The sequence below is a fragment of the Agrobacterium sp. V1 genome (assembly GCF_030518355.1).
Taxonomy (GTDB): domain Bacteria; phylum Pseudomonadota; class Alphaproteobacteria; order Rhizobiales; family Rhizobiaceae; genus Agrobacterium; species Agrobacterium cucumeris.
This window is the reverse complement of sequence record NZ_JAULSF010000001.1, coordinates 1-56,742: the sequence shown is the minus strand read 5'-3', so window position 1 is coordinate 56,742 and position 56,742 is coordinate 1. Positions and strand designations below refer to the sequence as shown.

Here is a 56,742-nt window from a genome sequence, read left to right as displayed (position 1 = left end):
TGGGCGATCGGTCTTTGCGGCAAGGACGGCAACATGGTCTTCGCCGAAAAGGCGAAGAAGACCGTCATCGATCCCGACAGCAATATCGAACGTGTTCTCGATCTCGGTTTCGTCGGTGAAGTCGTGGAAGTCGACCGCACATTGCTCGACCTGCTCGCCAAGTCCGAGATGATCCCGGTCATCGCCCCCGTCGCTCCCGGCCGCGATGGCGCAACCTACAACATCAACGCCGACACCTTTGCCGGCGCCATTGCCGGCGCGCTGAACGCCACACGCCTGCTGTTCCTGACCGACGTGCCGGGCGTTCTTGATCGCAACAAGGAACTCATCAAGGAACTGACGGTTTCCCAGGCACGCGCGCTCATCAAGGATGGCACGATTTCCGGCGGCATGATCCCGAAGGTCGAGACGTGCATCGAGGCCATAAAGGCTGGAGTACAGGGTGTTGTGATCCTCAACGGCAAGACCCCGCATTCCGTGCTTCTGGAAATCTTCACGGAAGGCGCCGGCACGCTGATCGTGCCCTGATGCGATTTAATGTGGCGGACGGCCAGCCTGTCCGCCACAGACGACGTTTCAGCCGAACACCAGAAGCGACAAGACCCCGACGACAATTAACAGGCAGCCGGAAAGTTCGAGCCTGTTGATCTTCTCCTTGAAGAAGAGCACGGTCGAGGCGAAGGCAAACAGCATCTCCACCTGTGCCAGCGCCTTGACCACGGCGGCCTGCTGCAAGGTCATCGCCGTAAACCAGCCAAATGAGGCCGTAGCACCGACGAAACCGACCGCAAGCGACGGTTTCCACGCCTTTGCGATGCGCCGCAACTCATCCCTCTGCCGCCAGACGATCCACAGGAACATCGATACTGTCTGCATCACGATGACGATGACGAGGGTGTAGCCCGCCTGCACCACCGCATCCGGCGTTGGCAGGCTGGGCGCGAGCGCCAGCGATGCCGACCGATAGGCAACCGACGACAGGCCGAAGAACGCACCAGAGGCGAGACCTATACCGGCTGTCCGGCTGAAGATGGAAGTGAGAATGGAGGCAGGTGTGACTTCCGTGCGCGCCACCGAAATCAGCATGACGCCGGCGACCGAAACCGCAATGGCCGCCAATGTGCCGCCATTGACACTTTCACCGATGAAAATGAGCGCAAACAGCGCCGCCTGCGCGGGTTCGGTGCGGGAATAGGCCGTGCCGACCGCGAAGTTGCGGAAGGAAAACAGGTGGACCAGGAGGAAGGTGGCGGCGATCTGCGCCATGGCCCCGACCGTCGCCCATACGGCAAAAGACATGTTCGGCACCGGCAGCGGCCGGCCCAGCCCGAAATGCAGAAAGGCGAGATAGGCAAGAGCAAAGGGCATGCCGAACACGAAGCGCACGAAGGTTGCGCCCGTGGTGCCCATCATGCCCTTGAGGTGCTTTTGCAGGGTCGAGCGCAGATTCTGCAAGAACGCGCTAGCAAAGGTTATGCCTATCCAGAGTTCCATGGTTTGGCGGTATCATGCGCTGCAGGCCCCAGCCAAGCCCGATTTTATTGCCAATCGTCGTCTTTTCGATTTTCTTCGGCATTCGAAACGGGCATAAAGCAGGCCATGGACACAAAGCCGAAAAACCTGCCCGATGCCGCCGATTTCGCCCATGTGAGCGAATGGGTCTTCGATCTCGACAACACACTGTATCCGCATCACGTCAATCTGTTTTCCCAGATCGACCGCAACATGACGGCCTATGTTGCGGAGCTTTTAAAGCTCGACCCGGAAGAGGCTCGTGTGCTGCAGAAGCGTTATTACCATGACCATGGCACAACGCTTCAGGGGCTGATGATCAATTACGGCATCAGCCCGGACGAGTTTCTGGAGCGCGCCCATGCCATCGATTATTCGGCGCTGAAACCCCATCCGGAACTCGGTGAGGCGATCAAGGCGCTGCCGGGCCGTAAATTCATTCTGACCAATGGCAGCGTCAAGCATGCGCAGGCGGCCGCCGGCGCGCTTGGCATTCTCGATCAGTTCGAGGATATCTTCGATATCGTCGCTGCCGGTTACCTGCCGAAGCCGGCCAGCGCAACCTATGAGAAATTCGCAGCGCTTGCGAAACTCGACACAAAAAAAGCAGCCATGTTCGAAGACCTGCCGCGCAATCTTGCAGCCCCCAAGGCGCTTGGCATGAAAACCGTGCTGCTCGTTCCCTCCAATCTCGAGGGTGTCATCATGGAGCGCTGGGAAATTCCCGTCGAGACCGATGCGCATATCGACTACATCACCGACAATCTGACCGGCTTCCTGACGAAAACCGTTGCCGGCTGAGCGCCATAGCCGAGTTACGCCCCAACATTACCGAAGCTTCATCCACCTTACCGATGTTTAAGTGGTGAGGCTCGATAGAGGTCACTATCTTTTCTTCAGGGACACCAAAGAAAGGTAATGACGATGACCACACGAAAAATCGCCCTCTCTGCTCTTGGCGCAGCCCTTGTGCTCAGCACGGCCGCAACGGCAAGTTTCGCCGCACCCGGCAAAGGCCATAAGGATCGCATGCCGATCCGCCAGGAAGCTGCCTTCATTCACCTCCTGAAGGTTGCCGATACCAACAAGGACGGCAAGATTTCGAAGGAAGAATTCGCCGCACGACAGGACGCGCTTTTCACCGAGATCGACAAGGATAAGGACGGTTCGATCACGCCGAAGGAAATGCGCGAATATCGTCAGGCGAAAATGGAAGCTTTCCGCGCCGCCAATCCGCGCCCCGAGCGTGAGGACGCCAAAGCCGAAGACGGCAAAGGCCCGGAGGGCAAGCGCGCCGAAAGACATGCCGAACGCGAGCATGGCGGCCGTTCCGGTCATCAGGGCTGGGGCAAGCATGGCGGCAAGGGTGCGGGCCTCGGCATGCTCCGCTGGGCCGATACCGACGAGAACGGTCAGGTCAGCAAGGCCGAATTCACCGCAGCCGGCGAGAAAATGTTCGAGCGGCTGGACAAGAACAAGGACGGCGTCATCTCGATCGACGATATGCCGGACCGCCCGTTCCTTTAAATCCATCAAGGAAAAAGCCCGCTCAAAAGCGGGCTTTTTCTTCGCATCTCCAGACGGAAAACAGGGATTCACTTTTCCCGTAAATTCTCTATCTATTTGTTTGCACGCGTTTTACAGACGTAAAACCGCTACGCACTTTTACGGGAAATGCTCTAGTGCAGGCTGACGGTCTTGAGATCGTCTTCGGCAGCCTTGAAAAAGGTACTTGAACGGTTGTCGGTCAGGAGGATCGGCGTGCCATCCGCACCAAACAGCGCCCATAGATCCAGTTGCGGATCGAGATCAGGTGCTTCCGGGAAACAGCGGCTTACGTCTTCCGCACGGATTTTGCGGATATATCCCACTTCTCCTTCGCCGATATGGGCGAGCTGGGATCGGGTGAGACGCGCATGCGCTTCTTTTAAAAGCATATTTCAGCCTCCTTCTTCACGCCGAGCGATTCATGTCCGATTCCGGCGTTCACGTTCTACTCTGAGACGGAAATATTAATTTTCTTTACCACGTTCGAAATTTCAGGCCGCACCAGATCGATGGAAAGAAGGCCGTTGCGCATGCGCGCTTCCCTGACCTGCATGCCATCGGCAAGCACGAAGACCCGCTGGAACTGGCGCGCCGCAATGCCCCTATAGAGGAAGTCCCGCTTTTCCTGTTCCTGCTGGCGACCGCGAATGACAAGCTGGTTGTCGGCCGTCGTCACATCCAGATCGTCCTGAGAAAACCCGGCAACAGCGATGGTGATGCGCAGGCGCTCCGGCACGTCTTCGACCCCGGGCAGCCGTTCGATGTTATAGGGGGGATAGCCGTCATTGGCCTTCGCCATGCGCTCCAGCGTTTTTTCCATGGCATCAAAGCCCAGCAGAAGCGGGTGGGTGAATGGCGTCATGCGGCTCATATCTTTTCTGTCCTTGCAACCAAGCGACGTTTCGCGGTCCCGCTTCCGGCAACCTTGCCGGTCAAGCGAACCGGCTCAAACAATATGGGAAGCCAGGCCGCGATGCGCAAGACGGGAGAACGGCGCGAAGGGGACGCCGAGGAATGCGCTTGACAAGTGAGCATCCGTCGCTCGAAAAAAGCGCTCACCTCAACGGCGGGCAAGACATGGCAGAACGCAGAAAAATCATCATCGACACCGATCCGGGCCAGGACGACGCGGCGGCAATCATGCTCGCTTTCGCAAGCCCTGATGAAATCGACATTCTCGGATTGTGCGCCGTCGCAGGCAACGTCCCGCTGAAACTGACCAGCCGCAATATTCGCATCATCTGCGAATTGTGCGGCCGCACCGATATTCCCGTCTATGAGGGCGCAGAGAAGCCGCTGGTGCGCAAGCCCATTACCGCCGAGCATGTTCACGGCAGCACCGGTCTCGACGGCCCTGTTCTCGATGAACCGACGATGGAGGCCCAAAAGCAGCATGCGGTCGATTTCATCATCGAAACGCTGATGCGGGAACCCGCCGGCACGGTGACGCTCTGCACGCTCGGGGCGCTCACCAATGTGGCGCTGGCACTGCTTAAAGCGCCCGAGATTGCCGACCGCATCCAGGAATTGGTGATGATGGGCGGCGGCTTCTTCGAGGGCGGCAATATCACGCCGGCGGCCGAGTTCAACATCTATGTCGATCCGCAGGCTGCCGATATCGTCTTCCGTGCCGGCATTCCTGTTGTCATGATGCCGCTCGACGTCACCCATAAGCTTCTGACCACCAAGGCGCGGGTCAGCCGCATTCGCGACATCGGCACACGCCCGGCCATCGCCATGGCGGAAATGCTGGAGTTCTTCGAGCGCTTCGACATCGAGAAATACGGTTCGGACGGCGGCCCGCTGCACGATCCATCCGTCATTGCCTATCTCATCAAACCTGAGCTGTTTCAGGGTCGCGAGTGTAACGTTGAAATCGAGGCCACGTCCGAACTGACCATGGGCATGACGGTGGTTGACTGGTGGCGCGTGACCGAACGCCCCGCCAATGCCCGCGTGATGCGCAACGTGGATGCGGACGGTTTCTTCGAATTGCTGACGGAACGTTTTGCCCGGCTCTGACCGGAACGCAGGAATGAAAAAAGGGCCGCTGGCGATACCAGCGGCCCTTTTTATTTGAAGCGGGAAAACCCGTCAGAATTCCGTCCAGTCATCCTGCGCCAGTGCGTTTGCACCGCTGGTCCTTGGACGGGGACGCGATGCCGTAGAGCGGGCCGGTGCTGCGGCAGGAGCCGAAGGTGCACGCATGGCAGCTGCCGCGGAGCGCAATTGCTGGCTGGGTTGACTACCGGACACGGCAAAACCGGCGACGAGCGATTTCAGCGTCTCGGCCTCGCCGTTCAGCGTCACGCTGGCCGCCGTGGTTTCTTCTACCATCGCCGCATTCTGCTGGGTGACCTGATCCATCTGGGTAACGGCAGAATTGATTTCCTTCAGACCTACCGCCTGTTCGCTGGCGGAAGCGGAAATCTGCCGTATCAGCTGGTTGATCTGCAAAACCTGATCAGCGATGTTCTTCATCGTCTCGCCGGCCTTGCCGACCAGCTGGACGCCCTCGCCCACCTGGGTGGCCGAGGTGTTGATCAGTCCCTTGATCTCCTTGGCAGCGGTTGCAGACCGTTGCGCCAGTTCGCGCACTTCCTGCGCGACAACCGCAAAGCCCTTGCCGGCATCCCCTGCGCGGGCAGCTTCCACACCGGCATTCAGCGCCAGAAGATTGGTCTGGAAGGCGATCTCATCAATCACACCGATGATGCGGGAAATTTCCGCCGACGATTGCGCGATGCCCTGCATCGAGTTGACGGCCTGCTGCACCACCTCACCCGACTTGCCGGCGTCATCGCAGGCATGACTGACGGCACCGGCCGCCTGCGCGGCATTTTCCGCGCTGGAATTGACCTGTGCGGTCAGTTGGTTGAGGGCTGCGGCGGTTTCTTCCAGGCTTGCGGCCTGCTGTTCCGTGCGGTGGGAAAGATCGCTGGCAGCGCGGGTGATCTCACCGGTGCCATTGCCGATGGTGACAACCGTCGCATTGACCGTGGAGACGGTTTCCTCGAGGCTTGCTAGCGCCAAGTTGAAATCACTGCGCAGCTTCGCATAGTCGCCAGGGAATTCGTCCTCGATCCGGTAGGTGAGGTTGCCCTGCGAAAGCGCGTTGAGACCCGAGCCGAGCACGCTGACGATGTGTTGCTGCATGCGGCTGTTTTCCGTGCGCTCGGATTCCGACCGTTGGCGTGCCGTTTCCGCATTGCCACGCTGGACAGCGGCGTCCGCTTCCATTTCACGAATGCCGGCGAGTTTTGCGCGGAAGCCTTCCAGCGCGGTGGCAACAGCCCCCGTTTCATCCCGGCGGTCCTGCCCGGACACCGGTTCATCGTAACGGCCTTCGCTCAGCGTCCGCACATCCGAAACCAGCAAGGCGAGCGGGTTGCCGACGAAGTGACGCACGGCGAAGTAAAGTGCGGTGATGACGGCGGCGAGAATGACGAGCGCACCGATGATCATCATGTAGGTCTGCTCTTCCACCGGCGCGTTCAGTGCCTGATGCGGAATATCCACCAGTACGACCCAGGTGGCGTTGAGGCCCGGAACCGCAAAGGGATAGACGAGGCGGTTATAGGGCGCATCGGTATCGAGGCCGAGATTTTCGATGAGACCGTGCTTGCCGGAAGCGAGCGCCGCCTGAATGGCGCTGGCGCCGTCTCCGTCATAGGCCTTCATGTTCTGCTCGGGCGTCGGCGGCACCAGCCACTGGCCGCCCTGCGACACGAGCGTCACGCGGCCGGTTTCGAAAGGACGCAACGCCTGCAGCTTCTGCGACAGCGAGGCCAGCGAAATATCGACGCCGGCAACGCCAATCATCTTGCCGTCGGACATGACGGGATAGGCAAGCGAGGTCATGGTGGTGGGAACTTCCGTGCCCTGCGCCAGATATGGCTGGGTGATGGCGCCCTTGCCCGTCTTGGCGGCAAGCGCCCACCATTCGGCGGCGTAGTCATTATCGAAAGTTGAGAACTGGATGTCACCCTTCTGGGTCTTCGACCAATAGGGGGCGAAGACGCCATTTTTATTGGTACCGAGATCGAGCCTGTTGGCAATCTCGGTGCTCTGGCCGTCGAAAAGGCCGAGCTGCTCGCAGAACCAGCTTCCGAAAGCGAAAGTATTCTGCTCGACATTGGCCTTTAGGATATTGACGATGCCGGGGCGGTCCATCGATTTCGCCTGATGCGCGCGGCCGATGACACCGGCCATGGAGCGCGCGGCGCTGCCAAGCTCACCCACATCGGCGGCGATGACGTTGGCGATGGCGCGCGCCTCGGTATTGGCCTGATCCATGGTCAAAGCATGGACGCGCTCGCTGGTCTGGGAAATGAGGAAGGAATTCGATGCGACAAGGACCGTGGTGATGGCACAGCCGGTAACGAGGATAAGCTTGGTCGCAAGCGACTTCACTTTGAAATTGAACATTTTGGCCTCGATCAAATCGTCTGCCGGGAGGCTGACGTCAACGGATGATAAATCTCCGTCATGGAGGCCCGTCCGCATGGACAGTGCGCTGCAGCGCGACGAGGCAAAATTAGAGTATCTTTGCTAATTAAGCCCTAAAATTTACTTCGCCGCGCCAAGCAAAAATCAGTGTTCGTAATAGGCCGAGATGATTTCCCATGCATCGTCAGCCGTTTCGGCGAAATGCAGCAATTCCATATCTTCCGGGGCGATGGTGCCGAAATCCGCCAGGAATTCGAAATTGACCACCGAGCGCCAGAACTTCTCGCCGAACAGGATGAGCGGAATGGGCGCCATGCGCTTGGTCTGGATAAGCGTCAGCGTCTCGAACAGCTCATCGAGCGTACCGAAACCGCCGGGGAAGATCACCACCGCCTTCGCCCGCATCAGGAAATGCATCTTGCGGATGGCGAAATAGTGGAAATTGAAGCTCAGCTCCGGCGTGACATAGGGGTTCGGCGCCTGCTCATGCGGCAGAACGATGTTGAGACCGATCGACGGGCCGCCCACATCGGCTGCACCACGATTGCCCGCTTCCATGACACCGGGGCCGCCGCCGGTGACCACGACATATTCGAGATGATCGGATTTAGCGGCGTAGTCGGTGCACAGCCGGGCAAATTTGCGCGCCTCATCGTAATAGACGGAGGATTGCTCCAGATTACGCTTCTGCGTCTCGTTGCGCGCCGCCCAGGCCTCGCCACCGGGTTCGGGAATGCGGGCACCGCCGAACATGACGACGGTGGATTTGATGCCGCGCTCGGTGAGCGCCATTTCCGTCTTCAGAAGTTCCAGCTGAAGCCTGACGGGACGCAATTCCTCACGGCAGAGGAAATCCATGTCCACATAAGCAAGCCGGTAAGACGGGGAATCCGACTGCGGTGTTTTCGGAACGACCTCGGCCTGCTGCTTGTCCGCAGAGCTGCGCTTCAAGGGATCCCATACCCCATCCTTACGCCGCAATTTGCCATTTTTCAGTCGTGTCATTTCCATGCCTTTCGTCTGACGCGCCAAATCACCCAAATCACATTGACGCCTTTCCAACACTCCCTTAGATCAAATGGCCAAAGCCTTCCAGCGGCGCGGGACCTGCCGTGACCACGACCACACGCGACTTTAAGGAATTTTCCATGAGCCTTACGGATCTCACCTCCCTCGAAACCATCATCGAAACCGCCTTTGACAATCGCGATGGCGTGAACGTATCGACGAAGGGCGAGGTTCGCGATGCGGTGAACACATCTCTTCAACTTCTCGATAGCGGCAAGGCGCGCGTGGCTGAAAAGCAGGCGGATGGCAACTGGAAGGTGAACCAGTGGCTGAAAAAGGCCGTGCTTCTTTCCTTCCGCCTCAACGACATGGAGATTGTCACCGGCGGGCCGGGTGAATCCACCTGGTGGGACAAGGTGCCGTCGAAGTTCGAAAACTGGGGTGAAAACCAGTTCCGTGCCGCCGGTTTCCGCGCCGTGCCGAATGCCGTCGTGCGCCGTTCGGCTTACGTGGCCAAGAACGTCGTGCTGATGCCGTCTTTCGTCAATCTCGGTGCTTACGTCGATGAAGGCACGATGGTCGACACCTGGGCAACCGTCGGTTCCTGCGCGCAGATCGGCAAGAATGTGCACCTCTCCGGCGGTGTCGGCATTGGCGGCGTTCTGGAGCCGCTGCAGGCCGGCCCGACCATCATCGAGGATAATTGCTTCATCGGCGCCCGCTCGGAAGTCGTTGAAGGCTGCATCGTGCGCGAAGGCGCCGTTCTCGGCATGGGCGTCTTCATCGGCAAGTCGACCAAGATCGTCGACCGCGCCACCGGCGAGATCACCTATGGCGAAGTCCCGCCCTATTCCGTCGTCGTTGCCGGCACCATGCCGGGCAAGCCTTTCCCGAACGGCGAGCCGGGCCCGAGCCTTTATTGCGCCGTGATCGTCAAGCGCGTCGATGAAAAGACCCGCTCCAAGACCGGCATCAACGAGCTTCTGCGCGACTGATAAAAGCTGATACCATGACCACGACCGATCCCGTTGCCAATCTCGCCGCCCTCATCCGTTGCCCATCGGTGACGCCTGCGGAAGGCGGCGCGCTTTCCCTGCTCGACAGCCTGCTTTCGCCGCTTGGCTTTGCGGTTGAAAGGATGATTGCAAGCGAGGCGGGAACGCCTGACGTGGAAAACCTCTATGCCCGGCTCGGCACCGAAGGTCCGCATCTGATGTTTGCGGGCCATACGGATGTCGTTCCCGTGGGTGACGAGGCCGCATGGAGCCATCCACCCTTCTCGGCAGAGATTGCCGGCGGGGAAATGTACGGTCGCGGTGCGGTGGATATGAAGGGCGGTATCGCCTGTTTCGTCGCGGCCATTGCCCGCCATATCGAAAAACACGGCAAACCGCAGGGCTCCGTTTCCTTCCTGATTACCGGCGACGAGGAAGGCCCGTCAATCAACGGCACCTCCAAGCTGCTGGAATGGGCGGCCGCCAAAGGCGAGACATGGGATGCCTGTGTGGTGGGGGAGCCGACCAATCCCGACCAGCTGGGCGACATGATCAAGATCGGTCGTCGCGGATCGCTTTCCGGCCGGATAACGGTGCATGGCGTTCAGGGCCATGCCGCCTACCCGCATCTCGCGGACAACCCCATTCGCGGGCTGCTGCAGCTGACCCATGCGTTGATGCATCCGCCCTTCGATCACGGTACGGATAATTTCCAGCCCTCCAATCTGGAAGTCACCACCGTCGATACCGGCAATGCCGCCACAAATGTCATCCCCTCACGGGCGACGGCGGCCTTCAACATTCGTTTCAACGATACCTGGACAGCCGAAAGCCTGCGGGCAGAGATCATCCGCCGTCTGGATGCGGCTGCCACCGAAGGTGAGCTTCGCCCTGACCGCAGCCCGGTCAAATACGAGATCGTCTGGGCGGACCGACCGGCCCACGTTTTCCTGACGCGCAACAATGCGCTCATCTCGTCGCTGTCAGGCGCTGTCGAGGCCGTTACCGGCAAGGAGCCGAAACTTTCGACCACCGGCGGCACCTCGGATGCCCGCTTCATCAAGGATTATTGCCCGGTGGTGGAATTCGGCCTCGTCGGACAAACGATGCATATGGTCGATGAGCGTGTGGCGGTTGCCGATCTCGAGACACTGACGCGCATCTACGAAACCTTTATCGAACGCTGGTTCGCCCATGCCGACGGCAAGTGAAATAAGGCTTTATCTGAAGGGCCTGTGGCTGCTGCTGCTCGGCGACCATACCGGTGCGCGTTATCTGGATCTCTCCGAGCGTGGCATGGCACGATCCTTCTATTCTGCCCTCTGGTGCCTGCCCGCCATGCTGGTTTCCTGGCTGTGGCTGCGCGCGGCCTTCCTCGCCGGATGTCCACCAGGCACCGAAACCGGGCTGATCTTCTTTTTCCGTCTGGCGATGGTCGAAGCCATCTGCTGGATCGTGCCGCTGCTGCTGATCGGCATGCTGCTGTTCGCCTTCGGCGCACGGGAAAAATTCGCGCCGCTGGTCACCACCATGAACTGGCTGTCGCTGCCGTTTTCCTACGCCTATGCCGTTCTGATCCTGATCGCGTTCTTCCTGCCGCCCTTGCAGGGGCTGATCGCCATTCTGTGGCTGGCGCTGCTTCTGTCGCTGGTCTTCGCCTTTTCGCGGATCGTGCGGTTCTTCATCCGTGACCAGTCGCTACTCGTCTCCGCCATCGTCATGACGCTGCTGGTGCCGGGCATGCTTCTGTCGGAGGCGCTGCAGCGTTTTCTTGGCGTCTACCCGGCTTGATAGTCGACACTGACTTCTGGGTCAGTCCGCGTCTTCCACGGTCTCGACTTTTGAATGCACACGCGGCGGAATGACATCAGGATAATCGACCTGCATGAAATAAAGGCCGTCCGGCGGAGCGACAGGGCCGCAGGCCTTGCGATCCCGTGCTTCCAGTGCCGCGCGCACATCCTCCGGTGTCATGGCGCCTTCACCGGCCATTTTCAGCGTACCGGCGAAAGAGCGAATCTGGTTATGCAGGAAACTCTGCGCCGTCGCGCGGATTTCGATGAGGTCGCCGTTGCGCGTGACATCCAGCCGGTCGAGTGTCCGGATCGGGCTGTTCGCCTGGCAATGAACCGAGCGAAAGGTGGTGAAATCATGCCGGCCGACAAGCATCTGCGCAGCCGCATGCATACGCTCATGGTCCATGTCTTTCGAGACCCACCATGCACGTTTGTGTTCCAGCGCCAGCCGAGCCTTCCGGCAAATGATGCGATAGAGATAATGGCGGCGGGTGGCGGAAAAACGGGCGTCGAAATCTTCCGTTACGGCTGCGACGTCCAGAACCGAGACGGCCTCCTTCGCCATCGCCAGATGGGCGTTCAACGCATTGCGAAGCTTGTAAGGCTCCCAGTCGCGAGAAAGATCGGCATGGGCCACCTGTCCGACGGCATGTACGCCGGAATCGGTACGGCCCGCACCGCGAATGGAAACGGTTTCCCCTGTCAGCGACCGGACAGCAGCCTCCAGCGCGCCTTGAACCGACGGGCCGTTATCCTGTCTTTGCCAGCCGAAATAGGGTGAACCGTCATATTCGACGGTCATGCGGAAGCGTGGCATCAGCCGAGCCTCGTTGTGACGGGAACGGGGGTGCCACGAACGAAATCTGCGGCCGACATCGGCTTGCCGCCCGCCTTTTGCAGGCGAGTGAGCCGAACGGCATCGCTGCCGCAGGCGATGGTGAGGGCGTCGTCCAGCACGGTGCCCGCTTCTCCCATGCCACTTGCCAGCTCAGAGGCCAGAACCTTCACGCGCTCGGCCTTGCCGCCAATATCCATTTCCAGCCATGCACCGGGAAACGGCGAAAGGCCGCGAATATGGTTATGGACATCCTGTGCAGGGCGGGAGAAATCGATGCGGGTCTCACCCTTATCGATCTTCGACGCGTAAACAACACCCTCTTCGGCCTGTGCGACAAGTGGCAGGTCGTCTGCTTCCAGCCTGTCCATCGCCTGCCGCATCAGCCGCGCGCCTGCGAGCATAAGACTGTCGTGCAACTCGCCGGCTGTCATATTCTCGCCGATCGCGACCTTTGCGGTCAGCGCTACGGGGCCGGTATCGAGCCCCTTTTCCATTTTCATGACCATCATGCCGGTCTCGTCATCGCCGGCCATGATCGCCCGCTGGATGGGAGCCGCACCCCGCCAGCGCGGCAGCAGGGAGGCGTGGCCATTATAGCAGCCAAGGCGCGTGCCGGTTAGGATCGCTTCAGGCAACAGCAACCCGTAAGCCACGACAACCGCCACATCTGCGTTGAAGTCCCGGAACTGCTGGCGATCTTCCTCGGCCTTGAAGTTCACGGGCGTCAGCACGGGCAGGCCCAGAAGTTCGGCCGCCTGATGCACGGGAGACTTCTGCAGATCGAGACCACGACGACCGCCGGGACGCGGCGGCTGCGTATAAACGGCAACGACCTCGTGACCCGCTTCCACCAATGCACGCAAGGTGGGAACGGAAAAATCCGGCGTGCCCATGAAGATGATGCGAAGAGACATCGTCGCCCCCTGCCCTTTGTGCCCTTCCGTCTCCAGACAAGGAGGACGGATCAGACCTTTGCGCGGGCCGCTTTGGTGAATTTCTTGATGACCATGTCGCGTTTCAGCCGCGAAATATGGTCGATGAACAGAACACCGTTCAGGTGATCGATCTCATGCTGCAGGCACGTGGCGAGAAGCCCGTCCGCCTCGACGGTCTGCTGCTTGCCGTCACGACCGACATAGCGCACCGTCAGCGCCGCTGGGCGCTCGACTTCGGCGTAATAATCGGGAATGGAGAGGCAGCCTTCCTCATAGGTCGAAATATCGTCCGACACCTTGAGGATTTCCGGGTTGATGAAGACGACGGGGGTCTTTTCCTCGCCTTCACGCGCAACGTCAATCACCAGCATACGGCGCGCCACGCCGACCTGGATGGCGGCAAGGCCAATGCCCGGCGCATCATACATGGTTTCCAGCATGTCATCGGCAAGGCGCAGCACCTCGGCATCCACCTGTTCGATGGATTTCGATTGCTGGCGCAGCACGGGATCGGGCAAAATGATAAGCGGTTTGATAGTCATGGCTTCCCATAACGTATCTCTTGCACGGAGGAAATAAAAAATACGAGCGGTCAAACCGCGCCGGGCTTCCGCTCTCCCGGACTCATTTCCGCCGCAGGAATGTTCTTGTTTTGATCTTACGAATCACAAGAAATCTGCTAGATTTAATCATGAGCATAGATTTATCCGTTCTCCTCGATCCGGCATTGCGGGCCGGTTCCGTCGATATCAGCTTCGGCGCACTGCTCGCGGCTCTGCTTTGCGGTCTGGCGATTACATGGCTGGTCACAACGAACCGCGTGAAAAGAGCGGGAGCGGATGGAGAAATCTCCGACCTTCTGAAAACCCAGTCCGAACTGCACGGCCGGATTGCCGCCATGGCGGAGACGCTTGGCACACGCCAGACCGAGATGAGCCAGACGCTCAATCAGCGTCTCGACGGCATGTCGCAGCGGCTGGGCGAAACGCTGACGGAGCAGACCCGATCAACGCATGAAAATCTGAGCCGTCTTCAGGAGCGCTTGGCGGTCATCGATGCCGCACAGGGCAATATTCAGGATCTGGCCAAGGATGTGGTCGGGCTGCAGGCGATCCTTTCCAACAAGCAGACGCGAGGCGCCTTCGGACAGGCACGCATGGAGGCGCTGATTGCCGATGCACTTCCCGCAGGTGCGTTCCAGCTTCAGCCCACACTTTCGAACGGTTACCGGCCGGACTGCACCATCAAGATGCCGAATAACGCGCCGCCGCTTGTCATCGACGCCAAGTTTCCGCTGGAAGCCTGGAACGCACTGAAAGCAGATGAGTCGCCGGAAGCGAAGCGCGCCGCCATTCAGCAGTTCCGGCGCGATATGGAAGTGCACATTCGCGACGTGGCCGAGAAATACCTCATCCGCGGCGAGACGCAGGATACGGCCTTCATCTTCGTGCCGTCCGAATCGATCTTCGCCGATATTCACCAGCATTTCGAATATCTGGTGCAGCGCGCCCATCGGGCTCGCGTCGTCATCGTATCGCCGTCCCTTCTGATGCTGTCAGTGCAGGTCATCCAGTCGGTGCTGAAAGATCAGCGCATGCGCGAGCAGGCGCATCTCATTCAAGGCGAAGTGGCGTTGCTGATGGACGATGTGCGGCGCCTAGACGACCGGACGCGCAAGCTGCAGGCCCATTTTGGGCTGGCGCAGAAGGACGTCGACATGATGCTGATTTCCTCCGACAAGGTCTTGGCGCGCGGCCAAAAAATTGAGGGCCTCGATTTTTCGCCGACAGAAAAAGAAGCTGCACATGGGGAAATCGAGCAGGCCCGCCGCTTTGCGGATAACAGAGCCGGTGCGGCCAAATTGCGGGTAGTTGACGACGAGTGATCGTCTCGGGCAAAGTCGCCGTCTCGCTTGAATTTCATACGGACATGCCGCCCATGATTACTATTTTCGGCTCCATCAACATGGATCTCATCGCCACCGCCAAACGTCTTCCAAAACCCGGTGAAACCGTGACGGGAGAGAGCTTCTCCACCGCGGCGGGCGGAAAGGGAGCCAATCAGGCGCTTGCCGCAAAGCGGGCGGGCGCCACGGTCAAAATGGCGGGTGCGGCAGGTGACGATACGTTTGCCGCACCGGCGCTGACATTGTTGCGTGATGCCGGCACCGACCTCTCGCTCGTCAAGACCGCGCCGGGCCCGACCGGTACGGCGATGATCCTTATCGGTGAAGGCGGAGAGAACATGATCTCGGTCATTCCCGCCGCCAATGGCGAAGTGTCGGCATCCGACGCCGCCAAGGTCGTGGCGGAGATGGCGGAGGGCGATATTCTGATGCTGCAGTTCGAAATACCCGCATCCGCCATCGAAGCGGCGCTAACGGCCGCAAAGGCGAAGCGCGTCACCACCGTCATCAATACTGCGCCGCTGACCGCAGACGGACCGCGCCTTGCCGGCCTTGCAGATATCGTCATCGCCAACGAAACCGAGTTCGAATTGCTGATCGGCAAGAACGGGCTTTCCGGTTTGGAGCGGGAAAACGAACTCAAGGCCTTACATGAAAAAACCGGCCAGACATTGATCGTCACGCTTGGAGCGGATGGCGTGATCGCCATTCGCAACAGCAAGCTTTACCGGGCCGCCGGTCTGAAGATCGTACCCGTCGATACGGTTGGCGCAGGCGATACGTTCTGCGGTTATCTCGCTGCCAGCCTCGATCAGGGGATGGATTTCGAAAAGGCGCTGAAGCGTGCCGCCGTCGCAGGTTCGCTTGCCTGCACCCGCGCCGGCGCCCAGCCTTCCATTCCGCTTGCCGCAGAAGTGGATGCGAATATCTGAGACTTCAGCCGCTCAGCGACGAATAAAGGTGAGATAGGCCGAGCTGCGGCCTTCTCTTTTCGCCTTGTTCTCATAACGCGTGCCCGGCCAGTTGGCATAGGGCGTGCGCCAGTCGTCAGCGCTCGTCGCCGTCCACTCAAAACCGCCATGGCGAGCGCAATGCTGCAGCGTCCAGTTGACGTAGGTGTCGATATCCGAAGCGAAGCAGAACTTGCCGCCGGGTTTCAGCACCCTGTGGAAGCGGGCAAGATTGACGTCGGACACGAAACGGCGCTTCCAGTGCTTTTTCTTCGGCCAGGGATCGGGGTAAAGAAGATCAATGTGATCGATCGACCCTTCCGGCAGCCAGTCCAGCAATTGCGTCGCGTCATCATCGTAAAGGCGGATATTCATCAACTCGCGTTCGCGCACGGTTGCGAGCAGCTTGGCCATGGAATTGACGAAGGGCTCGACGCCGATAAAGCCTGTCTCGGGGTTTTCAACCGCGCGATGGGCAAGATGCTCGCCGCCACCGAAACCGATCTCCAGACGAACCGATCTCACATCCGCAGGAAAGAGAGCCGCCAGATTTTGCGGCGGTGTGCTCCCCAGATCGATTTTCAGCAAAGGCAGCAGGTTTTCGATTGTGTCGACCTGCTGATTGCGCAAAGGCTTGCCCTTGCGTCTGCCAAAAAACGCTTCCGTTGCGCGCGAACGCCGTTCTTCCGTCATGTCATACTCTCAAGAACAAATAGATTTAACCCGCACAGCGCCAGATGAATGGCACTATGCGGGTTACAAAAGTTGGTGACGGTATCTCTCAATCCCCGCCAAATAACAAGTGTTAGGCGCTCAAAGCTTCCTTGAGCGGCTTCACCAGATCAAGCTTCTCCCAGGAGAAGGAGCCGTCACGGCCGGCCTTGCGACCGAAATGGCCGTAGGAGGACGTCTTGGCGTAGATCGGCTTGTTAAGATCGAGATGACGGCGGATGCCCGAGGGCGAGAGGTCCATGACCTTGCGGATCGCACCTTCAACCTGATCTTCGCTGACCTTGCCCGTGCCGTGCAGATCGACATAGATCGACAGCGGCTGGGCGATGCCGATAGCGTAGGAGATCTGGATTGTGCAGCGCTCGGCCAAACCGGCAGCCACAACGTTCTTGGCAAGGTAGCGGGCGGCATAGGCGGCGGAACGGTCGACCTTGGTCGTGTCCTTGCCGGAGAATGCACCGCCACCATGGGGGGCAGCACCGCCATAGGTGTCGACGATGATCTTGCGGCCGGTCAGGCCGGCATCGCCATCAGGACCACCGATGACGAACTTGCCCGTCGGGTTGATGTACCACTGGCAATCGTCAGCGATCTTCAGGTCGCCCAGAGCTTCGCGGATATAGGGTTCGACAACGGCGCGAACCTTCTTCGAATCCCAGCTTGCATCGAGATGCTGCGTGGACAGAACGATGGATACGGCTTCCGAAGCCTTGCCATCGACGTAACGAACCGTCACCTGGCTCTTGGCATCAGGGCCGAGCTTTGCCGCTTCGCCTTCGCCGCTCTTGCGGGCGGTGGCGAGCAGCTGCAGGATACGGTGCGAATAATAGATCGGGGCCGGCATCAGGTCCGGCGTTTCCTTGCAGGCGTAACCGAACATGATGCCCTGGTCGCCGGCACCTTCGTCACCCTGCTTGTCGGAAGCATTGTCGACGCCCTGCGCGATGTCTGCCGACTGCGGATGCAGGAGAACATCGATCTTGGCGGTCTTCCAGTGGAAACCATCCTGCTCGTAGCCGATGTCGCGGATTGCCTTGCGGGCCGCGGACTTGAACTTGGAAGGATTGATGACCGGGTGGCCGGAGGCGTCCTTGACGACCTTGCCGTCCTTGTCCTTCTTCAGCAGGGTATCGGGAACCCGAACCTCACCGGCGATGACGACGCGGTTGGTCGTCGCAAGCGTCTCGCATGCGATGCGCACGGTCCAGGGGTCAACACCCGTCTTGGACGCTTCACGATAAATGAGATCGACGATTTCATCGGAAATACGGTCACAAACCTTGTCCGGATGACCTTCGGCCACGGACTCGCTGGTGAACAGGTAATTGGCACGCATGCGGGATTCCCCTCAAAGAACGGTCTTCGAGTTTGTTAGTCATTTCGGCCACGAAAAACAAGGACACAACCACATAAATATATCTTTATGTGAGAATTCCTTTCTAATCCGGCACAAAAAAACGGCCCTTGCGGACCGTTGAGTGTCCGGCGCCCTTGCCGGAAATTATGGGCATCAACTGTGGAGACTTACTCCGCGTCTCCTTCGGCGGCGAGCGCCTTGACAAGATCAACGAGACGACGGCGGACCTTGGGATCGGCGATCTTCACAAAAGCGCGGTTCAGCTGCAAACCTTCAGCCGAGGACAGGAAGTCAACCACGTAATTGGAGCTGGAGGCTTCCGCCATGCCGGTCGCGCCGCCAACCTGATCACCGGGAGCATCTTCGAAAAAGAAGGACACCGGAACGTTGAGGATCGCGGAAATATTCTGAAGGCGGCTCGCACCGACGCGGTTCGTGCCCTTTTCATATTTCTGGATTTGCTGAAAGGTAATTCCAAGGCTTTCGCCCAGCTTTTCCTGGCTCATGCCGAGCATGGTTCTGCGAAGACGAATTCGGCTTCCGACATGAATGTCGATGGGGTTAGGCTTTTTCTTATTCTCGGTCATCATGCGGTCCTGACACTCGGAAAGGGTTGATATCTCGCTTCATTACTATTCGAATAAATGAGCTGCATTTCGACAGCGTCTAAACTTGTTTTACGACTGACGTATTCACTATGCAATTGCGGGAGTTCCCGGTCAATTCTGACGCCGAGCAAAACTCCAGGCAGGAAATACCGCAACGATTAGCATGATTGAAAAAATCAACCAGAAATACGTCCGATGTGTGTCGTAAGTAAATGCGTCGTTTGCCCCACCACTCAAAGTGGCGTCAACAATGCCAACCCGACCGTAATCCAACCCGGCAATAATGCGACCATAGGGGTCGATGACAGCCGAAATTCCGGTATTGGCGCCGCGAATCACCGGCACGCCCGTTTCAACCGCACGGACTCTTGCCTGCAAAAAGTGCTGATAGGGGCCAGGCGTGTCGCCGAACCAGCCATCATTTGTCACGTTCAGAATTGCTGCCGAACCCGACAGACCCGGCGTCATCTCACCCGGAAAAATGATCTCGTAACAGATCAGGGGATAAAAGGTCTTGCCGGACGGCAACGTCAGGGGCGTGCGCGACGAGGCGGCCGAAAAACCACCCGGCAGGCTGATGACATTGTCGATGCCGAACTCCCGCAAAATGCCTTCGAAGGGGACGTATTCGCCAAAGGGCGTCAGGTGAACCTTGTCGCTTGCGGCGAGGATTTCGCCCTGGCTGTCGATCGCATAGACGGAATTGTAATAACGTGGTGGCCGACCGGCACCCTGATCTTCCATTCTGACAGCGCCGGTGAACAGGATTTGTCCATCCTCCAGCGTTTTTGCGATTTCCGCCAAAGCATCCGGGTTCTGCGTCAGGATGAAGGGCACGGAGGTTTCCGGCCATACGACGATATCAGGGCGCTTTTTCCCTTCGCCGGGCGGTAGCGCCGTCAGCCGCAGATGTTCACCGAAAATCTCCGCACGGTCAGCGTTCAGCATTTTGCGGGACTGGTCTATGGACGGCTGTACGATCCTGACCGTCAGTGCGTCCTGCGACGTTTCCACCGGTGTCTGAAGGCGATAGAAGCCATACCCAAAATGGCCGGCCAGCAGCAGGCCCGCCAGAGCGAGGCCCGGCCACATGCCTTTTTTCGTGCCGATCAGGGCCGGCGCGGCGAAAATGAACACGGCAAGCGTGGTGACGCTGAAAAGCCCTAGCAGATGCGCGGACTGCATCATGACCGGAATGGGCATGATGCCGTAGCCGATGGCGTTCCAGGGAAAACCGGTCGCAACAAAACTGCGCAGCCATTCAAACAGGCCGAATGCGACGGCAAGGGCGGCGATACGGCCAAGACCATCCGACCAGACGATGTTGGCCGCAGCGACTGCAAAACCATAAAACAGCGCAAGAAGAGCCGGAAGGCCGATGATGGCGAGCGGCAGTGCCCAGGCGAATTCGTCTGCCTCCAGCAAAAGAGCATTACCCAGCCACCAAAGGCCCGCCACGAAATAGCCGAAGCCGAAACACCAGCCGATGCCGAAAGCGGGCAGGATGCGGCTGAAGACGCCGCCGCCGGGCTTGCCGGTGCAGCCGTCCACCAGCCAGACAAGCAGGGTGAAGGAGAAAAACAGCGCCGCGAAAAAACCGAATGGAGGCAAAGCCAGCGCACCAACCGCGCCTGCGGCAATCGCCATCACTGCTCGGCTTTTGCCACCGGCCAGCATTACCCTGCCTGCAAGACGCTCCATGCCATCTCCGTTTTATGCGCGTCCGGAAAAGACCGCTCCCGGCAAGGCGGCGCCGCGGAATTTTCCCTCAGACCCGGAGTAACGGAAAAAAGATTCGCAGTCCACAGGAGTGGAGGACGCCCTGATGACCGGGCGTGTTTTTCGTCGGACCCTAGAAGCATCAGAAGCGGTCAAATCGATATTGAAGCAGTGAACCGACGGGTATTATCCCGTCGGATCCTGTTCAGTCGGCATTCTGCTGGTGCGTGATAAGGCGCACATCCGGCGCGGGCAGCGCAATCACCTCATTGGCATGAGCGTCGCCTGGCGCGCGATCATCCTGCCCTTCCGAGCCGTGATTGCGGACAATGCGAACACCCTTGATGCGCCGTGTATCCGCATCGAGAATCTGGAATTCGAAACCGGGCACGGCCCTGACCACCTCGCCCTTGGCCGGAATACGGCCGAGCGCAAAGAAGATAAGCCCACCGAGCGTATCGATTTCCTCCAGATGTTCGCGGACATCGAATTCCGGCCCGATCGCCTCGGCAAGCTCGGTGAGTTCGGCGCGGGCATCGGCCACAAGCACGTCGGGGGACAGGCGCGAAAACATCGCTTCGTCCTTGTCGTGCTCGTCATCAATGTCACCAACGACCATCTCGACGATATCCTCGTGGCTGACGAGACCGTCGGTGCCACCATATTCATCGATCACGAGAGCGAGCTGAGTTCTCTGGGCCTGCATTGTCTTCAAGAGATCGGAGGCCAGCATCGAGGGCGGCGCGAACAGAATTTTACGTACCAGCCCGGCATCGGCAACCGTCTGCTCCAGATCGACCCGCGCCAGATCGAAATTCGGGCGCGGCGAACGCGGCGCTTTCGCTTCGCCATAAGCGACGCTGCGCGATCCCGCCCGGCGCTTGTTGCGGGCCTGCTTTGCGACGTACGCCAAGAGATCGCGAATGTGGATCATGCCCTTCGGGTCATCCAGCGTTTCGTCATAGACCGGCATGCGCGAGCGCCCGGTTTCCTCAAAGAGGATCAGCGCCTCGCCGATTGTCATGTTCTGATCGAGACCGTCAATATCGACCCGCGGGATCATGATATCTTCGACCCTAACCTCACGGAAACGCAGGATATTGTTCAACATCGCCCGTTCTTCGGGCGAAAAGGCGGCACCGATTTCGGTGTCATCCATCAGCGCGTCGGTCAAATCCTCGCGCAGGCGCTCGCCTTGAGACGGTCTCAGCAACCGCGCGATGCGCGACCAGATCGTCGATCTCGGCTTTGCGTTGTAGTCTTGACGTAAATGACTACTGCCCTCTTCCGAGGAGGACTGCTCGCCGTTTTCTCTGCCCTCATTGGCAGGTCGTGCAGAATGTTCGTTCATGGCTCCAGACAATATTCAAAGCGGTTCCTGACCCGCGTATGGATCAGATAGGCCAAGCACCGCCAAAATGCGAGTCTCAAGCGACTCCATTTCTTCCGCTTCTTCCTCGTCCATGTGGTCATAACCAAACAAATGCAGGAACCCATGAACGAGCAGATGGGTCAGATGATCCTCGAAACTCTTGTCAAGTTCAAGGGCCTCGCGCTCAACCGTCTCGCGCGCGATGACGATATCGCCCAGCATCGGGCCGGGCATACCGCCCGGTTCCAGCGAAAAAGCGGGGAAAGACAAGACATTGGTCGCCTTGTCCTTGTCGCGCCACTCGGCATTGATTTCCCGAATATTCTCATCATCGGTAAAGACCAGCGACAGCTCCACCGGCATTTTCGGGAAGGGTTGTTCCTCTTCCCGCTTCAGAAAATCGACCGCCGCGTCCAGCACCTTGGTGGCAAAGGCAGCCAAGTCCTCTTCCGAGGACCAACCTTCGGCCTCGACGCTGATTTGAATATCCAGAGCTGTCATTGTCTTTACGTCAGTTGCCCTTCACGAGGCTTTCATCCGGCACCGCCGTGTGGGATTCATACGCCCGGACAATGCGCGCCACCATCGGATGACGCACGACGTCGACATCCTTGAAGCGCACGACCGACACGCCCTCCACGTCGGTGAGGATTTGCAGGGCCTCGACAAGACCGGATTTCACGCCGCGCGGCAGGTCCACCTGGCTCGGGTCGCCGGTCACGATCATGCGGCCGTTTTCACCAAGACGGGTGAGGAACATCTTCATCTGCATGGTCGTGGTGTTCTGGGCTTCGTCCAGAATGACGGCGGCGTTGGCAAGGGTGCGGCCGCGCATGAAGGCGAGTGGGGCGATTTCGATGACGCCCGCCTGAATGGCACGCTCCACCTTGTCACCCGGCATCATGTCATAAAGCGCGTCATAAAGTGGACGAAGATAGGGATCGACCTTTTCTTTCATGTCGCCCGGCAGGAAGCCCAGCCGTTCACCTGCCTCGACGGCAGGACGCGACAGGATGATACGGTCAACCGCACCGCGCTCCAGCAATTGCGCCGCATGCGCCACGGCAAGATAGGTCTTGCCGGTGCCTGCAGGGCCGACGCCGAAAACCAGCTCGGATTGCTCCAGCGCCCGCATATAGACATCCTGCGTCGGCGTGCGGGCAGCGATGGTCTTCTTGCGGGTGGAAATCTGCGCCATGGAAATCTTCGCCTTGCGCTCCATCGTCGGCAAGGTCAGTTGATCGTCCGCGGCCATCGCCATGCGGATCGCGCCTTCCACGTCGGAAACCTCGGCGGTTCCGCCCTTGAGCAGGCGTTCGTAGAGGAAATCCAGCGCCCGGCGGGCCTGATTGGTGGCCACGACATCACCGGTGATGGCGACGGAATTACCGCGCGGGCGCGCATCAATGTTGAGTCGCTGTTCCAGCAATTTCAGGTTCTGATCGAACTGACCGAATAGCTCTCCCGCTATCCTGTTATTCTCGAACGTGAGGACGAAGTGATTGGCGTCGGTCGCGGCTTGGCGTGGCTGGCGCGATGAAGGTGATACCAATTCATGTGCGTTCAAGCGGTCAGGCTCCTGTCCCAATCAGTGTCGGCTCCCCACTCTAACTCTCTGCCACCTCGGCAAACAAGCTGTTTGGACCCGTTGCGGTGATTCGTACATTAACAATGTCACCGATTTTCAAAGTCTTTGCATCAAGATTCACGGATTGCAGCCAGGGGGAGCGACCTATCAACTGTTCAGGCATGCGGCCGGGCTTTTCCAGCAACACATCCATGGTCTTTCCCACCAGCGATTCCGCAAATTCCTTCTGCTGCCGCAGCAACAGCGCCTGCAATCTCTCCAGCCGCTCGGCCTTTACCTCTTCCTCGACCTGATCGTTAAGGTCAGCGCCCGGCGTGCCGGGACGGGTGGAATATTTGAAGGAAAAAGCCTGCGCGTATTTCACCGTCTCGACCATCGCCATCGTGTCTTCGAAATCGCGATCCGTCTCGCCGGGGAAGCCGACAATAAAATCTCCCGACATGGCGATATCAGGGCGGGCGGTGCGGATTTTTTCGATAAGCTGGATATATTCCTCGCCGGTATGGCGACGGTTCATTGCTTTCAGAATGCTATCCGACCCTGACTGCACCGGCAGATGCAGGTAAGGCATGAGGATACGCAGATCGCGATGGGCGCCGATCAGCCGATCGTCCATGTCACGCGGATGGCTGGTGGTGTAGCGAAGCCGGGCAAGACCCGGAATCTCCGCCAGCCGGTAAAGCAGTTCGGCAAGGCCCCATTTATCGCCCTTCGGGCCTTCGCCCTGCCAGGCGTTGACGTTCTGTCCAAGCAGCGTGATCTCCCGCACGCCGGCATCCACCAGTTTCATCGCCTCATCGACGATCTGCCGCACGGGACGGGAGACTTCCGAGCCACGGGTATAGGGTACGACGCAGAAGGTACAGAACTTGTCGCAGCCTTCCTGCACCGTCAGAAACGCGGTGACGCCGCGCGTGCGCAACGTCGCCTTTTCGGCGACCGGCAGATGCTCGAACTTGTCCTCGACCGCATATTCGGTCTCGATGACGCGTTCACCGCCGCGCACCCGCTTCAGGGCATCCGGCAGGCGGTGGTAGGTCTGCGGGCCAATGACGACGTCCACGGCGGGCGCGCGGCGAAGAATTTCCTCGCCTTCGGCCTGCGCCACGCAGCCGGCAACGCCGATCATGAATTCGCGGCCCTGCTCTTCGCGTGATTTTTTCATGTCGCGCAGACGGCCAAGCGCCGAATAGACCTTTTCAGCCGCTTTTTCGCGGATATGACAGGTGTTCAGCAGAACCAGATCCGCCTCGCCCATATCTTCGGTCTGAACGTAACCGTCCTTCGCCAGCGCATCACTCATGCGGACGGAATCGTAGACGTTCATCTGACAGCCATAGGTCTTGATAAAGACCTTGCGGCTGTTAGAGCCCTCGCGGGCGATCATGTGTTGGGCGTCAAGGCCAAGCGTTTCCTGGGTCATGGCCGCTATTTAGTGTTTTTCCCGGCCAGATTAAACAAAAAAATCCCGGAAAGAGCGACGACACCGCTATTTCCGCCAGCCGCCACGCAGGCTGAAGGCCAGCATGGAACGGATGGAAGCAGCGATATCAGTCGCCAGGCGCTTGCGGTTATCCGTGCTGTGAAACGGAACACTCTCGCCGAAGGTCACGTCCACATCAATGGCGCCGGCCTTGATAATGCCAAGCAGATGCGGCACCAGCGTTATGCTGCCCGGCCAGGCGGCAATAACCCGGTGGTAGCGGCCCATGGCCATGCCATGTACCCGAGTATAGGCAATCGCAACCGGCTGCACATAAACCAGCTTGCCCGGCACCTGTTCAGCGGCGGTGGAGGCCGCACCGAACAGCGAGGATTTCACCGCCAGCATTCTGTTCCCGTCCGAAGTGGTGCCTTCCGGAAACAACACGACAATCTCGCCGTCGGCCATGCGGGCAGCGATCTCGCCGACCTGTGCGCCGGTGCTGCGCTTCTGCTCGCGCTGAACGAAGATGCTTTTCTGCAGGCGGGCGAGCCAGCCGAAAACCGGCCAGTCCCGCACTTCCGTCTTGGCAATGAACACAACGTCGGCAATGCTGCCGAGAACGAGGATATCCTTCCACGAGGCGTGGTTGACCGCCAGCATCAGCGGTTTTGCCCGTTCCACCTCTCCGTGAACATGCACGCGAATGCCGAGAACATGACAGGCAATGCGATGCCATAGGCGCGGAATACGGCGACGCAGCCGCAAGTCGAAGGCAAGGCCCAGCAGTTGCAGCGGCAGCAGGATGAGCGTGACGATCAGGAGAACGATCGCGATATAGGCTGTGCGCAGCCACATCATGAGTTAAACGCCCGTTTGTTCACCGGCGTCTCAGCGTTCGTCGGGCTTCAACGGCACGCCGTAGAGTTCCAGCCGGTGATCCACCAGCTTGAAGCCGTGCTCGCGAGCGATCTTTTCCTGCAGCGCTTCGATTTCCGGCGAATGAAACTCGATGACCACGCTGTTCTTCAGATCGATCAGATGATCGTGGTGCTCTTCGGGCACGGTCTCATAACGCGAACGGCCATCGCGAAAATCGTGCCGTTCGATGATACCGGCATCTTCGAACAGCTTCACCGTTCTGTAGACGGTGGAAATCGAGATGCGCGGATCCACCGCGGAGGAACGGCGGTACAATTCCTCGACATCCGGATGGTCGGCCGATTCCTGCAGGACACGGGCAATGACGCGGCGCTGGTCCGTCATCCGCATGCCGCGCTCGGCACAAAGCTCCTCCAGCGTTTTCGAAAGGTCTATCACGTCTTCTGGCCTTTTGAGTATTCCGGTTGAATTTTGCGGCTCTCGCCGAAAAAATGCCTGTCGCAGGGAACTAGCGAAGATCGCGGCGCATGACAAGCGCCGTCGACTTGGTTCCATCCCTGGAGGTGTAATAGGCCTTGCGCTCCGCAACCGTCTTGAAGCCGAGCTTTTTATAAAGCCCGAGAGCGGAGGTGTTGCCGTTGTCCACCTCGAGAAACATGGTTTCAGCACCGCGCATCATCGCTTCACGTACCGCCGACTGCATCAGGCGCCAGCCGAGACCGGTGCGTCCGAACTTGTCGGAAACCGCAACGGTCAGGATTTCCGCCTCGCCCGCCACTTCCCGCGCCAACACAAAACCGCCGAGAGGCTTGCTGAAGAACGCGTTGGTCTGGCGGGCAACGGCGCCAAAAACCGAACCTTGCGTCAACAGCCCGGAAAATTCACCGTCATTCCACGGGCGCGGAAAACGCAGCGCATGCAGTTCCGCCACCGCGGCGCAATCCTCATGCTGCATCGGCACGATCTCGAAATAGGGTTTCCAGCTCAGATATTCGTCAAACATAATAGGAATCTGGCATCACAAGAATCGGGCATTACAGGAATCATTCACGGGCAATGCCCTATCAGGCAACGTCCTGGCGTGCCAGCGCAAAACCGGTTTGCGGACGGGCATCCGGACCGCGCAGATAAAGCGGCGCAGGTTTCGGCTGACCCGCCGGCTTGCGCGCCGCCGAGTGTGCAACCGAAGCAATCGGGAAATGGTCCGGCCCCGAGCCAATTTCCTCTCCCGCAAACAGCGGCGCGGCCGAACCAATCACGGCACCATCGAAACCGGAAAGAACGCCCCTGGCATCATTCAGAGACAAAAGTGTCGCCTCAGCGAGCGGCGATCCATCCGCCGCGAAAGTCTGGAGATAGGCTTCACCACGTTTGGCATCCAGCCCGACGGCCACGGGCCGGCCGGGATTTGTCATCAGATGATGCAGGGCAAGCGTTTCAAGCGTGGTGATGCCAACAGCCTCGACGCCAAGCGACAGGGCAAAGCCGCGCGCAGCGGCAACACCGACACGAATGCCAGTGAAGGAGCCCGGACCGATGGTCACGGCGATGCGCTCAACCTTCTGCAGCGGGACTTGCGCCTGCTGCAGGGCGCCATCGATCACGGCCATCAACCTCTCGGCATGACCCTTGCCGATCATTTCGCACACCTCGCCGAGCACCCTGTCGGAGGCGCTGTCATAAACGCAGGCTGAACAATCCACACCTGACGTGTCGAGTGCGAGAACAATCATGTCGGGACCTGGCTTACGATGTCATACCGCTTCGACTTCGCGCACTTCCGGCACGAAATGACGAAGCAGGTTCTGAACGCCGTGCTTCAGCGTGGCCGTGGAGGACGGGCAACCCGAGCAGGCGCCCTTCATGTTCAGGAACACGGTGCCATCACGGAAACCGCGGAAAGTAATGTCGCCGCCATCCTGCGCTACGGCAGGACGCACACGGGTTTCCAGCAGTTCCTTGATCGTGGCGACGATTGTCTCGTCACCCTCTTCGAAAAACTCGTCCTCTTCGTCCGAGACTTCCGCCGCAATCGCCGTACCCATGATCGGGCGACCGGACATGAAGTGTTCCATAATCGAACCGAGAATGGCGGGCTTCAGGTGCTGCCATTCCGCATCGTCTTTGGTGACGGTTATGAAATCGAAGCCGAAATAAACGCCGGTGACGCCGGGAATCGTAAAGAGACGCTCCGCCAGCGGAGAAGCCTGCGCCTGCGAAGGATTGAGAAACTCAGCTGTCCCGCTTTCCAGCACCACCTTGCCGGGCAAAAACTTCAGCGTGGCGGGGTTGGGCGTGGCTTCCGTCTGAATGAACATCATCGTCTCCTTCGAGGTCGCGGTTCACGCCTCGTAATTTAGAATTCTTCCAAAATACGCCCGGCGAAGCTTCACTTCAAGCCCTGACATGATAATTACATTCAAGAAATCGTCAGCCCCTAAATCTTGTCCGAAACCCGGATCAGCAGAGCGCGTCGATTTCCTCATCCGTGAGCGTATCCGGCAGGACAGTGACGGGAATGGGGAAGGCTGCCCCTCGCCCGGCGATGGAAGAAACGAGCGGCCCCGGCCCTTCCTTTGTCGAACCCGCCGCCAGCACGAGAATGGCGATATCGCGGTCTTCCTCGATCAGCCCGTGGATCTGCTCGGTGGCGCTGCCTTCGCGGATCACTGATTCAGGCTCGATGCCGATTGTCTCACGCACCTTCTGGGCAATCTTGGCAAGCGTGGCTTCCGCCTCCTCGCGGGCCTCGGCCCGCATGATCTGCTCGACACCCAGCCATTGCTGGAAATCGCCTTCCGGGATCATGTAGAGCAGCACCAGCCCGCCATTGGAATTCTTGGCGCGACGACCGGCATAATGCACGGCCCTTTCGCATTCCGGTGTGTCGTCGATAACAGCGAGAAATTTGCGACGATGCCCTTCCAGACGCGACAGCCGTGTTGAAACCATTCCGCACTCCCTTAGGTCCGCCGTGATCCGAGAACCGCCCGACGGTTCGGGCGGAGATTATATCAAATCACGGCAGGCGCAAACCGCCCGCCGCATCAGCGCGGCAGCGACTTCTCAGCGCAGGAAGCCGATGATGTCGCGCACCTCGTTCATCGTCTTTTCGGCAATAGTACGCGCCCGCTCACCGCCCTCTTTGAGGATGGCGTCGATATGGGTCGGGTCATCGAGAAGGCGGCGCATCTCGTTGTTGACCGGCGCGAGCACGTTGACGGCAAGTTCGACGAGTGCCGGCTTGAAGGCCGAGAATTGCTGTCCGCCGAATTCGGCAAGAACGTCCGCCTTCGTCTTGTCGGAGAGAGCGGCATAGATGCCGATCAGGTTTTCCGCCTCGGGGCGGCCCTTCAGGCCTTCCACTTCGCTCGGCAGCGCGTCGGGATCGGTCTTTGCCTTCTTGATCTTCTTCGAGATCGCGTCGACGTCGTCCATCAGGTTGATGCGCGACAGGTCGGACGGGTCGGACTTCGACATCTTCTTGGTGCCGTCCTTCAGAGACATGACACGCGGCGCCGGGCCGCCGATCAGCGGCTCCACCATCGGGAAATAGGCGTGCACCGGCTCGTCGCCCACCTTGATATCGAGGCCGAGACCGGCATTGCGGATGTGGTCGCCGAAATCGATGTTGAATTTCTGGGCGATATCGCGGGCCAGTTCCAGATGCTGCTTCTGGTCGTCACCAACAGGAACGTGCGTGGCGCGGTAGACGAGAATGTCGGCGGCCATCAGGCTCGGATAGGCAAGCAGGCCAAGCGAGACCTGTTCGGCATTCTTGCCGGACTTGTCCTTGAACTGCGTCATGCGCTCCATCCAGCCGATGCGCGCCACGCAGTTGAACACCCATGCCAGTTCCGCATGCTGCGGCACGGCCGACTGGTTGAAGACGATGTGCTTTACGGGGTCGATGCCCGAGGCGATGAAGGCGGCCGCAATCGAGCGGGTCTGCGCCTTCAAGTCAGAATGAACGAGCTGGGCAGTGATGGCGTGCATGTCGACGACGCAATAGATGCAGTCGTTATCTTCCTGCAAAGCCACGAACTTGCGGATAGCGCCGAGATAATTGCCGAGATGCAGATTGCCGGTCGGCTGGACGCCCGAGAAAACCAGCGGCTTGAATACGTTCATTGTCGTCCTCGAAAAGGCTTGTGGAGGGCCCCGCCCCGTGATTTGAATTGCACGCGCTTATGCACCCGCAGCCCCTCGCAATCAAGCGGTTTCAGGGCATGTCAGCCGCGCGGCTGAAGAAGATCCCAGCGATTTCCGTATGGGTCGATAAAGACCGCGACGGAGCCGTAAACCTCATGGCGCGGCTCTTCCAGAAAGCGCACGCCGCGCGCCAGCATCGTCTCGTAGTCGCTTTGAAAATCATCGGTATTGAGGAAAAACCCAACACGTCCGCCGGTCTGATTGCCAATGGCAAGCCGCTGCGGTTCACCATCGGCCTCGGCAAGCAACAGGGCGCAGCCATCGGTGCCTTGAGGTTTCACCACCAGCCATCTTTTGCCATCGCCAAGCGGCTGATCGGAGAGGCACTCAAACCCCAGAACCTCGCAATAAAACGCCTTTGCCCGATCGTAGTCATCGACAACGAGGGTGACGAGGGCGATGCGGCGGTTTCCGGCAAAGGACATCAGCCTGCCTCCGTCTCGGCGTTCTTTTTCCCGCGCTTGCGAATGGCGCGCTTGACCATGCCGATATCAGCGCCGCCCGAAGCGAAGGCCAGCACGAAATAAACCAGCATGGCAGCAAAAACGAGAGCCATGATGGTACCGGCCCGAACGAAAATCGACGAGGCCGAAGATAGCTCGAAGCTCAGCCAGGTCAGCGCATAGTGCACGAAGCCCGCCATGAGGGCGGCAGCCAGCAGCAGCCGCGGAATGCGGGTAAGCAGCGGAATATCCACCTGCCAGTGACCGCGCCACAGCAGCATGGCAAACAGCAAGGCGGCATTCACCCAGCCGGCGGTGATCTCGGCAATGGCGATGCCTGGACCGCCGAGACGCGGAAACAGCGTCAGCGCCAGCGAGACGTTCACCACCACGGAAATTGCTGCGAAAATCATCGGTGTGCGGGTGTCTTCGCGGGCGAAGAAGCCCGGAATGAAGGCCTTTATCAGCACGAAAGCCGGCAGGCCAAGACCATAGATGCCGAGGATTTGCGCAACCGTGATGGTGGCCGACGGCGAAAAGTTGCCGCGCTCATAGAGAAAACGGACAATCGGTTCCGCCATGACGAGAAGGGCAGCGGCAGCGGGCAAGGTCAGGAAGAGCACGAATTCGACCGAACGGTTCTGCAGGCTGCCCGCCTCGACCATATGGCCACCACGCAGGGCGCGCGCCAGTTCCGGCAGAAGCACGGTGGCGACAGCGATCCCGACGACACCGAGCGGTAGCTGGTAAATCCGGTCCGCATAGGCAAGCGAGGAGATCACTCCTTCGCCAGCAGAGGCGATATTGGTGTTGATGAGCAGGTTGATCTGGGTGATACCGCCGGTAATTGCCGCCGGCAGCGCGAGGACCAGAAGGCGCTGCACATTCTTCGTCAGTCGTGGCCTGCGGAAACCGATACGCATGCCGGCATTGCGCACGGCGATCCAGACGATGGCAAGCTGCACCAGACCCGCCACCATCACCCCCCAGGAAAGGGCATAACCCACCTGAAGGGGATCGTAATTCTTCCACCATGCCCAGGCGAGCACGCCGATCAGGATGATGTTGAGGAAAACCGGAGCGATCGCAGCCGCGAAATAGCGGTGCAGCGAGTTCAACATGCCACCCATCATCGCCGCCAGCGACATGCAGGCGAGATAGGGGAACATGATGGTGGCAAGATGCACCGTGTTGTCGAACTTCACCGGATCTTCGAGAAAGCCCGGTGCAATCACGGTACGCACGATGAACGGCATCGACAATTCCATCAGGATTGTCAGCGCCAGAAGTACGGTGAACAGGACGCCGAAAACTTCCTCGGAAAAGCGCCTTGCGCCTTCCATGCCGTTCGCCTCGATTTCCTTGGCGAAAAGCGGCACGAAAGCCGAGTTGAACGCGCCTTCGGCAAAAAGTCGCCGGAAGGTGTTCGGAAAACGGAAAGCGGCGTTGAAGGCATCGGCCACCGGGCCGGTGCCGACGGCGGCTGCCATCAGGGTTTCCCGGAGGAAGCCGAAGATGCGGCTGCCGAGCGTGGCGGTGCCGACGGTGGCGAACTTGCCGATCAGACTCATGGGCGCTTCAAGCCTTTGCCGTGCGCGCGGCCGGCAGTGCAGCCACGTCGGGATGGGCGATGATGCCGTTCGGCATGCGGTCGCGCAATTCGTCTTCCTGTTCGCTCATCACCGCCTTCAGGCGGGTGGCGATGCTGGCCTGCCGGTTGTCGTTAGTCACCTTCTGCCCGAAGAGATCAGTCACATAGAAGGTGTCGATGACCTTTTCGCCAAAGGTGGTGATGCGGGCGGAATGAATATCGAGCGACAGATCGGCGATGACAGCCGTCATATCCGCCAGCAGGCCCGGCCGGTCGAGGCATTCGACTTCAATAACGGTGAACTTGTTCGACAGCCCGTTGGAAATGATGACCGAGGGCGGAATGATGAAGGCGCTTTTTTTCTTGCGGCTCTTGGTGCGCGTCGCGATCATTTCCGGCAGGCGCTGCTTGCCCGACAGAACCTCCTCGATGAGCTTGCCGACATTGTTGCCGCGCCGCATCTCATCTTCATCGATCGGAAATTCACGGTTGATGAGGATCGTATCGAGCGCCCGTCCGTCCGATGTGGTGAAAATCTGCGCATCGGCAATGTTGGCGCCGGCCGCCGCGCAGGCTCCTGTTATGATCGACAGCAGGCGCGGATGGTCGGGCGCCAGCACGGTAATTTCCGTAATCGCGTGGAAGGAATGGGTACGCACCATGGTCGACAGTGCCTTTTCCTGCTTGTCGGCCTCGCGGATGAAGCGGGTGTGGCGCACCTGATCTTCCAGCGCCACCGTCAGCAGATAGGGCTCGTAATGCAGCTTGGTATATTTGCGCCGCGCCTTTTGGCCCCAGTCGTCGAGGGCGTCGTATAGCGCCTGCCGGGCGATCTGCGCGCGTTCCTTGCGAGAGACTTCCGAGAAGCCACCGGAAAGCAGCAGTTCCGTCTCGTAATAAAGCGAACGCAGCAACTGTCCCTTCCAACCGTTCCACACACCCGGACCAACGGCGCGAATATCGCAGACCGTCAGGATGAGCAGCATCTTCAGCCGCTCCATGGATTGCACCTTATCGGCGAAATCGGTGATGGTCTTGCGGTCGTGCAGATCGCGTGTCTGGGCGACCATGGACATCAGGAGATGCTGCTCGATCAGCCAGACGACGGTTTCGGTCTGCTTGCCGGTGAGGCGGAAACGCTGGCACAGCTTGCGGGCCACACGCGCGCCGGCAATCGAGTGGTCTTCCTGCCGCCCCTTGGCCACATCATGCAGCAGCACAGCGACATAAAGCGCCTCACGCTCCTCAAGACCCGGCATCAGCTGGTTGGCCAGCGGATGGGCATCGACAGCCGTGCCCTTATCCACCTCGGACAACACACCGACCGAGCGGATCAGGTGCTCGTCCACGGTGTAGTGATGATACATGTTGAACTGCATCATCGCGACGATCTTGCCGAATTCCGGAATGAATTTGCCGAGAACACCTGCCTCATTCATACGTCGAAGCGTCAATGCAGGATCACGCCGCGAGGTGAGGATCGACAGGAAAAGCCGATTCGCCTCCTCGCTTTCGCGCAAAGTATCGTTGATGAGCGACAGCGAGCGCGTGACGACGCGCAAGGCATCCGGATGCAGCTCGAGATTGTTGATATCGGCGATGTGGAACAGCCGGATCATATTAACCGGGTCGTTCTTGAAGACGTCTGGCTTGGCCAGCGCGATGCGCCCCCTATCCTCGACGAATTCTACCGAACCCGGAATTTTACGCACACGATGCGCGAATCGACTGAGAACGCCGGAGAGGCCCGGCACATCCTTCGCCTGCCGGTCCTCCAGTGCGGCGCAGACAATGCGGGTGAGGTCACCCACATCCTTCGCCACAAGGAAATAATGCTTCATGAAGCGCTCGACGGCGGAAAGGCCGGGGCGCGGCTGGTAGTTCAACGCATCGGCGATCTCACGCTGAATATCGAAAGAGAGGCGCTCTTCCGCTTTATTGGTGATGAAATGCATCTGGCAACGGACAGCCCAGAGAAAATCATCGGCCTTCTCGAACAGCCTGAGTTCACGCCGCGACAGAACACCGAGCTTGACGAGATCGGCGGTATCGCGAACGTGGTAATAATATTTGGCGATCCAGAACAGCGTGTGCAGATCGCGCAGGCCGCCCTTGCCTTCCTTGACGTTTGGCTCCACCAGATAACGCGTGTCGCCAGCCTTGCGGTGACGCTGGTCGCGCTCCGCGAGCTTGGCGGCGATGAATTCCGGGCCAGTGCCGGTGACGACTTCCGCCTCGAAGCGTTTTTCCAGATCGTCGGTCAAAGATTTCTTGCCGCAGATCGCCCGCACTTCCAGAATTGCGGTCCTGATCGTCATATCGGATTTGGACAGGCGAATGCACTCATCCACTGTCCGGGTAGCATGGCCAACCTTGAAGCCGAGATCCCAAAGCAGATAAAGCACGAACTCCACGGCCTTGTGCATATCAGGCGTATTTTTCGCGGGCAGCAGGAACAGGAGGTCGATGTCCGATCCCGGCGCCAGTGTGCCGCGGCCATAACCACCGACGGCCGCCACCGCGATCTGCGGGGCATCCTTCGGATAGGCATATTGGCAGGCGAGATCATAAAGCGTCTCGATCAGGCGGTCCTGAAGCCAGGAAATGCGGCGGGCGCAATCAATGCCGCTGCCATCAGCCTTCAGCAGTTCGCGGACCTTTTCCCGGCCTTCCGTGCTGGCCTTGCGAAACAGCGGCAGAAGGTCGGACCTGACATCGGCGATGCGCTTGCCATCTTCCTTAAAGATGATGTCACAGTCGCGCTTCAGCGCCGAGACATCGAGAATTTCGGAAAAATCCAGGTCCTTGATGGCCATCTATGCCGGTATCCATGTCCTGTGGGAGATCCCACCGCTTGCGATGGGAGTGTCCTATAGCGAGTTTTAAAGGCGATGGACAGGCAGTCTCCGCATCGAACCGAAAAGTGTCAGCGGTTTTCGGAAAATTCGACGCGCAAAAAGTTCAAGCCTTGCCAAGTTCTTTCTTTAACGCATAGAGCGCGTCCAATGCCTCACGTGGCGTCATTTCGTCGGGATTGATCCCTTTCAATGATTCCTCCACTTTCGATGGTCCGGCCTTGCGGGTTTCCTCGCGGCGAACGGCGATCTGGAACAGCGGCAGATCATCGATCAGCTGGCTGGCGGGGTTTTTACGGTCGGCATCCTCCAGTTTCGTCAGCACTTCACGAGCACGCTCCACCACCGATGCCGGCAGGCCCGCAAGCCGTGCGACCTGAATACCGTAGGAGCGATCCGCTGCACCTGGTCCGACTTCGTGCAGGAAGATAACGTCGCCTTCCCACTCCTTCACCCGCATCGTGGCATTGGAGAGGCGACCGAGTTTTTCCGACAAAACTGTCAACTCGTGGAAATGGGTGGCAAAGAGACCACGGCAACGATTGACCTCGTGCAGATGCTCGACCGCCGCCCAGGCAATCGAAAGACCGTCGAAGGTCGCAGTACCACGGCCGATCTCGTCCAGAATGACCAGCGAGCGATCCGTCGCCTGATTGAGGATGGCAGCGGTTTCCACCATCTCCACCATGAAGGTCGAACGGCCGCGCGCCAGATCGTCGGAAGCGCCGACGCGGGAAAACAGCCGGTCGACGATGCCGATATGGGCGGCTTCCGCAGGAACGAAGGAGCCGATCTGCGCGAGAATGGCGATCAACGCATTCTGGCGCAGGAAGGTCGATTTACCGCCCATGTTCGGGCCGGTGAGCAGCCAGATTGCACCGTTCTTGCCACCATTGACGGCCGAAAGATCACAATTATTGGCGATGAAGGGTCCGGCCGATTGCCGCCGCAACGCCTGTTCGACGACCGGATGACGCCCGCCCTTGATCGCAAAGGTCATGGAGGCATCGACAATCGGGCGGCAATATGCCTGCTCGGTGGCGAGATAGGCGAGGCTTGAGGCGACGTCTATGACTGCGAGTGCGAAAGCACCTGCCTTGATCGCTTCGGCCTGCTGCACCACGGCCTCGACCATGCGGGCGAAGGCTTCCAGCTCCATGGTCAGAGCCTGCGCTGCGGCATTGGCGATGCGGCTTTCGAGATCGGCAAGCTCGGTGGTGGTGAAGCGCATGGCGCCCGCCATCGTCTGACGATGGATGAAGCGCGCCTTGGCCTCATCCGTCGCCATCATCACATCGGCGTTGCCCGCCGTCACCTCGATGAAATAACCGAGAACGTTATTGTGCTTGATCTTCAGTGACTTGATGCCAGTCTCATCGGCATATTTCAGCTGCAGACCGGCGATCACCCGGCGCGACTGGTCGCGCAGCGCCCGCACCTCGTCAAGTTCGGGATTGGCGCCGTCACGCAGGAAACCGCCGTCGCGCTTCAGAAGCGGCAGGTCGTCGGCGAGCATCGAGCCGAGCATGGCTTCCAGCCCGCCCGGCAAGGCTTTCAGATCCTTGAGAGCCGTCGCCAACTCATCCGGCAGCAACCCGCCATCGAGAATAGTCGCGATTTTTTCAGCCGAAGCCAGCCCCTGCCTGATACCGCCGAGATCGCGCGGGCCGCCGCGCTCCAGCGCAAGGCGGGATAATGCGCGCGGCATATCCGCGACATGTTTCAAGGCGTCGCGCAGGTCATCGCAGAGAGAGACGTCATCGATGAGATAGGCCACCGCATCAAGGCGGGCATTGATCTTGTCCGGGTCGGTGAGCGGCGACATCAGCCGCTCGGCCAGCATCCGGGCACCACCACCCGTGACCGTGCGGTTGAGGGCATGCAGCAGCGATCCGTCCCTTTCGCCTGATAGCGTCTTCACCAGCTCCAGATTGGCGCGGGTGGCGGGATCGATGAAGAGGGTGGAGGCAGCACTTTCGCGTTCCGGCGCACCAAGAGGCGGACGCTCGGCGATCTGGGTCTTTTCGACATAAGCGACGGCAGCGGCAGCGGCAGCCATTTCCACCCGCGAAAACGTGCCAAAACCATCAAGCGTCGAGACGTTGAAATAACGGGCGATCCGCCCTTCCGCCGTGGCGCTGTCGAAAAGAATGGCCGGCTGCGGCACCGCCACGCGGCCAAGAACGTCGAAGACCGGCCGCAGCTCCTCGTCATGAAACAGGCTGTCGGCAACGATCAGCTCACGCGGGTCGATGCGCCAGATATCGGCGAGAAGCCGCGTCAGCGTGGTTTCCGCCAACCGGAAAACGCCGGTGGAAATATCGATCCAGGCCAGTGCAAACTGTGCCTCGGCACTGCCACGAATGCGGGCAAGCGCCATCAGATAGTTGGATTCCGTCGGCGACAGCAGCTTTTCTTCGGTCAGCGTGCCGGGCGTGACAAGCCGCACCACATCACGCTTGACCACGGATTTCGAGCCACGTTTCTTCGCCTCGGCGGGATCTTCCACCTGCTCGCAGACGGCGACGCGATAACCACGCAGGATGAGTTTCTGGAGATAATCATCCGCCGCGTGGACGGGAACGCCGCACATGGGAATATCGTGCCCCATATGCTGGCCACGTTTTGTCAGCGTGATGCCCAGAGAACGGGAGGCTTCAACCGCATCGTCGAAGAACAATTCGTAAAAATCGCCCATGCGGTAAAACAGCAGCGAACCCGGATTATTCGCCTTGATCTCGATATATTGTTCCATCATCGGAGTGGCCGTCGCGCGGCTCTCCTCCGAGATCAGGGAAGCGGTTGTCAGAACGTCCGTCAATGGCCTGCCGATGTCATATCGTGTTGCGGAAAACGAGCGCCGACACTAGCGGGAATGCCCGCCCCAAGACAACACGCGCAGGCCCGCTGCCCACAGGAACATCCGGCAAAAAGCCGATCAGCCGTTAATGCGCTCGGCCTCGCCACCGTAATAGCTGATATAGCGGCCGGCGATGGATGTGACCGGCAGAACCACGAGAACATCCGTGGTGTTGAAGGCATGGTCCACCACCGCGCCGGAACCGAACATGGCGCCAAGACGCATATAGCCCTTGATCAGCGGCGGCATGGCGTTCAGCGCCTTGCGGGTGTTCAACGCCTCCGCCGGCATCAGGTCCATCTCGTGGTAAAGCTCGGGAAGCGCCGAAGCCTCCCACTCGCCCTTCGCAACGCAATTGTGGTGAAGGAAGGAGAGCGCCAGCGCATGGGTTTCCGGCTGCACGCCGGGGAAGGAGGCGCAGCCGATCATGGCGTCCATGCGATGTTTCACCGCATAGGCCCAGTTGCCCTGCCACAGAAGCTCGACCGTGCGCTTGGTGCGATATTCCGGCAGCACGCAGGAGCGGCCAAGCTCCATGAAGCGCTTGCCCGGATGGCGCGCAACCAGCCCGGCAATGTCGAATTCGCTGGCGGAATAAAAACCATTATTGGCGAGCGCCGTTTCCTGACGCAGCAGACGATAGGTGCCGACGATCTGATCCTCGCTGTCACCTTCGATTGCCTTGTCCAGTACGAGCAGGTGGTCGCAGACACTGTCCCAGGCGTCGATGTCACGCTTGCGCCGCATCGCCTCAGCGGGAAGGCGCGCATTCATTTCCTCAACGAAAACCTTGTAACGCACGGATTGCGCGGCATCGATCTCGCGCTCATTCCTCGCGAGCCGGGTTTCCAGCGTGCCGATACGACCGAAAAGACCCTCATTATCCTGAGTGGACTCAGGGCGCGGGGGAATGACAACATTGTTTTCACAAATGTCGTGATTGAAGATTTCGGCAACCATGGGGAATCGCTCCGCCACCAAAGAATTTTCCTGTCATAAATCACTAATTGACGACAGAATAGTGACAAAATGACGCCAGCGCGAGTCTGTCAAGCTATTATGGCGAAAGGCGTTTCGCCTCCAGCATACGACGAATTTCCTCAACCAGCTGTCTCGGGTCGGTTGGCTTGGTCAAAACCTTGGCTGCACCGGCTTTCAGCAGGATTTCAGCCGTGTCGGCGCTGGCATCACCACTGAGCACGATGACGGGAATATTTCTCTCACCCCTCAACATGCCAAGAAGTTCCGGCAGCACCTCAAGCCCCTCGCCACCCGGCATATTGAGATCCGAGATGACGAGATGCGGCAAACGGGCAGCACCCAGCTCCAACGACTGCCGCAGGGCCTGAAAATCATCGACGGCACGAACGATATAGCCGCTCTTCTCCAGGACCGCCCGGATGATGCGCGCATTGACGGCATCATCCTCGGCAACGAGAATTTCGACGCCACTTGCCCCTTCCTTCAACCGTGATGAAAAGCCCACATCGGGGTGGTTGTCGTTCAGCGCGTCGCGGCGTTCTATGCCGCGCAGGCGGCCACAGAGGACGTCGATCAGCGATTTTTCGCGCAGTGGTCGGATCAGCCAGGCGTCGAAGGAGACATGCATCGTCGAAGGCCGTTCCTCCGGGCTCACCAGCAGGGTGCGGCGAACATTCTGCTGCGGCCAATCCTTCAGGGCATCCCTGAACAACAGTGAAACGCGCCGGTCGACGATGATATCGGTGAGATCGGCGCTAAGGTCAGCTGCCCCATCCTGCAGCTTTTGCAGATCTTCCGGCTGATGAATGAGAACACATTTGCCGCCAAACGCCTCTATCGCCTCCATCGTCACCGCCCCAGCCACGCCCCTGGGCGCAATCAGCAGGACATTGGTGTGTTGCAGACAGCGACGCCGGCCAGGATCCGGAACTGCAACGGGGGCGCCGCCCGGGCGGAACGAAAGCGTGAAGATACTGCCCTTCCCCCTGTGGCTCGAAACCGTAAGGCTGCCGCCGAATTCCCGCACGATGCGGGCGGAAATCGCAAGACCGAGGCCCGTGCCGGCACTTCGCTGCGACATCGGCCCTGCCTGCTCGAATTCACCGAAGATACGGGCCTGTTCGCTCTCGCTCATGCCCGGACCGGTATCCTCAACGGTCACCTGCAATTCGCCATCGACCATGCGCGCCCGGATGACAACCCCGCCTTCGCGGGTGAATTTGACGGCGTTTCCGAGAAGATTGAACAGAACCTGCCGCAGTCTTGCCGGATCGAAATCGAGATAATCGGGCACGTCAGGGCTGACGAAGGAGGTGATTTCGATCCCTTTTTCGTGGGCGCGGTGCGCCAGCATCTCGACAATGCTCTCGATCAACCGCCGCAGGTTTTCCGCGCGCGGATTGAGCTTGAAGCGGCCCGCTTCCATGGTCGAATAATCCAGCAGATCCTCAACGAGCTGCACCAGCGACTGGCCGGACTGCTTCATGCCATCAAGATAATTACGCTGCTCTTCGTTGATCTTCGTTTGTGACAGCAGATGGTTCATGCCGAGCATGCCGGAAAGCGGCAGGCGGATTTCATGGCTTACCGTGGCAAGCAGCCTTGCCTTTTCGGCATCGGCCTTTTCGGCGCGCAAACGGGCGTCTTCCCTTTCGGCAAGCGCAAGCCGCTCTTCCGTCACATCTCTGGCGATGCTGCTGATGAGAAGACGGCTGCTGGCCAGATCGCGGGTTACCACATCGTGCCAGGAGAAGATGCGCTGTCCGAAAGGGGTGGCAATTTCCACGTCATAGGCGTGAACCTTGTCGCCTGGACGGAAGGCAATGCCGATTTCCTCGCAACTCAACCCTTCGGGGGCCGAGCATCCCGTCATTTCACGAAAGATCCGGTTCGCTTCAACGATACGCCTATCCAGATTGCGGATGACGACGATATCACCCATGGCTTCCTGCATCTCGGCGATCAGCGAGCGGTTCTGCGTCTGCCGCAGCCGAACATCCAAATCCTCGGTCAGCGCGTCTGTATTTCGGACCGTTTTGCCAAACAGCGCATAGAGAAGGACGCCGACGAGCACGGCGCCAAAAAAGGAGGCCAGGGCAACGGTGATCACATAGGGCACTGCTAGCGCAATCAGCGCAGCGGCAAATGCGCCGACCGCCAACGAAATGGCAACGTAAAGGGAAATCGGCCCTGAGCCGATCTCGTGTTCCGTGCCGGCATGCCGCCTTGTTGCGTCGACACGATCCTCCGGCTGCGCCGCTACGGGCGCCAGCCCAAGCCCGTCTGAAACTTTTTCTCGAAGTTTTGCCAGTTCGCTCATATGCAACCGCTACCATGGCAGCGGTTTTGATATGTTTGGTGCAAACCCTAAAATTTTACTTTTTAGCCGCCCGGGCGTGCAGAAATTCGTCAAGAATGACGCAGGCTGCACCGATGGTTATGAAACTGTCGGCGAGATTGAACACAGCGAAGGACCATGTCTGCGTGTGAAACAGAATGTAGTCGATGACGTGTCCATAAAAGAACCGGTCGAGAAGATTGCCGGCAGCACCCGCGATGATGAAGGCAAAGCCGAGATGGGCAAAGGTGCGGTCTGCCGCCGTCTTGCGCCACAGCCAGAGCACGAAGACAACGATAACGAGCCGCATGCTGACGATGAACCAGCCCTGCATGTCCGATAGCATCGAAAAGGCGACGCCGAGATTATAGGTGCGGTAAAGCGCCAGAAACGGAATGACTGGTACCATCTCCTGCAATGGCAGATAGGCTTCGACCAGTTGCTTGACGATCTGGTCCAGCACCAGTGCGGCGATGATCAGCGCAAAGGCCGGGCCGAATTTCGAAAACAAAGCCGCTTTGGCCATTACTTCACCGGTGCCAGTTCGAGGAGATGGCGCCGTGCTTCGAAAAGCATCACGGCGGTTGCGATGGCGAGATTGAGGCTGTCGGCACGGCCCTGCTGGGGGATGCGCGCCAGCTGATCCGCCTTGCCGGCCAGTTCCGGCGGCAGACCGGATTGCTCGTTACCCATCAAAAGCACGACCGGCTTACCGGCATAGTCGATCTTCCGATAATCCACGGAACCCGAGAGATGGGTGGCGACGACACTGACCTGCGCCGATTTTTTCCAGGAGAGGAATTCTTCCACCGAGGCGCGGGCCACCGGCATGGCGAAGACCGAACCCATGGTGGCACGAACGGTTTCCAGCGAGAAGGGATCGGTGCAATCACCAACCAGAATGACGCCGGAAGCGCCGGCCGCATCGGCGGTGCGGATGATGGTGCCGAGATTACCGGGATCGCGGACACGGTCGAGCGCGATATAGGTCTCGCCCTTTTCCGGGCGAATATCCCTGAGAGAGGCCCATTTCTGTTCGAAAATGCCGACGACCATCTGCGGATTGTCGCGGCGGGTGATCGAGGCGATGACTTTTTCGCTGACTTCGAGCACCAGCCCGCCTGACGCTACCGTCTTGACTGCCGCCTGCTCTACCAGCGGCTTGCCCTTGGCGGCCTTTGCGTAAACCAGCGTCTTGATCGTCCAGCCGAGTTCGAGGGCATCGATGACCAGCTTCAAGCCTTCCGCCATGAAGGTGCCGGTCTCTTCCCTGCCCTTTTTCTGGGTGAGCGCCTTGATATCCTTGATGATGGGATTGGCGAGGCTGGTCACTTCCTTGACCTGGCCAACCCGGCGCGTGGTGTTTTCGCGCATATCTTTCATCATTTCGGCTCCCAACGGCTGAACAGCGATGTGGAAAGCACCCGGCCCGGCGTCTTGCCGTCGAGCCCGGCCTCACGAATGACGAGCTCGCCTGACGCGACGACGCCGCCGGCGCCACGCATGATTTCGCGCATCAACTCGTGCATCGAATAAAAACTGGCCCTGATGGAATAGGCCGTCAGCACCAGGCCGAGCGCCTTGGGTGAGAGGATTTCCCGGCAGATATCCAGCATCAACGGCAGATGGTCGAACAATTGCCAGACCTCGCCATGGGTGCCGCGGCCGAATTTCGGCGGGTCGGTGAGGATGATGTCATAGGTGCTGCCACGACGCTCCTCACGCTGGATGAATTTCATCGCATCTTCGCAGATCCAGCGGATGGGCGCCTGTTCAAGCCCGGCAAGCGCCTGATTTTCCTTGGCCCAGCCAATCGCCTTCTTGGAAGCATCGACATGGGTGACTTCAGCACCCGCGGCGGCCGCAACCAGCGAGGCGACACCGGTGTAACCGAAGAGGTTCAGCACTTTCAGCGGCCGGTCGGCCGTCTCGACGGCATGTTTCAGCCATTCCCAATGGACGATCTGTTCCGGGAAGACGCCGACGTGCCGGAAGGCCGTGAAGCGGCCCAGAAATTCAACGCCGAGCAGGGACAAGGGCCAGGTTTCACCGAGCGCCGTCTTCGGAAAGCGCCAGCGGCCCATGCCGTCCTCATCCGTATCGCCGGTAAAAATGGCATCGGCATTCTGCCACACCCGGTCGGGGACCGACGGTTGCCACAGCGCCTGCGCCTCGGGACGGACGATGCGGTAGTCGCCATATTGTTCGAGCTTCAGGCCATTGCCGCTGTCGATCAGGTGAAAATCGCCGGCACCGCTCGATTCCAGAATGACCGGAACCTGTTCTGCGGGACGTTCTCCGGTGCGTTGCTTGAGGGGCCGCGCAGGCGCCTGCTCAATCGCCGGTGCGGCAGCAACTTTCTCCTTCGGTGCAGGTTTCGGCACGCTTCGAACCGCGTCGGGTTCGCGCTTTTTCGGCGCTGCGTCGGCGTGTCGCGCCGGCTTTGCGGCATGAACCTGTTTTTTCTCGCTCCCGGCACGTGCGCGATTGCCCGGCCGGCTGTCTTTTTTCTTCAATGGAAATCTTTCCGCTTCTGCCCGCGTCTTATGGCGCAGCAAATAGCATTCCGCACGCCGCTCGACTAGAGCCGGAACGACTGTCGGCTATATCACTTTGCCGGGAGTTGGCCCGCATTCGGAAGCTGAGCGGCCGAAGTCGCCTTCTGGCGGTTCGCCTCATCGTGCCAGCGAACCGCTTCCCTGGCTTCGATACGGGCGCGTTTGCGATGTTTGCCCTGCGCGAACCATGTGGCTGCCGATCCCAGCAACACGCCAAAAATGACGGCCAGAAACAGGAACACGAAAAATGGCGCGGTGAAGGACAGAACGCCGTCATCGGGACGGAAGGGATTGAGTGCAAGCGTCACGGCCTGACGGTTGGCCACGCACAGGATGACGAGGATGATCGCCAACGGAAGCAGGATGATGAGGTTGATGATTTTTTTCGACATCCGACATTACTCCATCGCTGCGGGGTTCCGCCGGCTTCGTTTCCGGCGTCCTGCGTCAGGGACGATCAATCGTCCTCTTCTTCGTCACCCATTCCAGGGTTCAGGCGCTCACGCAGCTCCTTGCCCGTCTTGAAGAAAGGCACCCATTTTTCCTCGACGAAAACCGATTCGCCCGTGCGCGGGTTCCGCCCCGAACGTGAAGGTCGGTTTTTCACCGAAAATGCGCCGAAACCACGAAGCTCGACACGATTTCCACCCGCCAGGGCATCGGTGATTTCATCCAGCACCGCATTGACGATGTTTTCCACGTCACGGTGATAAAGGTGCGGGTTACGCGCAGCAACGATCTGCACCAGTTCAGATTTGATCACGGTTGCCCCCTGAAAGAATTGGATTTTTAACGTGGCCCAACCTGCCAAACGGAAACAAGACCGTCAAGAAACAACTTGTCCGCACCGAGCTGGCCGGGTCCCGCAAAGGGAATTAAATCGTCATATCCCAGAAACTTCGCTATTTGCGCAACACTGAAAAACGAAAAAGGCGAACGAGACGACGGTGCGCGCCATTCGACGATCGGTAAATCCTTGGCAACGCCGTGCGTTTCGAGATAACCGCGGATTTCCTTTTCGCCACCGAGCGTATCGACCAGTTTGTTGGCAAGCGCCTGCCTGCCGGTGAAAATCGAGCCATCCGCCAGTTTCAGCACATCTTCACGCGGCAGCTTGCGACGATCGGCCACAAGGTCAACGAACCAGCCATAGCTGTCCATCACCATGGCGCGTATCATCGTCTTTGCCTCTTCAGGTGCCTCGTGGAACGGCGAAGGTTCCGCCTTCAACGGGGAGGACTTGATTTCCTGCAGCGAGACGCCGAGCTTGTCCATCAGCTGGCCCACCTGCGGATATTGAAAGATCACGCCGATCGAACCGGTGATCGAGGTTTCCCCCGCGACGATGACGTCGCCGGCCGAAGCGATCATGTAACCGGCGGAGGCGGCCAGCGTTCGGACGTCGGAAACGACCGGCTTCTTGTCCGCAACGCCGCGAATGGCCTTGAAGATACGCTCACCGCCATAGGTGGTGCCGCCCGGCGAGGAGATCGACACGATCAGCCCTTTGACATTGTCGCTCTTGGCGATCTTGTCGAGCCGCTCCAGGAGTTCCGTATTGTCCTGGATCAGACCGGAAATCTCAACGCGGGCGATATGGGGCCTGGCACTTTGCTGCGGCTCGGTCCAGAAAAACCGGTAAAGGCCGAAAATACCGACGACAAACAGCAAAACAGCGGCAATCCGCCAGAAAGTCAGCTTGCGGCGCAATTGCCTACGATCTGCTATCGCCATATTATCCATCGAGAACCTCTGCCATCCGGCCTTTGACGCCACGTGTGCTTCACGGCCATATGGTTCTTCTAGCGCGAAGCCGCAAGGAAACAATAAGGAAACCAGAATTACGATAAAATTCGCATTTCCCTTGCACCTTTCCAGACAAAAACCATATTGGCAGGACAAAGCACTCGTGCCAAACACATTCAGATAAACATACAAGCTTCAATTGTGCGCCAAAAATGGCACCCAGGAAGTTTCCGGACCCACTCTTATGCTTGAACGACTTCGCGAACCCGCGCCAGCATTTCCGCTGCCGAATGACCAGAACGGCGCTTACGAGCGCGCTCTGCGGCATTCCGCGCGCGTGAAGCGGTTGAAAATCATCCTGCCGCTCAGTGCCGCGGTGATTTCGCTCGCCTTCATCGCCGTTTCGCTCATCCGCACCTGGGCGCCAGACGAGGTTTCGCTGGAAAGCGCCAGGATCGAAGACGGCAAGATCGTGATGGAAAAACCTGCCGTTGCCGGCCGCAACGAGAAGGGGATCGATTATTCCATGAACGCCGACCGTGCGTTGCAGGATATCGCCAATCCCAACCTGATGACGCTGGAAAAAGTTCTGGCCGCAGTGCCTGTCAATGACAGCGTCGCACAGGTAATCGCCAAGGAAGGCATTTTCGACCGGGCCACCAATACGCTGAAGATGACGGCACCTTTTGACATCAATCTCAGCAATGGCATACAAGCGAAGTTCCAGTCTGCGGATGTTGATTTGAAGGCCGGAAAAATGAGCAGCAAAGAGCCCGTTTCGATCAAAACAAACGACGGTGCCATTGTTGCGCAATCGATTGATATCGCCGATAATGGCAAGACAATTACATTTTCGGGGCAGGTACGGGCACGTATCGCTGCATCCAATATCAAAAATGAAGCCAAGTGAGAGCCCGGTCCAGATGATGCAAGTTTCCCGTCCCGTTTCCCTTGGCAGATCCGCAGGCGTTGCAGCCGCAGGTCTTGTTTTCTCCTGTCTCGCAACCGTGGCCTTCGCCCAGAGCACCACCAGCAACATGCAGGGTGTGAAGCTCTCCAGCGATCAGCCGATCGCGATTGAAAGCGACCAGCTCGAAATCCGGGATCAGGAGCGCAAGGCCTACTTCACCGGAAACGTGAAAGTTGTGCAGGGCACGACCACCCTTCAGGCCGGCAAGATGACAGTCAACTACAAGGGCGAGGGCTCCTCGCTCACCAGTGGTGACGCCAATATCGAAAAAATCTTCGTCGATAATAATGTCTATCTGACGTCCGAGACCCAGAAGGCCACGGCTGATCATGGCGAATTCGACATGGCGGCGCAGACCTTCATCCTGACGGGCAAGCAGGTCGTTCTGTCCGAGGGCACGAATGTCTTCACCGGCTGCAAGCTCACTGTCCTCATGAACTCGGGACAGGCGAAGCTCGAAAGCTGCGGCGGCCCCGTTCGGATCATGCTCGATCCGAAATCGCAGAAAAAACAGTAGTCTCACCTCGTGAAGATACCTTCGATCTCAAAAATGTTTGGCGGTGGGCGCAACCCATCCGTGGAAGCGACCTCACAGGCCGACAAAGCCCGTTATGAAGGCACGCTGATCGCGCATGGGCTGACAAAGACCTATAACACGCGCCGGGTGGTCAACGGCGTGTCGCTCGTCGTGCGTCGCGGTGAGGCCGTGGGGCTTTTAGGTCCGAACGGCGCCGGCAAGACGACCTGTTTTTACATGATCACCGGCCTCGTACCCGTCGATAGCGGCAAGATCGCCATCAATGGCAATGATGTGACCGGCATGCCGATGTACAGGCGTGCGCGTCTCGGCGTCGGGTATCTGCCGCAGGAAGCCTCGATTTTTCGCGGGCTGACGGTCGAGGAAAACATCCGCGCCGTGCTTGAAGTCCACGAACCGGACAGTGCCAAGCGAAGCCGCAAGCTCGATGAGCTGCTGGAAGAATTCCACATTGCCCAGCTGCGCAAGTCGCCGGCAGTCGCACTATCGGGCGGTGAACGCCGTCGCCTTGAGATCGCCCGCGCTCTGGCGACCGATCCGACTTTCATGCTGCTGGACGAGCCTTTTGCCGGTGTCGATCCGATTTCGGTCAGCGACATTCAGAATCTCGTCAGACACCTCACCGCACGCGGGATTGGTGTTCTCATCACCGACCACAATGTCCGCGAAACGCTCGGCCTCATCGACCGCGCCTATATCATCCATGCCGGTGAGGTTCTGACCCACGGCCGCGCGGACGATATCGTCAACAATCCGGACGTGCGCCGGCTCTATCTCGGCAATAATTTCAGCCTTTAAGCTTGCGGGCGCGAAAGATTCTTCATCGCGCCCTGCGCCGACGCTTGACCAAACAAGATAAAAAAGCAATTTTTGGGCCAAGTTTCTTTGCCTTCTCAAAATTTATGAAAACTGTGGCAATGGAGAAGCTGTAAGGGGAGTTTCGCGTCCGCCATGGCATTGTCTGCCAGCCTTTTGCTGCGTCAAAACCAGTCTCTCGTCATGACACCGCAGCTGATGCAGTCCATCCAGCTGCTTCAGATGACGCATTTCGAGCTGACGCAGTTCATCGCGCAGGAAGTGGAGCGTAATCCGCTGCTCGAAATTGCAGCAAACGACGGCGATTTGGGCGGCGACTTACCTGATAATGCGGATAATTTCAGCGATTCCGACGGCGAAGCCTCGGATAAAAACCCCACGGTAACGGCCGACAGCGAAGACTGGTACGGCGACCGCGCCGCAAATCTCGGTGAACAGCTCGATACCAGCTTCGAAAATGTCTTCCAGGACGATGCCGAGCCCAGAAAGGCCGATGCGCCCGAACTGGCAAGCCAGTGGAAATCCATGCCCGGGCAGGAATCCGGCGAAAGCTATGATCTCGACGATTTCGTCGCCGCGAAACAAAGCCTTGGTGACCATCTCAATCAGCAAATGCCGCTGGCCATATCCTCCCCCGAGGACCGCATGATCGCCGATGCGCTGATCGGCCAGCTCGATGAGACCGGATACATCGCAGCGGATGCCGTCGATGATGTCGCTGAAAGGCTGGGAACGGCGCCATCGGCGGTGGAGCATGTTTTAAAGACGCTTCAGGGTTTCGATCCTCCGGGCGTGTTTTCCCGTTCATTGAGCGAATGCCTGGCAATCCAGCTCGCCCAGAGGGATCGGCTCGATCCGGCGATGCGGGCCCTGATCGATAATCTCGAGCTTTTGGCCAAACGCGACTTTGCTACCTTGAAAAAACTCTGCGGGGTCGATGAAGAGGACCTTCTCGACATGCTGGCGGAGATCCGGACGCTCAATCCGCGTCCCGGCGCGGGTTATGATTCGACCGTGTCGGAGACAATCGTCCCTGATATCATCGTTCGACCCTCTTCATCCGGCGGCTGGCTTGTGGAGATAAATCCCGACACCCTGCCGCGTGTGCTCATCAACCAGAGCTATTTCGCCGAGGTCTCGAAACATAAGACGCGTGCAGGTGAGGACCAGGATTTCCTTTCCGAGTGCATGCAAACGGCTCACTGGCTGACCCGCAGCCTCGACCAGCGTGCCCGGACGATCATGAAGGTAGCGACCGAGATCGTGCGCCAGCAGGACGCCTTTCTCGTCAACGGCGTTGATCACCTGCGCCCGCTGAACCTCAAGACGGTGGCCGACGCCATCAAGATGCACGAATCCACCGTCAGTCGGGTGACATCGAAGAAGTACATGCTGACGCCACGCGGGCTGTTCGAGCTCAAATATTTCTTCAGCGTCTCGATCAGCGCGGTTGAAGGCGGCGACAGCCATTCGGCGGAAGCGGTGCGTCATCGCATCAAGGCCATGATCGCACAGGAGGCCGCCGAGGCGGTACTTTCCGATGATGACATCGTCGACAATCTGAAAAAGAGCGGCGTTGATCTCGCCCGCCGCACTGTCGCCAAATATCGTGAGGCGATGAACATCCCCTCCTCCGTTCAGAGACGCCGCGAAAAGAAGGCGATCGCGAAGTTGTCAGTCTTCTGAGCGGCGCGCCTGATCACGTTTGGAGCGCTTTTTTGCCGCACCATTGACTCTTATCACGCCAGGGGCTAGAAGCCCGCCGCACACGTAAGCAAGGTCATTTGTAACGGATTCATCTCCACCGTCCATGGGCGTAAAATTCGAATGGAGGCTTTTTAAGGTCTTCGAAACGCTTGGATGCGCGCTCGGCTTGACGTAAGCTGGTACTCGCAAATCACTACAAAAAGGAAAATTTCCATGAGTGTGCGTGTATCTGGTAAACATATGGAGATCGGCGAATCTTTCCGTCAGCGGATTGAGGACAATATAGGTCTGGCAGTTACCAAATACTTCGATGGGGGGTATTCAGGCCAGGTAACCGTGGAGAAGTCCGGATCGCGTTTTGCAGCCGACTGCAAGCTGCATCTCGATACGGGCGTTGTATTGCATGCGGCGGGTCAGGCAAATGATCCGCAGGCAAGTTTCGATGCCGCCGCAGAGCGGATCGAGAAGCGCCTGCGTCGCTACAAGCGCAAGCTGAAGGACCATCACAATGGTTCGAATGGCGTGTCGCAGGAAATCGCCTATACGGTGATGGATGCTGTTCCCGATGAGGACCATGAGGTTCCCGAGGACTACGCACCCACCATCGTCGCGGAGAGTTCGAAACAGATAAAGACAATGTCCGTTGCCAGCGCCGTGATGGCGCTCGACATGACGGACGAACCGGTTCTGCTGTTCCGCAGCCCGGGCAAGGAATATCTCAACATCGTCTACCGACGTCATGACGGCAATATTGGCTGGATCGACGCGGAAACGATCAAGAGCTGAACAGTCTGACAAGACGTGGGAGGCAGAACGCGAAAGCGTCTCTGCCTCCTGCATCGTCTCGATGGCATGAAGGAAAAAGAGAATGGCGTTGGCAGATTTGCTGCAACAAGATGCGATTATTCCCGCCCTCAAGGTGAATTCCAAAAAGCAATTGCTTCAGGAGCTGGCCGCAAAGGCAGCCAGAATTACCGGAGTCTCGGAACGGGAAGTTTTCGACGTCATCCTCCAGCGTGAAAAGCTCGGCTCCACCGGCGTCGGCCATGGCATCGCCATTCCACACGGCAAGCTCGCCAGCATTCATCAGATCACGGGTGTCTTCGCACGCCTTGAAACGCCGGTCGATTTCGAAGCGCTGGACGACCAGCCGGTCGATCTGGTTTTCCTTTTGCTTGCGCCTGAAGGCGCTGGTGCGGATCACCTGAAGGCACTGTCTCGAATTGCGCGCGCCCTGCGCGACCCTGAACTGGTGGCCAAGCTGCGTGCCACCGATTCCGACACGGCAATCTATGCTTTCCTCAATCAGGAACAGGCGACGGCGGCCTGATCCGTCACCACTGATCTCAGCTTTTCATGACAAAAAAAACGCGCCTCAAGGGCGCGTTTTTTATTACGGGAAGGAATGCCTCAGGCATCCTTTTCATTGAGAGAGGCCGTGCCGGGCTCTGCCGATGCGGCGGTTTCCGCCTTCGGGCCACCCTTGGCAACACCCACCATGGCCGGGCGCAGGACGCGGTCGCCGATGGTGAAACCGGCCTGGATAACCTGGAGCACGGTGTTGTTCGGAACTGCCGGGTTGGGAATTTCGAACATGGCCTGGTGAAAGTTCGGATCGAACTTCTGGCCCTCTGCATCAATCTTTTTGACCCCATGGCGCTCGAGCGTCGACAGCATCGAGCGCTCGGTCATCTCGACGCCTTCGATCAGGCCATTGAGACCGGCTTCGCCATTGGTCTTGAGCTCATCCGGGATAGCCTCGAGCGCGCGGCGAAGATTGTCGGAAACCGCGAGCATGTCGCGTGCAAAACCGGCCAGCGAGTAGGCCTTGGCGTCCTTGACGTCGCGCTCGGTGCGGCGGCGAAGATTGTCCATTTCGGCGGCGAGACGCAGGAACTTGTCGCGCAGATCGGCATTTTCAGCCTTCAGCAGTTCGACCGGATCGGGTTCGGCAGCATCAGTCGGCTCTTCCCCGGCAAGTGCGGGATCGAGAAACTCTTCGGCGATGTCCGCGTCAGGTCCGGGCTTTTTCGTATCGTCGGTCATGACGTTCTCCAAATTTGAATATTGTTGGTTGCGCCCGATATCGAGCTTTGGCGGGCAAAAATCAAGGCTTGCGGCGAAAAGCTTGCCGCATTCTCTGGCCTTGCGGGCTTGCCCTATCTTTGCTTCCGGGAAAGGCGGGCCATGATCTGGGCGGTATAATCGACCATGGGAACGATACGGGCGTAATTCAGCCGCGTCGGCCCGATGACACCGACAGCACCCACGACCCGGTTGTCCTCATCGCGGTAGGGCGCAACAATGAGCGATGAACCGGACAGCGAAAAGAGCTTGTTTTCCGAGCCGATGAAAATCCTCACACCCGAGCCGCTTTCCGCAAGGTTGAGGATCTCGATCAGATTTTCCTTGCGCTCCAGATCGTCGAACAGCAGGCGCACACGATCGATGTCTTCTTCGCCGGCCAGTCCTTCCAGCAGGTTGGAACGTCCGCGAACGATGAGGCGGCCGAGCTTGCCCTCCTCATTGTCACCCGCCCAGACGGCAAGGCCACGCTCGATGAGATCCTGCGCCAGTGTGCCGAGTTCCGATTGCAGCTCCGCACGCTGCGTCTGGAACTGGCCGCGCAGTTCCTGCAGCGTCTGGCCGGAGAGATGGGCGTTGATGAAATTGGCCGCCTCGGTCAATTGCGACGAGGAAATGCCGGTCGGCAATTCGATGATGCGGTTTTCGACCTGATTGTGGTCGCCCACCAGCACCGCAAGCGCCTTGGTGGGTTCCAGCCGGATGAATTCGACATGTTTGAGGATGACATCGTTCTTGGCCGTCAGCACGAGGCCGGCACCGCGCGACATGCCCGACAGCATGCGGCTCGCTTCCGTCAGCAACCCTTCCAGCGATTGTTCGTGGCCGGCGACCGGGCCGATCTGCCGGTCGATATTCGCCCGCTCGTCGGCAGGCAGATCGCCCACCTGCATGAAGGCGTCAACAAAGAAACGCAGCCCCGTCTGGGTGGGCAGCCGTCCGGCGCTGATATGCGGCGAATAGATGAGGCCAAGTTCTTCGAGATCGCTCATGACGTTGCGCACGGAGGCCGGCGAAAGCGACATTGGCAGCAGCCGCGACAGGCTGCGCGAGCCCAGGGGTTCACCAGTGTCGAGATAGCCTTCGACGATGCGGCGGAAAATTTCCCGCGACCGTTCATCCAGCAGAGATGCCTGATCTTTTGAAAGCGGTGCTGAAAAACCCATCTCGTCCGTTCTTTGTCGCCCAAATCTACTCTGCGCCAATATAATGCGTCGCGCCGCTGCGGCAAAATGGAAATTGGCTTTGCAAAAGCCCGGAGCGCGCCTTAGAAGGCAGGAACCAACATGGAGAGTGGATCATATGCGGCCTTCAGGCAGAAAAACCGATCAGATGCGCAAGGTTTCCTTCGAGCGCAATTTCTCGAAACATGCCGAAGGCTCCTGTCTGGTCAAATTCGGCGACACGCATGTGCTCGTCACCGCTAGCCTTGAAGAAAAGACGCCGCCATGGCTGCGCAACAGCGGCAAGGGTTGGGTGACCGCCGAATACGGCATGCTGCCGCGCTCTACCAATGAGCGCATGAAGCGCGAAGCCGCCGCCGGCAAGCAGGGTGGGCGCACGCAGGAAATCCAGCGCCTCATCGGCCGCTCGCTGCGCGCTGTCGTTGATCTGCAGGCGCTCGGCGAACGCCAGATCAGCATTGACTGTGACGTCATCCAGGCGGATGGCGGCACACGCACCGCCTCCATCACCGGCGCATGGATTGCCCTGCATGATTGCCTGAAGTGGATGGAAACCCGCAACATGATCAAGGTCGAGAAGGTCCTGAAAGACCATATCGCCGCGATCTCCTGCGGCATCTTCGCCAAGCAGCCGGTGATCGATCTCGATTATCTGGAAGACTCGTCCGCCGAGACCGACGCGAATTTCGTCATCACCGGCTCCGGCGGCATCGTCGAGGTGCAGGGAACGGCGGAAGGAGCACCCTTCTCCGAAGAAGAATTCCTGACGCTGCTTGGCCTTGCCAAGGCAGGCTGCAGCGAACTGGTCGCCCTTCAGAAGCAGGCGATTGCCTGAGCCGACAGGAAAGCATGATGCGCAAGCTCGATACCAGAACGATCGTCGTCGCCAGCCACAACAAGGGCAAGATCGCCGAAATCGCCGATCTGATCGGACCTTTCGGCTTCTCTGCCAAGTCGGCTGCCGAGCTGAATTTCGCAGAGCCGGATGAGACAGGTACCACCTTCGAGGAAAATGCCGCCATCAAGGCGCTTGCCTCCGCCAAGGCATCCGGCCTGCCAGCTTTGTCCGACGATTCCGGTCTGGTTATCGACGCGCTTGACGGTGCGCCGGGCGTTTATACCGCCAACTGGGCGGAGACGGCCGACGGCACACGCGATTTCGCCATGGCGATGCAAAAGGTTGAAGATGCGCTTGCGGAACGCGGCGCATCGAAGCCGGAAGATCGCAAGGGCCGCTTCGTCAGCGTGCTGTGCCTTGCCTGGCCGGACGGACATCTCGAATATTTCCGCGGCGAGGTTGAAGGCACTGTGGTGTGGCCGCCGCGCGGAACGAGCGGTTTCGGTTACGATCCGATCTTCAAACCCGAGGGTTACGACACTACATTTGGTGAGATGACGGCGGATGAAAAACATGGCTGGAAACATGGTGACGCCTTTGCGCTGTCGCACCGCGCCCGCGCCTTTAAAGAATTCGTAGAAACCTGCCTGGAGGCATGAACCCGATGGTCGGGGAGCATCATTTTTCTGCCCCCGGCGCATCGCTTCTGCCGGATACGGGCGATCCCGGTTTCGGGATCTATCTGCATTGGCCCTTTTGTGCGGCCAAATGTCCCTATTGTGATTTCAACAGCCACGTCCGCCACCGGCCGGTGGATCAGGAGCGGTTTACCGCGGCCTTCCTGCGTGAAATGGAACATATGCGGGCGCTGAGCGGCCCGCGGGTCGTTACCAGCATCTTCATGGGCGGCGGCACGCCATCGCTGATGGACCCGCAGACGGTTGCCGCCATTCTGGATGGCGTTGCACGGTTCTGGCATGTGCCCGATGGTATCGAGATCACCATGGAAGCCAACCCTTCCAGCGTCGAGGCGGAACGGTTTCGCGGTTATCGCGCAGCGGGCGTCAATCGCGTCTCGCTTGGCGTGCAGGCACTGAACGACCGGGACCTGAAGTTTCTTGGCCGCCTGCATGATGTCGCCGATGCCTTGAAAGCCATCCGGCTGGCGCGGGAAATCTTTCCGCGCATGTCCTTCGATCTGATCTATGCACGCCCGAAGCAGACGGTGGCCGAATGGGATGCCGAACTGAAGGAGGCGGTTTCCTATGCCGTCGACCATCTGTCGCTCTACCAGCTCACCATCGAAGAGGGCACGCCTTTTTACGGTCTGCACAAGGCCGGCAAACTCATCGTGCCGGATGGCGAGCATTCGGCTGTGCTTTATGAGGCGACGCAGGAAATCACCGAGCGCTACGGCATGCCGGCCTACGAGGTTTCCAATCACGCCCGCCCCGGCGCGGAAAGCCGCCATAACCTCACCTACTGGCGTTATGGCGATTATGCCGGTATCGGCCCCGGCGCGCACGGACGCCTGACGAGGGGCGCCTCCAAGCTCGCCACCGCCACCGAGCGACACCCGGAAACCTGGCTCGAGACCGTCGAGCGGGAAGGCCATGGCATGGTCGATCAGGAAATGCTGGGCGTCGACGAACAGGCCGATGAATTGCTGCTGATGGGGCTTCGCCTGCGCGAAGGTATCGATCTGGCCCGCTGGAGCGATCTTTCCGGCCGCGACCTCGATCCGGAGAAGGAGGAATTCCTTCTGCAGCACGGTTTCGTGGAAAGGCTCGGCAATTCCCGCCTGCGCTGCACGCCTTCTGGCATGCTTATTCTGGATGCCGTGGTCGCGGATCTCGCGTGCTGACCGGCAGTACTGCCTGCCCTCAGCCAATCGAAAATTGAGAAACCAATAAAAAAGCGGCCCGGAGGCCGCTTTTTTCATGCGTTGTTTTCGTTGATCAGGCGTTTCAGCAGCTCAACCTCATGGCCGAGCTTGGTGTCGCCGGAAATCAGTTCCTCGATCTTGCGCACCGCGTGAAGAACCGTGGTGTGGTCGCGACCGCCAAAACGGCGACCGATCTCGGGGAAGGAGCGCGGCGTCAGCATCTTGGCCAGATACATGGCGATCTGGCGCGGCTTGACGATGACGCGGGTGCGGCGGTTGGAAACCAGCTCCTGTCGCGACACATTATAGTGTCTGGCGACGATGCGCTGAATATCCTCGATGCGCACGCGCTTGGTTTCACCGCTTCCGACGAGGTGCGACAGCAGCTCATCGACACGGTCAACCGAGAGGTTCGGCTCAAAAGAGCGCCGGAACATCAGCTGGTTGAAAGCACCTTCAAGCTCGCGTCCGCTCGCCGTCACGCTTTTGGCCACGTGGGTCAGGATTTCGTCCGAAATCTCGAAAGACGGATCGTCCTGACGCGCCGAACCCATACGACGGTTGAGCATTTCATACCGCATGTCGTAATCGGGACCTTCGATCTCGATCGCCATGCCGCCCTGAAGACGGGACCGCACACGCGGATCGAGCGATTCCAGCTCCCACGGTGCACGATCAGCCGCAACCACGACCTGCTTGGCGCTGTCGAGCAGCATGTTCAGCAGGTGGCAGAATTCGTGCTGGATCATCTTGCCCTGCAGGAACTGCATGTCGTCGATGACGAGCAGGTCGATATTGCGCAACGTATCCTTCAGCGTCAGCGCATCATTGTCGCGGATCGCCGTTGCAAAACGCCACATGAAATATTCAGCCGTCAGATAGACCACGCGCGGATTGCGCGGGCTGTCGATGGCGGCATTGGCAATGGCCTGCAGAAGATGCGTCTTGCCGAGACCAACACCCGCATGGATGAACAGCGGGTTGAAGCGCACGGCGCCGGCACCGGCTTCGGCGATCGTCTTTGCCGCCGCAAGTGCGACACGGTTGGACGAGCCTTCGACAAACGTATCGAAGGTGAAACGCGTATCAAGCGGCGAACCGAACAACGGCCCGGAGCCGCCCTGACGCAGGGTTGCCTGCGCTGCCGCAGGCTGTGCGGCGGGCGCCGTCGCGGGCTGCGACGGAATGAAAGACTTGTTGCGCGGAGCCGCACCGACCTCAGGTGCGGGCTGCACCCGTTCGTCAGCCTGCGCCGGGCGAACCGGACGGCTGGCCGAGCGGACAAGAATCTCCACCTTCAACACATCCGGATCCTCGCTCTGAACGAGGTTGGTGATCAGATCCATGTAACGGTTGTTGATCCAGGACTTCAGAAAGGTCGTCGGAACGGTAAAGCGGACGACGCTTTTCGAAACGGTATGGAGTTTGAGCCGTGCAAACCAGCTTGCATAGACTTCCGGACCAACCTGTGCCTTGAGCCGCGCGCTAAAACGCTCAAACAGCGCATCGTGCTTCAT

56 protein-coding genes (1 of these 56 only partly in view) are annotated in these 56,742 nt (G+C 59.2%); 18 read left to right on the top strand and 38 right to left on the bottom strand.

Annotation, left to right across the window (positions count from 1 at the left end):
• Positions 1-528: the 3' portion of an acetylglutamate kinase gene (gene argB / locus QSV77_RS00280; protein ID WP_052820274.1), read on the top strand. 357 nt of this gene lie to the left of the window's left edge; the window shows 528 of its 885 coding nt (coding positions 358-885); its start codon lies off the left edge, out of view; it ends in the stop codon at positions 526-528.
• Positions 529-576: 48 nt separating this feature from the next.
• On the opposite strand, the gene QSV77_RS00275 is transcribed toward argB, so the two are convergent.
• Positions 577-1,455, bottom strand: a complete 879-nt coding sequence (locus QSV77_RS00275) for a DMT family transporter (RefSeq protein WP_302732075.1) — start codon at positions 1,453-1,455, stop codon at positions 577-579.
• 144 nt (positions 1,456-1,599) lie between these two features.
• Here QSV77_RS00275 and QSV77_RS00270 point away from each other — a divergent pair, with 144 nt between their 5' ends.
• Entirely contained in the window at positions 1,600-2,313 is a 714-nt protein-coding gene (locus tag QSV77_RS00270; RefSeq protein WP_302732073.1) for a pyrimidine 5'-nucleotidase, read from the top strand.
• 117 nt (positions 2,314-2,430) lie between these two features.
• Positions 2,431-3,039 carry an EF-hand domain-containing protein gene (locus QSV77_RS00265; RefSeq protein ID WP_142840942.1) on the top strand — a complete coding sequence of 203 codons (609 nt, stop codon included), beginning with the start codon at positions 2,431-2,433 and terminating at the stop codon, positions 3,037-3,039.
• A gap of 152 nt (positions 3,040-3,191) precedes the next feature.
• Here QSV77_RS00265 and QSV77_RS00260 read toward each other — a convergent pair whose 3' ends face one another.
• Together QSV77_RS00260 and QSV77_RS00255 are read right to left on the bottom strand one after the other, a co-directional pair.
• Positions 3,192-3,449, bottom strand: coding sequence for a DUF1150 family protein (locus tag QSV77_RS00260; RefSeq protein WP_003493591.1), 258 nt, complete (start codon positions 3,447-3,449; stop codon positions 3,192-3,194).
• 56 nt (positions 3,450-3,505) lie between these two features.
• Positions 3,506-3,931 (bottom strand): Hsp20 family protein, encoded by a 426-nt coding sequence (locus QSV77_RS00255; protein WP_065114737.1) that lies wholly within the window; start codon positions 3,929-3,931, stop codon positions 3,506-3,508.
• Positions 3,932-4,137: 206 nt separating this feature from the next.
• On the opposite strand from QSV77_RS00255, the gene QSV77_RS00250 reads away from it, so the two are divergent.
• The gene (locus tag QSV77_RS00250) at positions 4,138-5,082 is read left to right on the top strand and encodes a nucleoside hydrolase (protein ID WP_271361430.1); all 945 of its coding nucleotides are present in this window, start codon (positions 4,138-4,140) and stop codon (positions 5,080-5,082) included.
• A gap of 72 nt (positions 5,083-5,154) precedes the next feature.
• Here QSV77_RS00250 and QSV77_RS00245 read toward each other — a convergent pair whose 3' ends face one another.
• Together QSV77_RS00245 and QSV77_RS00240 are read right to left on the bottom strand one after the other, a co-directional pair.
• Positions 5,155-7,488, bottom strand: coding sequence for a methyl-accepting chemotaxis protein (locus QSV77_RS00245; protein WP_302732029.1), 2,334 nt, complete (start codon positions 7,486-7,488; stop codon positions 5,155-5,157).
• A 165-nt stretch (positions 7,489-7,653) separates the two neighbouring features.
• Positions 7,654-8,514, bottom strand: a complete 861-nt coding sequence (locus tag QSV77_RS00240) for an LOG family protein (RefSeq protein WP_142840940.1) — start codon at positions 8,512-8,514, stop codon at positions 7,654-7,656.
• A 143-nt stretch (positions 8,515-8,657) separates the two neighbouring features.
• Here QSV77_RS00240 and dapD point away from each other — a divergent pair, with 143 nt between their 5' ends.
• The 3 genes from dapD to QSV77_RS00225 are packed head-to-tail and all read left to right on the top strand — an operon-like array spanning position 8,658 to position 11,303.
• Entirely contained in the window at positions 8,658-9,512 is an 855-nt protein-coding gene (gene dapD, locus QSV77_RS00235) for a 2,3,4,5-tetrahydropyridine-2,6-dicarboxylate N-succinyltransferase (RefSeq protein ID WP_046799357.1), read from the top strand.
• A gap of 14 nt (positions 9,513-9,526) precedes the next feature.
• Positions 9,527-10,723 carry a succinyl-diaminopimelate desuccinylase gene (dapE, locus tag QSV77_RS00230; protein WP_142840938.1) on the top strand — a complete coding sequence of 399 codons (1,197 nt, stop codon included), beginning with the start codon at positions 9,527-9,529 and terminating at the stop codon, positions 10,721-10,723.
• Entirely contained in the window at positions 10,707-11,303 is a 597-nt protein-coding gene (locus tag QSV77_RS00225) for a hypothetical protein (RefSeq protein ID WP_302732023.1), read from the top strand. The genes dapE and QSV77_RS00225 overlap by 17 nt, the downstream gene beginning before the upstream one ends.
• Before the next feature lie 21 nt (positions 11,304-11,324).
• On the opposite strand, the gene truA is transcribed toward QSV77_RS00225, so the two are convergent.
• From truA to def, 3 genes are read right to left on the bottom strand one after another with little or no spacing between them, the layout of a single operon-like run.
• Entirely contained in the window at positions 11,325-12,125 is an 801-nt protein-coding gene (gene truA, locus QSV77_RS00220; RefSeq protein WP_271360613.1) for a tRNA pseudouridine(38-40) synthase TruA, read from the bottom strand.
• Positions 12,125-13,060, bottom strand: coding sequence for a methionyl-tRNA formyltransferase (gene fmt / locus QSV77_RS00215; protein WP_302732020.1), 936 nt, complete (start codon positions 13,058-13,060; stop codon positions 12,125-12,127). The genes truA and fmt overlap by 1 nt, the downstream gene beginning before the upstream one ends.
• Positions 13,061-13,110: 50 nt before the next feature.
• Positions 13,111-13,623, bottom strand: coding sequence for a peptide deformylase (gene def, locus QSV77_RS00210; protein WP_302732018.1), 513 nt, complete (start codon positions 13,621-13,623; stop codon positions 13,111-13,113).
• Between the two features lie 149 nt (positions 13,624-13,772).
• Here def and QSV77_RS00205 point away from each other — a divergent pair, with 149 nt between their 5' ends.
• Together QSV77_RS00205 and QSV77_RS00200 are read left to right on the top strand one after the other, a co-directional pair.
• Positions 13,773-14,966: a DNA recombination protein RmuC gene (locus QSV77_RS00205; protein ID WP_302732016.1), complete on the top strand. Its 1,194-nt coding sequence runs from the start codon at positions 13,773-13,775 to the stop codon at positions 14,964-14,966.
• A 53-nt stretch (positions 14,967-15,019) separates the two neighbouring features.
• Positions 15,020-15,919, top strand: coding sequence for a ribokinase (locus QSV77_RS00200; protein WP_302732014.1), 900 nt, complete (start codon positions 15,020-15,022; stop codon positions 15,917-15,919).
• Between the two features lie 12 nt (positions 15,920-15,931).
• Here QSV77_RS00200 and trmB read toward each other — a convergent pair whose 3' ends face one another.
• The 27 genes from trmB to sppA form a co-directional block, all read right to left on the bottom strand.
• Positions 15,932-16,630 carry a tRNA (guanosine(46)-N7)-methyltransferase TrmB gene (trmB, locus tag QSV77_RS00195; RefSeq protein ID WP_302732012.1) on the bottom strand — a complete coding sequence of 233 codons (699 nt, stop codon included), beginning with the start codon at positions 16,628-16,630 and terminating at the stop codon, positions 15,932-15,934.
• Positions 16,631-16,742: 112 nt separating this feature from the next.
• Entirely contained in the window at positions 16,743-18,005 is a 1,263-nt protein-coding gene (gene metK / locus QSV77_RS00190) for a methionine adenosyltransferase (RefSeq protein ID WP_142840930.1), read from the bottom strand.
• A 188-nt stretch (positions 18,006-18,193) separates the two neighbouring features.
• Positions 18,194-18,613, bottom strand: coding sequence for a helix-turn-helix domain-containing protein (locus tag QSV77_RS00185; protein ID WP_046799453.1), 420 nt, complete (start codon positions 18,611-18,613; stop codon positions 18,194-18,196).
• A gap of 132 nt (positions 18,614-18,745) precedes the next feature.
• Positions 18,746-20,335 carry an apolipoprotein N-acyltransferase gene (gene lnt, locus QSV77_RS00180; RefSeq protein WP_302732008.1) on the bottom strand — a complete coding sequence of 530 codons (1,590 nt, stop codon included), beginning with the start codon at positions 20,333-20,335 and terminating at the stop codon, positions 18,746-18,748.
• Between the two features lie 223 nt (positions 20,336-20,558).
• The gene (locus tag QSV77_RS00175) at positions 20,559-21,704 is read right to left on the bottom strand and encodes a hemolysin family protein (RefSeq protein WP_142840928.1); all 1,146 of its coding nucleotides are present in this window, start codon (positions 21,702-21,704) and stop codon (positions 20,559-20,561) included.
• A 15-nt stretch (positions 21,705-21,719) separates the two neighbouring features.
• On the bottom strand, positions 21,720-22,226 hold the full coding sequence (gene ybeY, locus QSV77_RS00170; protein WP_302732006.1) for an rRNA maturation RNase YbeY: 507 nt from the start codon (positions 22,224-22,226) through the stop codon (positions 21,720-21,722).
• A gap of 10 nt (positions 22,227-22,236) precedes the next feature.
• Positions 22,237-23,292, bottom strand: coding sequence for a PhoH family protein (locus tag QSV77_RS00165; protein ID WP_035219197.1), 1,056 nt, complete (start codon positions 23,290-23,292; stop codon positions 22,237-22,239).
• Between the two features lie 40 nt (positions 23,293-23,332).
• The gene (gene miaB, locus QSV77_RS00160; protein WP_269700145.1) at positions 23,333-24,736 is read right to left on the bottom strand and encodes a tRNA (N6-isopentenyl adenosine(37)-C2)-methylthiotransferase MiaB; all 1,404 of its coding nucleotides are present in this window, start codon (positions 24,734-24,736) and stop codon (positions 23,333-23,335) included.
• Between the two features lie 66 nt (positions 24,737-24,802).
• The gene (locus QSV77_RS00155) at positions 24,803-25,597 is read right to left on the bottom strand and encodes a 1-acyl-sn-glycerol-3-phosphate acyltransferase (protein ID WP_302732005.1); all 795 of its coding nucleotides are present in this window, start codon (positions 25,595-25,597) and stop codon (positions 24,803-24,805) included.
• Positions 25,598-25,627: 30 nt separating this feature from the next.
• A complete protein-coding gene (locus QSV77_RS00150; protein ID WP_046799341.1) occupies positions 25,628-26,056 on the bottom strand; it encodes a Fur family transcriptional regulator in 429 nt (142 codons plus the stop codon).
• A gap of 70 nt (positions 26,057-26,126) precedes the next feature.
• Complete coding sequence (locus QSV77_RS00145) at positions 26,127-26,621, bottom strand: GNAT family N-acetyltransferase (RefSeq protein WP_142840924.1); 495 nt, start codon at positions 26,619-26,621, stop codon at positions 26,127-26,129.
• Positions 26,622-26,682: 61 nt separating this feature from the next.
• A complete protein-coding gene (tsaB, locus tag QSV77_RS00140; RefSeq protein ID WP_302732001.1) occupies positions 26,683-27,351 on the bottom strand; it encodes a tRNA (adenosine(37)-N6)-threonylcarbamoyltransferase complex dimerization subunit type 1 TsaB in 669 nt (222 codons plus the stop codon).
• Positions 27,352-27,372: 21 nt separating this feature from the next.
• Positions 27,373-27,936, bottom strand: coding sequence for a NifU family protein (locus QSV77_RS00135; RefSeq protein WP_052820288.1), 564 nt, complete (start codon positions 27,934-27,936; stop codon positions 27,373-27,375).
• A gap of 142 nt (positions 27,937-28,078) precedes the next feature.
• Positions 28,079-28,570, bottom strand: a complete 492-nt coding sequence (locus QSV77_RS00130; RefSeq protein WP_142840922.1) for a universal stress protein — start codon at positions 28,568-28,570, stop codon at positions 28,079-28,081.
• A gap of 114 nt (positions 28,571-28,684) precedes the next feature.
• Complete coding sequence (trpS, locus tag QSV77_RS00125; protein ID WP_302731995.1) at positions 28,685-29,749, bottom strand: tryptophan--tRNA ligase; 1,065 nt, start codon at positions 29,747-29,749, stop codon at positions 28,685-28,687.
• A 101-nt stretch (positions 29,750-29,850) separates the two neighbouring features.
• Positions 29,851-30,255, bottom strand: coding sequence for a VOC family protein (locus tag QSV77_RS00120; RefSeq protein WP_302731993.1), 405 nt, complete (start codon positions 30,253-30,255; stop codon positions 29,851-29,853).
• On the bottom strand, positions 30,255-31,844 hold the full coding sequence (gene murJ, locus QSV77_RS00115) for a murein biosynthesis integral membrane protein MurJ (RefSeq protein ID WP_225245102.1): 1,590 nt from the start codon (positions 31,842-31,844) through the stop codon (positions 30,255-30,257). The genes QSV77_RS00120 and murJ overlap by 1 nt, the downstream gene beginning before the upstream one ends.
• A gap of 7 nt (positions 31,845-31,851) precedes the next feature.
• A complete protein-coding gene (locus QSV77_RS00110) occupies positions 31,852-34,680 on the bottom strand; it encodes a [protein-PII] uridylyltransferase (protein ID WP_302731990.1) in 2,829 nt (942 codons plus the stop codon).
• Between the two features lie 145 nt (positions 34,681-34,825).
• Positions 34,826-37,540, bottom strand: a complete 2,715-nt coding sequence (mutS, locus tag QSV77_RS00105) for a DNA mismatch repair protein MutS (RefSeq protein WP_368045847.1) — start codon at positions 37,538-37,540, stop codon at positions 34,826-34,828.
• Between the two features lie 117 nt (positions 37,541-37,657).
• The gene (locus tag QSV77_RS00100) at positions 37,658-38,539 is read right to left on the bottom strand and encodes a GNAT family N-acetyltransferase (protein WP_302731988.1); all 882 of its coding nucleotides are present in this window, start codon (positions 38,537-38,539) and stop codon (positions 37,658-37,660) included.
• Positions 38,540-38,636: 97 nt separating this feature from the next.
• On the bottom strand, positions 38,637-40,880 hold the full coding sequence (locus QSV77_RS00095; RefSeq protein WP_302731986.1) for a hybrid sensor histidine kinase/response regulator: 2,244 nt from the start codon (positions 40,878-40,880) through the stop codon (positions 38,637-38,639).
• A 55-nt stretch (positions 40,881-40,935) separates the two neighbouring features.
• Positions 40,936-41,424, bottom strand: a complete 489-nt coding sequence (lspA, locus tag QSV77_RS00090; protein ID WP_142840916.1) for a signal peptidase II — start codon at positions 41,422-41,424, stop codon at positions 40,936-40,938.
• On the bottom strand, positions 41,424-42,284 hold the full coding sequence (locus tag QSV77_RS00085) for an RNA methyltransferase (protein WP_046799328.1): 861 nt from the start codon (positions 42,282-42,284) through the stop codon (positions 41,424-41,426). The genes lspA and QSV77_RS00085 overlap by 1 nt, the downstream gene beginning before the upstream one ends.
• Positions 42,281-43,414, bottom strand: a complete 1,134-nt coding sequence (locus tag QSV77_RS00080) for a class I SAM-dependent methyltransferase (RefSeq protein ID WP_302731983.1) — start codon at positions 43,412-43,414, stop codon at positions 42,281-42,283. The genes QSV77_RS00085 and QSV77_RS00080 overlap by 4 nt, the downstream gene beginning before the upstream one ends.
• A gap of 92 nt (positions 43,415-43,506) precedes the next feature.
• Entirely contained in the window at positions 43,507-43,848 is a 342-nt protein-coding gene (locus tag QSV77_RS00075) for a LapA family protein (RefSeq protein WP_142840913.1), read from the bottom strand.
• Positions 43,849-43,913: 65 nt separating this feature from the next.
• Positions 43,914-44,243 carry an integration host factor subunit beta gene (locus QSV77_RS00070; RefSeq protein WP_225245141.1) on the bottom strand — a complete coding sequence of 110 codons (330 nt, stop codon included), beginning with the start codon at positions 44,241-44,243 and terminating at the stop codon, positions 43,914-43,916.
• Positions 44,244-44,245: 2 nt separating this feature from the next.
• Positions 44,246-45,199, bottom strand: a complete 954-nt coding sequence (gene sppA / locus QSV77_RS00065) for a signal peptide peptidase SppA (protein ID WP_269700168.1) — start codon at positions 45,197-45,199, stop codon at positions 44,246-44,248.
• A 247-nt stretch (positions 45,200-45,446) separates the two neighbouring features.
• Here sppA and lptC point away from each other — a divergent pair, with 247 nt between their 5' ends.
• The 6 genes from lptC (at position 45,447) to ptsN (ending at position 50,563) form a co-directional block, all read left to right on the top strand.
• A complete protein-coding gene (gene lptC / locus QSV77_RS00060) occupies positions 45,447-46,112 on the top strand; it encodes an LPS export ABC transporter periplasmic protein LptC (RefSeq protein WP_046799323.1) in 666 nt (221 codons plus the stop codon).
• A 16-nt stretch (positions 46,113-46,128) separates the two neighbouring features.
• A complete protein-coding gene (locus tag QSV77_RS00055) occupies positions 46,129-46,689 on the top strand; it encodes an LptA/OstA family protein (protein WP_170979842.1) in 561 nt (186 codons plus the stop codon).
• Between the two features lie 33 nt (positions 46,690-46,722).
• Entirely contained in the window at positions 46,723-47,508 is a 786-nt protein-coding gene (gene lptB / locus QSV77_RS00050; RefSeq protein ID WP_161991301.1) for an LPS export ABC transporter ATP-binding protein, read from the top strand.
• Positions 47,509-47,661: 153 nt separating this feature from the next.
• The gene (gene rpoN / locus QSV77_RS00045) at positions 47,662-49,212 is read left to right on the top strand and encodes an RNA polymerase factor sigma-54 (protein WP_302731977.1); all 1,551 of its coding nucleotides are present in this window, start codon (positions 47,662-47,664) and stop codon (positions 49,210-49,212) included.
• Between the two features lie 234 nt (positions 49,213-49,446).
• Entirely contained in the window at positions 49,447-50,019 is a 573-nt protein-coding gene (gene raiA / locus QSV77_RS00040) for a ribosome-associated translation inhibitor RaiA (protein ID WP_046799319.1), read from the top strand.
• Positions 50,020-50,101: 82 nt separating this feature from the next.
• Complete coding sequence (ptsN, locus tag QSV77_RS00035; protein WP_046799318.1) at positions 50,102-50,563, top strand: PTS IIA-like nitrogen regulatory protein PtsN; 462 nt, start codon at positions 50,102-50,104, stop codon at positions 50,561-50,563.
• An 80-nt stretch (positions 50,564-50,643) separates the two neighbouring features.
• On the opposite strand, the gene grpE is transcribed toward ptsN, so the two are convergent.
• Together grpE and hrcA are read right to left on the bottom strand one after the other, a co-directional pair.
• On the bottom strand, positions 50,644-51,279 hold the full coding sequence (grpE, locus tag QSV77_RS00030) for a nucleotide exchange factor GrpE (protein ID WP_046799317.1): 636 nt from the start codon (positions 51,277-51,279) through the stop codon (positions 50,644-50,646).
• 113 nt (positions 51,280-51,392) lie between these two features.
• On the bottom strand, positions 51,393-52,484 hold the full coding sequence (hrcA, locus tag QSV77_RS00025; protein WP_302731968.1) for a heat-inducible transcriptional repressor HrcA: 1,092 nt from the start codon (positions 52,482-52,484) through the stop codon (positions 51,393-51,395).
• A 136-nt stretch (positions 52,485-52,620) separates the two neighbouring features.
• On the opposite strand from hrcA, the gene rph reads away from it, so the two are divergent.
• The 3 genes from rph to hemW are packed head-to-tail and all read left to right on the top strand — an operon-like array spanning position 52,621 to position 55,204.
• The gene (rph, locus tag QSV77_RS00020) at positions 52,621-53,337 is read left to right on the top strand and encodes a ribonuclease PH (protein WP_142840908.1); all 717 of its coding nucleotides are present in this window, start codon (positions 52,621-52,623) and stop codon (positions 53,335-53,337) included.
• Positions 53,338-53,354: 17 nt separating this feature from the next.
• A complete protein-coding gene (gene rdgB, locus QSV77_RS00015) occupies positions 53,355-53,999 on the top strand; it encodes an RdgB/HAM1 family non-canonical purine NTP pyrophosphatase (protein ID WP_302731961.1) in 645 nt (214 codons plus the stop codon).
• Between the two features lie 5 nt (positions 54,000-54,004).
• Positions 54,005-55,204, top strand: coding sequence for a radical SAM family heme chaperone HemW (gene hemW, locus QSV77_RS00010; protein ID WP_046799451.1), 1,200 nt, complete (start codon positions 54,005-54,007; stop codon positions 55,202-55,204).
• A 74-nt stretch (positions 55,205-55,278) separates the two neighbouring features.
• Here the strand turns inward: hemW and dnaA are convergent.
• A partial coding sequence (gene dnaA / locus QSV77_RS00005; RefSeq protein ID WP_302731959.1) for a chromosomal replication initiator protein DnaA occupies positions 55,279-56,742 on the bottom strand: 1,464 nt, incomplete at its 5' end.

What these genes read in the sequence shown, in the direction of transcription:
- QSV77_RS00270 (WP_302732073.1), top strand. Translation starts at nt 1,600, where the DNA reads ATGGACACAAAGCCGAAAAACCTGCCCGATGCCGCCGATTTCGCCCAT.
- QSV77_RS00265 (WP_142840942.1), top strand. Translation starts at nt 2,431, where the DNA reads ATGACGATGACCACACGAAAAATCGCCCTCTCTGCTCTTGGCGCAGCC.
- QSV77_RS00260 (WP_003493591.1), bottom strand. Translation starts at nt 3,449, where the DNA reads ATGCTTTTAAAAGAAGCGCATGCGCGTCTCACCCGATCCCAGCTCGCC.
- QSV77_RS00255 (WP_065114737.1), bottom strand. Translation starts at nt 3,931, where the DNA reads ATGAGCCGCATGACGCCATTCACCCACCCGCTTCTGCTGGGCTTTGAT.
- QSV77_RS00250 (WP_271361430.1), top strand. Translation starts at nt 4,138, where the DNA reads ATGGCAGAACGCAGAAAAATCATCATCGACACCGATCCGGGCCAGGAC.
- QSV77_RS00245 (WP_302732029.1), bottom strand. Translation starts at nt 7,488, where the DNA reads ATGTTCAATTTCAAAGTGAAGTCGCTTGCGACCAAGCTTATCCTCGTT.
- QSV77_RS00240 (WP_142840940.1), bottom strand. Translation starts at nt 8,514, where the DNA reads ATGACACGACTGAAAAATGGCAAATTGCGGCGTAAGGATGGGGTATGG.
- dapD (WP_046799357.1), top strand. Translation starts at nt 8,658, where the DNA reads ATGAGCCTTACGGATCTCACCTCCCTCGAAACCATCATCGAAACCGCC.
- dapE (WP_142840938.1), top strand. Translation starts at nt 9,527, where the DNA reads ATGACCACGACCGATCCCGTTGCCAATCTCGCCGCCCTCATCCGTTGC.
- QSV77_RS00225 (WP_302732023.1), top strand. Translation starts at nt 10,707, where the DNA reads ATGCCGACGGCAAGTGAAATAAGGCTTTATCTGAAGGGCCTGTGGCTG.
- truA (WP_271360613.1), bottom strand. Translation starts at nt 12,125, where the DNA reads ATGCCACGCTTCCGCATGACCGTCGAATATGACGGTTCACCCTATTTC.
- fmt (WP_302732020.1), bottom strand. Translation starts at nt 13,060, where the DNA reads ATGTCTCTTCGCATCATCTTCATGGGCACGCCGGATTTTTCCGTTCCC.
- def (WP_302732018.1), bottom strand. Translation starts at nt 13,623, where the DNA reads ATGACTATCAAACCGCTTATCATTTTGCCCGATCCCGTGCTGCGCCAG.
- QSV77_RS00205 (WP_302732016.1), top strand. Translation starts at nt 13,773, where the DNA reads ATGAGCATAGATTTATCCGTTCTCCTCGATCCGGCATTGCGGGCCGGT.
- QSV77_RS00200 (WP_302732014.1), top strand. Translation starts at nt 15,020, where the DNA reads ATGATTACTATTTTCGGCTCCATCAACATGGATCTCATCGCCACCGCC.
- trmB (WP_302732012.1), bottom strand. Translation starts at nt 16,630, where the DNA reads ATGACGGAAGAACGGCGTTCGCGCGCAACGGAAGCGTTTTTTGGCAGA.
- metK (WP_142840930.1), bottom strand. Translation starts at nt 18,005, where the DNA reads ATGCGTGCCAATTACCTGTTCACCAGCGAGTCCGTGGCCGAAGGTCAT.
- QSV77_RS00185 (WP_046799453.1), bottom strand. Translation starts at nt 18,613, where the DNA reads ATGACCGAGAATAAGAAAAAGCCTAACCCCATCGACATTCATGTCGGA.
- lnt (WP_302732008.1), bottom strand. Translation starts at nt 20,335, where the DNA reads ATGGAGCGTCTTGCAGGCAGGGTAATGCTGGCCGGTGGCAAAAGCCGA.
- QSV77_RS00175 (WP_142840928.1), bottom strand. Translation starts at nt 21,704, where the DNA reads ATGAACGAACATTCTGCACGACCTGCCAATGAGGGCAGAGAAAACGGC.
- ybeY (WP_302732006.1), bottom strand. Translation starts at nt 22,226, where the DNA reads ATGACAGCTCTGGATATTCAAATCAGCGTCGAGGCCGAAGGTTGGTCC.
- miaB (WP_269700145.1), bottom strand. Translation starts at nt 24,736, where the DNA reads ATGACCCAGGAAACGCTTGGCCTTGACGCCCAACACATGATCGCCCGC.
- QSV77_RS00155 (WP_302732005.1), bottom strand. Translation starts at nt 25,597, where the DNA reads ATGATGTGGCTGCGCACAGCCTATATCGCGATCGTTCTCCTGATCGTC.
- QSV77_RS00145 (WP_142840924.1), bottom strand. Translation starts at nt 26,621, where the DNA reads ATGTTTGACGAATATCTGAGCTGGAAACCCTATTTCGAGATCGTGCCG.
- tsaB (WP_302732001.1), bottom strand. Translation starts at nt 27,351, where the DNA reads ATGATTGTTCTCGCACTCGACACGTCAGGTGTGGATTGTTCAGCCTGC.
- QSV77_RS00135 (WP_052820288.1), bottom strand. Translation starts at nt 27,936, where the DNA reads ATGTTCATTCAGACGGAAGCCACGCCCAACCCCGCCACGCTGAAGTTT.
- QSV77_RS00130 (WP_142840922.1), bottom strand. Translation starts at nt 28,570, where the DNA reads ATGGTTTCAACACGGCTGTCGCGTCTGGAAGGGCATCGTCGCAAATTT.
- trpS (WP_302731995.1), bottom strand. Translation starts at nt 29,749, where the DNA reads ATGAACGTATTCAAGCCGCTGGTTTTCTCGGGCGTCCAGCCGACCGGC.
- QSV77_RS00120 (WP_302731993.1), bottom strand. Translation starts at nt 30,255, where the DNA reads ATGTCCTTTGCCGGAAACCGCCGCATCGCCCTCGTCACCCTCGTTGTC.
- murJ (WP_225245102.1), bottom strand. Translation starts at nt 31,844, where the DNA reads ATGAGTCTGATCGGCAAGTTCGCCACCGTCGGCACCGCCACGCTCGGC.
- QSV77_RS00110 (WP_302731990.1), bottom strand. Translation starts at nt 34,680, where the DNA reads ATGGCCATCAAGGACCTGGATTTTTCCGAAATTCTCGATGTCTCGGCG.
- QSV77_RS00100 (WP_302731988.1), bottom strand. Translation starts at nt 38,539, where the DNA reads ATGGTTGCCGAAATCTTCAATCACGACATTTGTGAAAACAATGTTGTC.
- QSV77_RS00095 (WP_302731986.1), bottom strand. Translation starts at nt 40,880, where the DNA reads ATGAGCGAACTGGCAAAACTTCGAGAAAAAGTTTCAGACGGGCTTGGG.
- lspA (WP_142840916.1), bottom strand. Translation starts at nt 41,424, where the DNA reads ATGGCCAAAGCGGCTTTGTTTTCGAAATTCGGCCCGGCCTTTGCGCTG.
- QSV77_RS00085 (WP_046799328.1), bottom strand. Translation starts at nt 42,284, where the DNA reads ATGATGAAAGATATGCGCGAAAACACCACGCGCCGGGTTGGCCAGGTC.
- QSV77_RS00075 (WP_142840913.1), bottom strand. Translation starts at nt 43,848, where the DNA reads ATGTCGAAAAAAATCATCAACCTCATCATCCTGCTTCCGTTGGCGATC.
- sppA (WP_269700168.1), bottom strand. Translation starts at nt 45,199, where the DNA reads ATGGATAATATGGCGATAGCAGATCGTAGGCAATTGCGCCGCAAGCTG.
- lptC (WP_046799323.1), top strand. Translation starts at nt 45,447, where the DNA reads ATGCTTGAACGACTTCGCGAACCCGCGCCAGCATTTCCGCTGCCGAAT.
- QSV77_RS00055 (WP_170979842.1), top strand. Translation starts at nt 46,129, where the DNA reads ATGCAAGTTTCCCGTCCCGTTTCCCTTGGCAGATCCGCAGGCGTTGCA.
- lptB (WP_161991301.1), top strand. Translation starts at nt 46,723, where the DNA reads ATGTTTGGCGGTGGGCGCAACCCATCCGTGGAAGCGACCTCACAGGCC.
- rpoN (WP_302731977.1), top strand. Translation starts at nt 47,662, where the DNA reads ATGGCATTGTCTGCCAGCCTTTTGCTGCGTCAAAACCAGTCTCTCGTC.
- raiA (WP_046799319.1), top strand. Translation starts at nt 49,447, where the DNA reads ATGAGTGTGCGTGTATCTGGTAAACATATGGAGATCGGCGAATCTTTC.
- ptsN (WP_046799318.1), top strand. Translation starts at nt 50,102, where the DNA reads ATGGCGTTGGCAGATTTGCTGCAACAAGATGCGATTATTCCCGCCCTC.
- grpE (WP_046799317.1), bottom strand. Translation starts at nt 51,279, where the DNA reads ATGACCGACGATACGAAAAAGCCCGGACCTGACGCGGACATCGCCGAA.
- hrcA (WP_302731968.1), bottom strand. Translation starts at nt 52,484, where the DNA reads ATGGGTTTTTCAGCACCGCTTTCAAAAGATCAGGCATCTCTGCTGGAT.
- rph (WP_142840908.1), top strand. Translation starts at nt 52,621, where the DNA reads ATGCGGCCTTCAGGCAGAAAAACCGATCAGATGCGCAAGGTTTCCTTC.
- rdgB (WP_302731961.1), top strand. Translation starts at nt 53,355, where the DNA reads ATGCGCAAGCTCGATACCAGAACGATCGTCGTCGCCAGCCACAACAAG.
- hemW (WP_046799451.1), top strand. Translation starts at nt 54,005, where the DNA reads ATGGTCGGGGAGCATCATTTTTCTGCCCCCGGCGCATCGCTTCTGCCG.